The 42,988-nt window shown below is 67.7% G+C and carries 39 protein-coding genes and 3 pseudogenes; 17 read left to right on the top strand and 25 right to left on the bottom strand.

Features of this window, described 5'->3' with window-relative positions; translation table 11 throughout:
* Positions 1–5: 5 nt before the first annotated feature.
* A pseudogene (locus A5698_RS29925) lies at positions 6–74 on the top strand (hypothetical protein); the annotation flags it as partial.
* Here the strand turns inward: A5698_RS29925 and A5698_RS27255 are convergent.
* Together A5698_RS27255 and A5698_RS27250 are read right to left on the bottom strand one after the other, a co-directional pair.
* Positions 55–1,470 carry a chloride channel protein gene (locus A5698_RS27255; RefSeq protein WP_084792649.1) on the bottom strand — a complete coding sequence of 472 codons (1,416 nt, stop codon included), beginning with the start codon at positions 1,468–1,470 and terminating at the stop codon, positions 55–57. The pseudogene A5698_RS29925 and the gene A5698_RS27255 overlap by 20 nt on opposite strands.
* A gap of 12 nt (positions 1,471–1,482) precedes the next feature.
* Positions 1,483–2,295, bottom strand: coding sequence for a PaaI family thioesterase (locus A5698_RS27250; protein WP_068303524.1), 813 nt, complete (start codon positions 2,293–2,295; stop codon positions 1,483–1,485).
* A 53-nt stretch (positions 2,296–2,348) separates the two neighbouring features.
* On the opposite strand from A5698_RS27250, the gene A5698_RS27245 reads away from it, so the two are divergent.
* The 4 genes from A5698_RS27245 (at position 2,349) to A5698_RS27230 (ending at position 11,878) form a co-directional block, all read left to right on the top strand.
* Positions 2,349–4,433 carry a heavy metal translocating P-type ATPase gene (locus tag A5698_RS27245; RefSeq protein WP_068303517.1) on the top strand — a complete coding sequence of 695 codons (2,085 nt, stop codon included), beginning with the start codon at positions 2,349–2,351 and terminating at the stop codon, positions 4,431–4,433.
* A 411-nt stretch (positions 4,434–4,844) separates the two neighbouring features.
* Complete coding sequence (gene gltB, locus A5698_RS27240) at positions 4,845–9,428, top strand: glutamate synthase large subunit (RefSeq protein WP_068303515.1); 4,584 nt, start codon at positions 4,845–4,847, stop codon at positions 9,426–9,428.
* Positions 9,421–10,887 (top strand): glutamate synthase subunit beta, encoded by a 1,467-nt coding sequence (locus A5698_RS27235; protein WP_068303513.1) that lies wholly within the window; start codon positions 9,421–9,423, stop codon positions 10,885–10,887. Before gltB ends, A5698_RS27235 begins: the two co-directional genes overlap by 8 nt.
* A gap of 154 nt (positions 10,888–11,041) precedes the next feature.
* On the top strand, positions 11,042–11,878 hold the full coding sequence (locus A5698_RS27230; RefSeq protein ID WP_068303511.1) for a polysaccharide deacetylase family protein: 837 nt from the start codon (positions 11,042–11,044) through the stop codon (positions 11,876–11,878).
* 388 nt (positions 11,879–12,266) lie between these two features.
* On the opposite strand, the gene A5698_RS27225 is transcribed toward A5698_RS27230, so the two are convergent.
* Together A5698_RS27225 and A5698_RS27220 are read right to left on the bottom strand one after the other, a co-directional pair.
* Positions 12,267–13,115 (bottom strand): LLM class F420-dependent oxidoreductase, encoded by an 849-nt coding sequence (locus A5698_RS27225; RefSeq protein WP_068303505.1) that lies wholly within the window; start codon positions 13,113–13,115, stop codon positions 12,267–12,269.
* Positions 13,116–13,154: 39 nt separating this feature from the next.
* The gene (locus tag A5698_RS27220) at positions 13,155–14,651 is read right to left on the bottom strand and encodes a potassium/proton antiporter (RefSeq protein WP_068303502.1); all 1,497 of its coding nucleotides are present in this window, start codon (positions 14,649–14,651) and stop codon (positions 13,155–13,157) included.
* A gap of 184 nt (positions 14,652–14,835) precedes the next feature.
* On the opposite strand from A5698_RS27220, the gene A5698_RS27215 reads away from it, so the two are divergent.
* Entirely contained in the window at positions 14,836–15,528 is a 693-nt protein-coding gene (locus tag A5698_RS27215) for a potassium channel family protein (protein WP_068303535.1), read from the top strand.
* Here the strand turns inward: A5698_RS27215 and A5698_RS27210 are convergent.
* Positions 15,509–17,122, bottom strand: a complete 1,614-nt coding sequence (locus tag A5698_RS27210; RefSeq protein WP_231967570.1) for a SulP family inorganic anion transporter — start codon at positions 17,120–17,122, stop codon at positions 15,509–15,511. The genes A5698_RS27215 and A5698_RS27210 overlap by 20 nt on opposite strands.
* Positions 17,123–17,133: 11 nt before the next feature.
* Positions 17,134–17,511 carry an ArsR/SmtB family transcription factor gene (locus A5698_RS27205; protein ID WP_068303495.1) on the bottom strand — a complete coding sequence of 126 codons (378 nt, stop codon included), beginning with the start codon at positions 17,509–17,511 and terminating at the stop codon, positions 17,134–17,136.
* A gap of 87 nt (positions 17,512–17,598) precedes the next feature.
* Here A5698_RS27205 and A5698_RS27200 point away from each other — a divergent pair, with 87 nt between their 5' ends.
* Positions 17,599–18,603, top strand: a complete 1,005-nt coding sequence (locus tag A5698_RS27200; RefSeq protein ID WP_068303491.1) for a PHP domain-containing protein — start codon at positions 17,599–17,601, stop codon at positions 18,601–18,603.
* A 194-nt stretch (positions 18,604–18,797) separates the two neighbouring features.
* Positions 18,798–18,929, top strand: a pseudogene (locus A5698_RS30080) (hypothetical protein); the annotation flags it as partial.
* Positions 18,930–19,157: 228 nt separating this feature from the next.
* Here A5698_RS30080 and dinB read toward each other — a convergent pair.
* Together dinB and A5698_RS27185 are read right to left on the bottom strand one after the other, a co-directional pair.
* Complete coding sequence (gene dinB, locus A5698_RS27190; protein ID WP_068303485.1) at positions 19,158–20,399, bottom strand: DNA polymerase IV; 1,242 nt, start codon at positions 20,397–20,399, stop codon at positions 19,158–19,160.
* Positions 20,400–20,419: 20 nt separating this feature from the next.
* A complete protein-coding gene (locus A5698_RS27185) occupies positions 20,420–21,067 on the bottom strand; it encodes a TetR/AcrR family transcriptional regulator (RefSeq protein WP_067080153.1) in 648 nt (215 codons plus the stop codon).
* Between the two features lie 79 nt (positions 21,068–21,146).
* Between A5698_RS27185 and A5698_RS27180 the strand changes: the two genes are divergently transcribed.
* A complete protein-coding gene (locus tag A5698_RS27180; RefSeq protein ID WP_068303482.1) occupies positions 21,147–22,622 on the top strand; it encodes a flavin-containing monooxygenase in 1,476 nt (491 codons plus the stop codon).
* An 86-nt stretch (positions 22,623–22,708) separates the two neighbouring features.
* On the opposite strand, the gene rraA is transcribed toward A5698_RS27180, so the two are convergent.
* The 9 genes from rraA to A5698_RS27135 all read right to left on the bottom strand — a co-directional run bounded on the left by rraA (position 22,709) and on the right by A5698_RS27135 (position 30,734).
* Positions 22,709–23,188, bottom strand: a complete 480-nt coding sequence (gene rraA, locus A5698_RS27175; protein ID WP_068303479.1) for a ribonuclease E activity regulator RraA — start codon at positions 23,186–23,188, stop codon at positions 22,709–22,711.
* A gap of 9 nt (positions 23,189–23,197) precedes the next feature.
* The gene (locus tag A5698_RS27170) at positions 23,198–26,008 is read right to left on the bottom strand and encodes a winged helix-turn-helix domain-containing protein (RefSeq protein ID WP_068303477.1); all 2,811 of its coding nucleotides are present in this window, start codon (positions 26,006–26,008) and stop codon (positions 23,198–23,200) included.
* 68 nt (positions 26,009–26,076) lie between these two features.
* Positions 26,077–26,826: a MerR family transcriptional regulator gene (locus A5698_RS27165; protein WP_068303471.1), complete on the bottom strand. Its 750-nt coding sequence runs from the start codon at positions 26,824–26,826 to the stop codon at positions 26,077–26,079.
* 45 nt (positions 26,827–26,871) lie between these two features.
* Entirely contained in the window at positions 26,872–27,393 is a 522-nt protein-coding gene (locus A5698_RS27160; protein WP_068303467.1) for a hypothetical protein, read from the bottom strand.
* 91 nt (positions 27,394–27,484) lie between these two features.
* The gene (locus A5698_RS27155; protein ID WP_068303533.1) at positions 27,485–28,408 is read right to left on the bottom strand and encodes a CopD family protein; all 924 of its coding nucleotides are present in this window, start codon (positions 28,406–28,408) and stop codon (positions 27,485–27,487) included.
* On the bottom strand, positions 28,405–28,917 hold the full coding sequence (locus A5698_RS27150) for a copper resistance CopC family protein (RefSeq protein WP_068303466.1): 513 nt from the start codon (positions 28,915–28,917) through the stop codon (positions 28,405–28,407). Before A5698_RS27150 ends, A5698_RS27155 begins: the two co-directional genes overlap by 4 nt.
* A complete protein-coding gene (locus tag A5698_RS27145; protein WP_068303463.1) occupies positions 28,914–29,522 on the bottom strand; it encodes a YcnI family copper-binding membrane protein in 609 nt (202 codons plus the stop codon). Before A5698_RS27145 ends, A5698_RS27150 begins: the two co-directional genes overlap by 4 nt.
* A gap of 32 nt (positions 29,523–29,554) precedes the next feature.
* On the bottom strand, positions 29,555–30,070 hold the full coding sequence (locus A5698_RS27140; RefSeq protein ID WP_068303460.1) for a hypothetical protein: 516 nt from the start codon (positions 30,068–30,070) through the stop codon (positions 29,555–29,557).
* 7 nt (positions 30,071–30,077) lie between these two features.
* Entirely contained in the window at positions 30,078–30,734 is a 657-nt protein-coding gene (locus A5698_RS27135) for a DUF6474 family protein (RefSeq protein WP_068303457.1), read from the bottom strand.
* Positions 30,735–30,990: 256 nt separating this feature from the next.
* Here A5698_RS27135 and A5698_RS27130 point away from each other — a divergent pair, with 256 nt between their 5' ends.
* Positions 30,991–31,482: an ImmA/IrrE family metallo-endopeptidase gene (locus tag A5698_RS27130; RefSeq protein ID WP_068303452.1), complete on the top strand. Its 492-nt coding sequence runs from the start codon at positions 30,991–30,993 to the stop codon at positions 31,480–31,482.
* Complete coding sequence (locus tag A5698_RS27125; protein WP_068303449.1) at positions 31,479–32,639, top strand: hypothetical protein; 1,161 nt, start codon at positions 31,479–31,481, stop codon at positions 32,637–32,639. Before A5698_RS27130 ends, A5698_RS27125 begins: the two co-directional genes overlap by 4 nt.
* Before the next feature lie 50 nt (positions 32,640–32,689).
* On the opposite strand, the gene A5698_RS27120 is transcribed toward A5698_RS27125, so the two are convergent.
* The 4 genes from A5698_RS27120 to A5698_RS27105 form a co-directional block, all read right to left on the bottom strand.
* On the bottom strand, positions 32,690–33,088 hold the full coding sequence (locus tag A5698_RS27120) for a helix-turn-helix domain-containing protein (RefSeq protein WP_064348517.1): 399 nt from the start codon (positions 33,086–33,088) through the stop codon (positions 32,690–32,692).
* A gap of 378 nt (positions 33,089–33,466) precedes the next feature.
* Positions 33,467–34,153, bottom strand: a complete 687-nt coding sequence (locus tag A5698_RS27115) for a TMEM165/GDT1 family protein (RefSeq protein ID WP_068303445.1) — start codon at positions 34,151–34,153, stop codon at positions 33,467–33,469.
* Positions 34,154–34,411: 258 nt separating this feature from the next.
* Positions 34,412–34,945, bottom strand: coding sequence for a peptidase (locus A5698_RS27110; protein ID WP_068303442.1), 534 nt, complete (start codon positions 34,943–34,945; stop codon positions 34,412–34,414).
* Positions 34,946–35,066: 121 nt separating this feature from the next.
* Positions 35,067–35,345, bottom strand: coding sequence for a S24/S26 family peptidase (locus A5698_RS27105; RefSeq protein WP_231967573.1), 279 nt, complete (start codon positions 35,343–35,345; stop codon positions 35,067–35,069).
* Between the two features lie 86 nt (positions 35,346–35,431).
* Here A5698_RS27105 and sodN point away from each other — a divergent pair, with 86 nt between their 5' ends.
* Positions 35,432–35,854, top strand: a complete 423-nt coding sequence (sodN, locus tag A5698_RS27100) for a superoxide dismutase, Ni (RefSeq protein ID WP_064401171.1) — start codon at positions 35,432–35,434, stop codon at positions 35,852–35,854.
* A 79-nt stretch (positions 35,855–35,933) separates the two neighbouring features.
* On the opposite strand, the gene A5698_RS29200 is transcribed toward sodN, so the two are convergent.
* On the bottom strand, positions 35,934–36,092 hold the full coding sequence (locus tag A5698_RS29200; RefSeq protein WP_197506911.1) for a hypothetical protein: 159 nt from the start codon (positions 36,090–36,092) through the stop codon (positions 35,934–35,936).
* Positions 36,093–36,462: 370 nt separating this feature from the next.
* Here A5698_RS29200 and A5698_RS27095 point away from each other — a divergent pair, with 370 nt between their 5' ends.
* The 3 genes from A5698_RS27095 (at position 36,463) to A5698_RS27085 (ending at position 38,796) form a co-directional block, all read left to right on the top strand.
* On the top strand, positions 36,463–36,804 hold the full coding sequence (locus tag A5698_RS27095) for a rhodanese-like domain-containing protein (protein ID WP_068303438.1): 342 nt from the start codon (positions 36,463–36,465) through the stop codon (positions 36,802–36,804).
* Positions 36,805–36,898: 94 nt separating this feature from the next.
* Positions 36,899–37,939, top strand: coding sequence for a DUF4328 domain-containing protein (locus A5698_RS27090; protein WP_068303436.1), 1,041 nt, complete (start codon positions 36,899–36,901; stop codon positions 37,937–37,939).
* A 5-nt stretch (positions 37,940–37,944) separates the two neighbouring features.
* Entirely contained in the window at positions 37,945–38,796 is an 852-nt protein-coding gene (locus A5698_RS27085) for a glycerophosphodiester phosphodiesterase (protein WP_067090666.1), read from the top strand.
* On the opposite strand, the gene A5698_RS27080 is transcribed toward A5698_RS27085, so the two are convergent.
* From A5698_RS27080 to A5698_RS28295, 3 genes and pseudogenes are all read right to left on the bottom strand, one after another.
* On the bottom strand, positions 38,797–39,339 hold the full coding sequence (locus A5698_RS27080) for a ferritin (RefSeq protein WP_068303433.1): 543 nt from the start codon (positions 39,337–39,339) through the stop codon (positions 38,797–38,799). It abuts the gene before it with no gap.
* A 132-nt stretch (positions 39,340–39,471) separates the two neighbouring features.
* On the bottom strand, positions 39,472–40,401 hold the full coding sequence (locus tag A5698_RS27075; protein WP_068303527.1) for an LCP family protein: 930 nt from the start codon (positions 40,399–40,401) through the stop codon (positions 39,472–39,474).
* 28 nt (positions 40,402–40,429) lie between these two features.
* A pseudogene (locus A5698_RS28295) lies at positions 40,430–41,065 on the bottom strand (prephenate dehydratase domain-containing protein); the annotation flags it as partial.
* A 110-nt stretch (positions 41,066–41,175) separates the two neighbouring features.
* Between A5698_RS28295 and A5698_RS27065 the strand changes: the two are divergent.
* Positions 41,176–41,973 carry a DUF2470 domain-containing protein gene (locus A5698_RS27065; RefSeq protein ID WP_068303427.1) on the top strand — a complete coding sequence of 266 codons (798 nt, stop codon included), beginning with the start codon at positions 41,176–41,178 and terminating at the stop codon, positions 41,971–41,973.
* A gap of 19 nt (positions 41,974–41,992) precedes the next feature.
* A complete protein-coding gene (locus tag A5698_RS27060) occupies positions 41,993–42,760 on the top strand; it encodes a CPBP family intramembrane glutamic endopeptidase (protein WP_068303425.1) in 768 nt (255 codons plus the stop codon).
* Positions 42,761–42,988 lie beyond the last annotated feature (228 nt).

Genomic DNA, 42,988 nt, shown 5'->3' with positions numbered 1-42,988 from the left:
TCGGCATGATGGCGTGCTTCGGCAGCGTCGCGCACGCGCCGCTGGCCGTGATGATCATGGTGGCGGAGATGACCGGCTCGTTCTCGGTGATCCCGTGCGCGATGGTCGCGGTCGGGATCGCCTACATGTTGGTGTCGCGCACCGACGTGTCGATCTACCAAGCGCAGCGGCTCGACAGGGACGCCGCCCGCGCCGAGCGCGACGCCACAGCGCGCCGGTCATCTCCGCCACCATGATCATCACGGCCAGCGGCGCGTGCGCGACGCTGCCGAAGCACGCCATCATGCCGACGACGACGAAGGTGGCGGGGCTGTCGGGGATTCCCGGCGCGCCGACGAGATCGCCGAGCCGCCACAGCGCGGCACCGAGGAACGCGCCGACCACCACGCCGGGCCCGAAGATGCCGCCGGACCCGCCGGTGCCGATGGACAGCGACGTCGCCACGATCTTGGCCAGCGGCAGGATCAGCACGATCCAGAGCGGTATCTCCATCAACGTCTCGGTCGCCGTGGCCTTCTGTGCCCAGCCGTAACCGCTGGCCAACACCTGCGGAATGAGCAATCCCAGCAACCCGACGGCCAAGCTGCCCAGTGCGGGCTTGAGCACCTTGTGGCCGGGCAGTCGCGCGGTCAGTGCGACGGTGCCGTAGAAGATGCGGGCGTAGAGGTATCCGATGCCGGCCGCGATGATGCCGAGCACGATGAACCAGCTCAGATCGAGCGGGCTGTGGAACCGGTAGTCGGCCGCGACGAATCCGAACAGCGGGTCGAAGCCGAGGATCGAACCCAGCACCGAGTAGGCGGTGGCCGAGGTGATGAAACCCGGTATCAGCGCCTGATAGTCGAAGTCCCGGCGGTACACGATCGACGCCGCCAGTACGGCACCGCCCAGCGGAGCGCCGAAGATGGCCCCGATGCCCGAGCCGATGCCCAGCGACACCGCGATCCGCCCGTCGTCGTCGGACAGGTTCAGCCACTTGGTCAACAGGGATCCGAAGCCCGCCGAGATCTGCGCCGCGGGCCCCTCGCGGCCACCGGACCCGCCCGATCCGATGGTCAAGGCGCTGGCGATGGTCTTGACGACGATCGCGCGCCCGCGGATGGCGCGGGGGTCGGTGTGCACGGCCTCGATCGCACTGTCGGTGCCGTGTCCTTCGGCCTCCGGCGCGAACTTCGCGACCAGCAACGCCGATACGAGCGCACCGCCGCCTGCCACCAGTGGGATGGCCCACGGACGCTCGAAGCCGGCCGAACCGGGGTCACCGCCGTCGCCGTCGGGTTTGGGGATGCGGTAACCGGCCAGATCACCGAGAAGGAAGTTGCCGGCGTAGTCGAGCGCCAGATAGAACACCACCGCGCCGAGGCCGGCGATGACGCCGATCGCGATGCCGAGAATCAGCCACTTACGGATGTAACCGGATCGACGGATGAAACCGCCGAGGCCGCCGCCGGTTTCACGGGTCTCGGCCATGGTCTCCAGATGCTAGCGCGAATCTACGCGGTATGCGGTCAGTCTCGCGATGAGCGCCGCGCTGCCGCCGGTTCCGACGGCTTGCGCCTCCGCGACGCCCGTCCTGCGACCAATTCGTAAAGCTGTACCGACATAACGGGATTCGGCCCCGCTGTGGAAGGGCCGCATGAAATTGACCCTCAGGGAAGACGTGCGAAGCGGTCGATCGGAACCGTCGGTGTTCAGCGCCGCGGAACCCACCAGCTCCAGTGCCATCGCGCTCACCCCGCCGTGCACGATGCCGATCTGGTTGTTCAGTACGGTGTCCTCGTCCTGCAACAGAACCTGTCCCGCACCGCCGCTCTCGGCGACCCGCACCGACATCCGTTTCGCAAGCGTTCCCGTCGGAAGCGGCCCCACCACGCCCTCGGGGAACGGCGGGATGTCGGGCGACGGGATGTAGAAGGAGCGCACGGTGGCGGTGGCCAGCACGGTGTCGCGGTGCGACAGTTCACACGTCGCCAACGCCACGTCGCTCTTGGCGCCGAACGGCCGCGCGACCGCGATCACCGGCACATCCGGTGCGCGCGCGATGATTTCGGCGGACGCCGGATCGGCCTCCAGGGACAACTCGCTGGACACCGTCCACTCGTCGTCGGCCCGGCGTCGATGGTTGACCAGACCGCACGCGTGGTCGACCAGCATCGCCATGGGCGCGATGGTGGGCGTTCCGGTCAGCGGGTTCACCATTCCGCCCACCGGAATCGATGCCACGCACCGTCCCGGTTCGTCTACGGACGTCACGATGCCGAACCGGCCCAACGGGGAGTTCAGTGGATGCGACATCGGGATACAGCGTGACCGACAGGCGGTGGCCATATACCCCTAGGGGGTATAATATGACCGCCATGACGCACGTCGAGCATGGCGCACACCCTCCGGACGCGACGGCCGGTCATTCCGGGCACGACCATCGCCAGGCGGGCGGCCATTCAGGTGGGCACGACCATTCCGGCCACGTGGCCGAGTTCCGCCGCCTGTTCTGGGGCATGCTCGTGCTGGCCGTCCCGACGGTCGCGCTTTCGGGGATGTTCGCGATGATCCTCGGCTACTCACTGCCCGACATCCCCGGCGTCGGATGGGTGTCGCCGGTGCTGGGCACCGTGATGTACGTGTGGGGTGGCCGGCCGTTCCTGACCGGGGCGGTCAGTGAAATCCGTTCCCGCGCACCGGGAATGATGCTGCTGATCGGTCTGGCGATCACGGTGGCCTACCTCGCGTCGTTGGGCGCCAGCCTCGGCGTTCTGCCCCACGGGCTCGACTTCTGGTGGGAACTGGCGCTGCTGATCGTGATCATGCTGCTGGGTCACTGGATCGAGATGCGCTCGCTGGCGCAGACCACGTCGGCACTCGACTCCCTGGCGGCGCTGCTGCCCGACGAGGCCGAACGCGTCGTCGACGGCGGCACCGAGACCGTCGCACCGGCCGAATTGCGCGTCGGCGACGTGGTGCTGGTGCGTCCCGGCGGCAACATCCCCGCCGACGGGCAGATCGTCGACGGCGCCGCTGACGTCGACGAGTCGATGGTCACCGGGGAATCGCGCCCGGTGCGCCGCGAGGTCGGCGACCACGTCGTCGCGGGCACAGTTGCCACCGACTCGGCGCTCCGGGTGGAGGTCACCGCGGTCGGTGACGATACGACGCTGGCCGGTATCCAGCGATTGGTGTCCGAGGCGCAGAACTCGTCGTCGCGGGCGCAGCGCCTCGCCGACAAGGCGGCCGGGTGGTTGTTCTGGTTCGCGCTGTCGGCGGCGATCGTCACGGCGGTGGTGTGGTCGTTCGTCGGCCTGCCCGCCGAGGCCGTCGTGCGGACCATCACCGTTCTGGTGATCGCCTGCCCGCACGCGTTGGGCCTGGCGATACCGCTGGTGGTGTCGATCGCCACCGAACGTGCCGCGCGCGTGGGCGTGCTGGTCAAGGACCGGTTGGCGCTGGAGAGCATGCGGACCGTCGACGCCGTGCTGTTCGACAAGACGGGCACCCTGACCAAGGGAGAGCCGACGGTCACGGCCGTCGCGACCGCGGGCGGCCGGTCCACCGAGGACGTGCTGACGTGGGCGGCGGCGGCCGAAGCCGACTCTGAGCATCCGCTCGCCCGCGCGATCGTCGCGGCTGCGGGCGCTCAGTCGCTGCGCCTGCCACCGGCTACGGACTTCAGCTCGTCGCCTGCCGTCGGGGTCAAGGCCACGGTCGACGGTCGCGTCGTGCAGGTCGGCGGGCCGCGGATGCTGGCGGCGGCGGGCCTGACCGACCTGCCCGAGACCGGTCAGTGGCGCGACGAGGGGGCGATCATCCTGCACGTCGCCGTCGACGGCGAGGCGGTGGGCGCGCTCAAGCTGGCCGACGAGGTGCGACCGGAGTCCCGGGAGGCGGTCGCGGCGCTGCGGGGACAGGGCGTCGAAGTGGTGATGATCACCGGCGATGCGGAGGCCGTAGCGCGGTCGGTCGCCGCCGACCTGGGAATCGAGCGGGTTTTCGCCGGGGTCCGGCCGGAGGACAAGGCGGCGAAGGTGGCCGAACTTCAGCGGGAGGGCCGCAAGGTCGCAATGGTGGGGGACGGCGTCAACGACGCCCCGGCGCTCGCTGCGGCCGATGTCGGCATCGCGATCGGCGCGGGCACCGACGTCGCGATCGCTTCGGCCGGGGTGATCCTGGCCGGCTCGGACCCGCGCTCGGTGTTGTCCGTGCTGCTGCTGTCGCGGGCGGCGTACCGCAAGATGAAGCAAAACCTTTGGTGGGCAGCGGGATACAACCTGGTGTCGGTGCCGCTCGCCGCGGGTGTGCTCGCCCCGGTCGGGTTCGTGATGCCGATGTCCGTCGGCGCGATCTTGATGTCGGCGTCGACGGTGGTGGTGGCGCTGAACGCCCAGTTGCTGCGGCGACTCGACCTGCGCCCCGAGGCCAGCCTGAAGGCGATTTCCTAAGAATCTGGCTAGGCTTTTCGCAAACTTCAGAATGCGGGCCTAAGCTGGCAACAGCGCAGTTAGGCGCACTTCAGCAAACGCCGTTCGGCGTCGGGAGGGAAGTGTGATGTATACCGCACCCCGCTGGAGGACCCGTGAATGCCTTGAAAAACCCAGGGCGACAGTGATTTCCGGTATCCGAAGGGGCGGTGGCCGGCGCGCCGACCACACCGTCCCGGCAGCCTAGTTAGGCTCTACTAAGTTGGCATGTCACCCCGTGTTTGTCATATCGTTTTCTCCACTCGAGGCAAGTGGAAAAAGGCCGGCGTTCGATGCTGCACGAAGGCACTCCATAGCCGGACCGGCGAGTTGCCGTTGTCTTCGGCTGTCAGGCAGAAGCTTCGTAAGACGTGCGGAAAAGGATAGGTGGGAATGACGCCCAGGAAGCAAGGGCTGTACAACCCCGCGTTCGAGCACGACGCGTGCGGCGTCGCGATGGTGGCCGATATGCACGGCCGGCGCAGTCGCGACATCGTCGACAAAGCGATAACCGCTCTGGTGAACCTGGAGCATCGCGGCGCGCAGGGTGCGGAACCGAACACCGGCGACGGTGCGGGCATCATGCTGCAGGTCCCCGACGATTTCCTGCGTGCGGTGGTCGAGTTCGACCTCCCGGAAGCCGGTAGCTACGCCACCGGTATCGCGTTCCTGCCGCAGTCGTCCAAGGACGCGGCGACCGCGTGCGAGGCCGTCGAGAAGATCGCCGAGGCCGAGGGCCTCGAGGTGCTCGGTTGGCGCGAGGTCCCGATCGACGATTCGGCGCTGGGCGCGTTGGCGCGCGACGCGATGCCGACGTTCCGGCAGGTGTTCCTCGGCGGCGCATCAGGCATGGACCTGGAGCGCCGCGCGTACGTGGTGCGCAAGCGCGCCGAACACGAATTGGGCACCAAGGGGCCGGGCCAGGATGGTCCGGGACGTGAAACCGTCTACTTCCCAAGCCTTTCCGGGCAGACCTTCGTCTACAAGGGCATGCTGACCACCCCGCAGCTCAAGGCGTTCTACCTCGACCTGCAGGACGACCGGCTGACCAGCGCGCTGGGCATCGTGCACTCGCGCTTCTCGACCAACACGTTCCCGTCGTGGCCGCTGGCCCACCCGTTCCGCCGCATCGCCCACAACGGCGAGATCAACACCGTCACCGGCAACGAGAACTGGATGCGCGCACGCGAGGCGCTCATCAAGACCGATGTGTTCGGCACGGACCAGGACCTCGACAAGATCACCCCGGTCTGTACCCCCGGGGCGTCGGACACCGCGCGGTTCGACGAGGTGCTCGAACTCCTGCACCTGGGCGGGCGCAGCCTGCCGCACGCGGTGCTGATGATGATCCCCGAGGCGTGGGAGCGCAACGAGTCGATGGACCCGGCGCGCAGGGCGTTCTACGAGTACCACGCCTCGCTGATGGAGCCGTGGGACGGCCCCGCGTCGATGACATTCACCGATGGCACCGTGATCGGCGCGGTGCTCGACCGCAACGGCCTTCGGCCGTCACGCATCTGGGTGACCAGGGACGGTCTGGTGGTCATGGCGTCGGAGGCCGGCGTGCTCGACCTCGACCCGTCGACCGTCGTCAAGAGGATGCGCCTGCAGCCGGGCCGCATGTTCCTGGTCGACACCTCCAAGGGCCGCATCGTCGAGGACGAGGAGATCAAGGCTGAACTCGCCGCCGAACAGCCCTACCGGGAGTGGCTCGACGCGGGCCTGTTCCACCTCGACGAGCTCCCGCCCGGCGACTACGTGCGCATGCCCCACCACCGGGTGGTGTTGCGCCAGCAGATCTTCGGCTTCACCTACGAGGAGCTCAACCTGCTGGTGGCGCCGATGGCGCGCACCGGCGCCGAACCGCTCGGTTCGATGGGCACCGACACCCCGATCGCGGTGCTCTCCCAGCGTCCCCGGATGCTCTACGACTACTTCCAGCAGCTGTTCGCCCAGGTGACGAACCCGCCGCTGGATGCCATCCGCGAAGAGGTGGTGACCAGCCTGCAGGGCACGGTCGGCCCCGAGGGCGACCTGCTCAATCCGAACGCCGAGTCGTGCCGTCAGATCGTGTTGCCGCAGCCGATCCTGCGCAACGCCGAACTGTCGAAGCTGATGTGCGTCGATCCCGACCACGAGATCCGCGGGCACAAGCACGGTATGCGCGCCGCGGTGATCCGCTGCCTGTACCCGGTCAACCGCGGTGGGCAGGGCCTGAAGGAAGCGCTCGACAACGTGCGCGCGAAGGTGTCCGAGGCGATCCGCGAGGGCGCGCGAATCATCGTGCTCTCCGACCGCGAATCCAACGAGCAGATGGCACCGATCCCGTCGCTGCTGTCGGTTTCGGCGGTGCACCACCATCTGGTCCGGGAACGCACCCGCACCAAGGTCGGGCTTGTCGTCGAGGCCGGGGACGCCCGCGAGGTGCACCACATGGCGTGCCTGGTCGGCTTCGGCGCGGCCGCGATCAACCCGTACATGGCGTTCGAGTCGATCGAGGACATGGTCGACCGCGGCGTGATCACCGGTATCTCCAGCGACCAGGCCAAGGCCAACTACGTCAAGGCCGCCGGCAAGGGCGTGCTGAAGGTGATGTCCAAGATGGGCATCTCGACGCTGGCGTCCTACACAGGCGCGCAGCTCTTCCAGGCCATCGGCATCAGCCAGAAGGTGCTCGACGAGTACTTCACCGGGTTGCGCTGTCCCGTAGGCGGCATCGAGCTCGAGGACATCGCCGACGATGTCGCGACCCGGCACTCGCTGGCCTACCTCGACCGCCCCGACGAGTGGGCGCACCGCGAGCTCGAGGTCGGGGGTGAATACCAGTGGCGCCGTGAGGGTGAGTACCACCTGTTCAACCCGGACACGGTGTTCAAGCTGCAGCACTCCACCCGCACGGGTCAGTACGACATCTTCAAGGAGTACACCAAGCTCGTCGACGACCAGAGCGAGCGGATGGCCTCGCTGCGCGGGCTTCTCAAGTTTCGCGAGGGGCTGCGCCCGCCGGTCCCGATCGAGGAGGTGGAGCCGGCGAGCGAGATCGTGAAGCGGTTCTCGACCGGTGCGATGAGCTACGGCTCGATCTCTGCCGAGGCGCACGAGACACTGGCCATCGCGATGAATCGCCTTGGTGGCCGGTCGAACTCGGGTGAGGGCGGCGAGGCGGTCCAACGCTTCGAGCGCGACGAGAACGGCGACTGGCGCCGCAGCGCGATCAAGCAGGTGGCCTCGGGCCGCTTCGGCGTGACCAGCCACTACCTGAGCAACTGCACCGACATCCAGATCAAGATGGCCCAGGGCGCGAAACCCGGTGAGGGCGGTCAGCTTCCGGGCGGCAAGGTGTACCCGTGGGTCGCCGAGGTGCGGCACTCGACGCCCGGCGTCGGCTTGATCTCCCCGCCGCCGCACCACGACATCTACTCGATCGAGGATCTCGCGCAGCTGATTCACGACCTGAAGAACGCCAACCCGCAGGCGCGCGTGCACGTCAAGCTCGTGTCCGAGAACGGGGTCGGAACGGTCGCCGCCGGGGTGTCGAAGGCACACGCCGACGTCGTGCTCATCTCCGGCCACGACGGCGGCACGGGCGCGACGCCCATGACGTCGATGAAGCACGCCGGCGCGCCGTGGGAGCTCGGCCTGGCCGAGACCCAGCAGACGTTGCTGCTCAACGGTCTTCGCGACCGCATCGTCGTTCAGGTCGACGGTCAGCTCAAGACCGGCCGCGACGTCGTGGTCGCCGCGCTGCTGGGTGCCGAGGAGTTCGGCTTCGCCACCGCGCCGTTGGTGGTCTCGGGCTGCATCATGATGCGCGTCTGCCATCTGGACACCTGCCCGGTCGGTGTGGCGACCCAGAACCCGGTGCTGCGCGAGCGGTTCACCGGTAAGCCCGAATTCGTCGAGAACTTCTTCATGTTCATCGCCGAAGAGGTTCGGGAGATGATGGCCCAGTTGGGCTTCCGCACGGTAAACGAGATGGTCGGCCAGGTCGGCGCGCTCGACACCACGAAGGCCGCCGAGCACTGGAAGGCCTACAAGCTCGATCTCGCACCCGTGCTGCACGAGCCCGAGTCGGCGTTCATGAACCAGGACCTGTACTGCAGTTCGCGTCAGGACCACGGCCTCGACAAGGCGCTCGACCAGCAGCTGATCGTGATGTGCCGCGAGGCGCTGGACTCCCAGACGCCGGTGCGGTTCTCCACCACGATCGCCAACGTCAACCGGACCGTCGGCACGATGCTCGGCCACGAGGTCACCAAGGCCTATGGTGGGCAAGGCCTTCCGGACGGGACCATCGACATCACCTTCGACGGCTCGGCGGGTAACAGCTTCGGGGCGTTCGTCCCGAAGGGTGTGACGCTGCGGGTCTACGGCGACGCCAACGACTATGTCGGCAAGGGCCTTTCGGGTGGACGAATCGTCGTGCGCCCGTCGGACGACGCGCCCGAAGACTACGTCGCCGAGAACAACATCATCGCCGGCAACGTGATCCTGTTCGGCGCGACCAGCGGCGAGGTGTTCATCCGCGGTCAGGTCGGCGAACGGTTCGCGGTGCGCAACTCCGGTGCGCACGCCGTCGTCGAAGGCGTGGGCGACCACGGCTGCGAATACATGACCGGCGGCAAAATCGCGATCCTCGGACCGACGGGGCGTAACTTCGCCGCGGGTATGTCGGGCGGCATCGCCTACGTCTACGACCCCGACGGCGCGCTGCCGGGCAACCTCAACGCCGAGATGGTGGAACTGGAGGGCCTCGACGAGGAGGACCTCGACTGGCTCGCGGGCATGATCCGGGCCCATGTCGACGCCACCGATTCGGCTGTCGGAGCACGGATCCTCAACGACTGGGACAACAACGTGAAGCACTTCACCAAGGTGATGCCCCGCGACTTCAAGCGGGTGCTCGAGGCGATCGCGGAAGCCGAACGGACCGGCGCGAACGTCGATGAGGCGATCATGGCGGCCGCCAGTGGCTGATCCCCGCGGTTTCCTCAAGTACACCCAGCGCGAGACGCCACAACGGCGACCCGTGCCGATTCGGCTGCGCGACTGGAAAGAGGTCTACGAGGACTTCTCTCACGACACCCTGCGCGAGCAGGCGACCCGCTGCATGGATTGCGGGATTCCGTTCTGCCACAACGGCTGTCCGCTGGGGAACCTGATCCCCGAGTGGAACGACCTGGTGCGCGGCGACCGCTGGCGCGACGCGATCGAGCGGCTGCACGCGACCAACAACTTCCCCGAGTTCACCGGCCGGCTGTGCCCGGCGCCGTGTGAGGGGTCGTGCGTACTCGGCATCAACCAGGATCCGGTCACGATCAAGCAGATCGAGGTCGAGATCATCGACAAGGCCTTCGACGAGGGTTGGGTCACGCCGCTGCCGCCAGAGGTCAAGACCGGCAAGAAGGTCGCCGTCGTCGGCTCCGGTCCCGCCGGTTTGGCCGCCGCTCAGCAGCTCACCCGCGCCGGGCACACCGTCACGCTGTTCGAGCGCGACGACCGCATCGGCGGCCTGCTGCGCTACGGCATCCCCGAATTCAAGATGGAGAAGCGCCACATCGACCGTCGCCTGGAGCAGATGGCGGCCGAGGGCACCGAGTTCCGCACCGGTGTCAACGTCGGCGTCGACATCACCGCGCAGGAGCTGCGCAAGGAGTTCGACGCGGTAGTTCTCGCAGGCGGCGCGACGGCGCGACGCGACCTGCCGATCCCGGGCCGCGAACTCGACGGCATCCACCAGGCGATGGAGTACCTGCCGTGGGCCAACCGGGTGCAGCTCGGCGACCCCGTCACCGACGAAAACGGTCTGCCGCCGATCCACGCCAAGGACAAGAAGGTCGTCATCATCGGCGGCGGCGACACCGGCGCCGACTGTCTGGGCACCGCACACCGCCAGGGCGCGGCCAGCGTGCACCAGTTCGAGATCATGCCGCGACCGCCGGAGACGCGTGCCGACTCGACGCCGTGGCCGGTCTACCCGTTGATGTTCCGGGTGTCCTCAGCGCATGAAGAGGGAGGCGAGCGCGTCTACTCGGTCAACACCGAGGAGTTCGTGGGCCAGGACGGGCACGTCACCGGCCTGCGCGGCCACGAGGTCGAGATGAAGGCCGGCAAGTTCGAGAAGATCGAGGGCACCGAGTTCGAGCTGCAGACCGATCTCGTGTTGCTCGCGATGGGTTTCACCGGGCCGGAGCGGGAAGGCCTGCTCACCGACCTCGGCGTCGACATCAACGAACGGGGCAACGTCAGCCGCGACGCGGACTTCGCGTCATCGGTGCCCGGAGTGTTCGTCGCAGGCGACATGGGGCGCGGGCAGTCGCTGATCGTGTGGGCCATCGCCGAGGGCCGCGCTGCCGCGGCCGGGGTCGATCGTTACCTGATGGGGCACTCCGCGCTTCCGGCGCCGATCAAGCCGACCGCCGTTCCGCAGCGCTGAGCGCTCGCGCGAAGAGCAGACTGCAGCGATGAGCGCTCGCGCGAAGAGCAGACTGCAGCGATGAGCGCTCGCGCGAAGAGCAGAAGGCAGCGCTGACAGCCGGCCGCGACACGCGGCGCAATGGACGGAATTCGCGCTGCGACGCGCGACAGTAATGGCGGTGATCGGCCGCTACCGAACTGTCCGCGCCGGGCTCGAGCTCAACCGGCGCAACTTCATCGCGGCTCTGTCGATCGCCACCGTCGGCGCCGTAGGACTGAGCCGTTGCACCACGGACGGCCAGCCGCAGGTGACCGGCGTGGCGGCCGAGACACCCGATCCCGTCGGCTTGTTGCCGCCGCCGCCGAAGTCGGCGCGGGTCGCGTTGCCCGGCGACGGGGTGCTGAGCATTTTGCCCGGCGACGGTGACCTCCTCGCGCTGACCGTCGACGACGGTGTGAGCAGTGACGTGGTGCGCGCTTACACACAGTTCGCCAAGGACACCGGGATACGGCTGACGTACTTCGTCAACGGCGTCTACCGCTCCTGGACCGACCATGCCGACCTGCTGCGGCCGCTGGTCGACGACGGCCAGATCCAGCTGGCCAACCACACCTGGTCGCACCCGGACCTCACCAAGCTGCCCCTGGCCGACGTGGCCGAGCAGTTGCGACGCAACCACGAATTCCTCTGGAAGACATACGGAGTCGACGCACGACCGTACTTCCGCCCGCCCTACGGCGCGACCAGCCCGCACGTCGACAAGGTGTCGAACGACCTCGGCTACACCGTCGAGACGTTGTGGTCGGGCACGCTGGAGGACCACGAGTGGATTCCACCGGCCGAGGTCGTGCGTATGGCCGACGAACACTTCACCCCGCAGAAGATCGTCATCGGCCACCTCAACCACCCACCGGTGACCGAGGTCTTCGGACAGTTGATCGACATTCTCGAGGCGCGCAGGCTGCGGACCGTGACGCTCGACGACGTGTTTATTCGCCCCCAGTCGTAGTCACATCTGTCACTCCAGCAACTCTAAAAACATCCGACTATTCATCGGCGCGCCTACCACAGTTTGCCCGGGGGTGGGGTTCTAATGACTTCATGAGGGCACTGAGGTAAGGTTAGCCCCCGGTCAGCTATCGGTTTCGACACAGGAGTCAGTTCCGTGTATGTCAACCCGCTATCCCGGTCTCGGGTGAGCCGAATCGCCTGGTCACTCCTACGTCATCCCCTGAAGAGCCGCGAATTTCCGGCCAAGGCCGAGCGCCTCATCACCGCCGACGAACTCCGCCTGTACGGCGTCTAGCGAACTGGACGGGGTGGATTTCCTCCCCCCGAGTCGCTCCCGATCGGCGTTTGCCAAATCGTTATATCTTCGTGATCGTCAGAAACGGCGGCTAACTTCGTAGACCTGAGCCCACGATCGCATCGGCTAGCGGTTCGAGCACCGCGGGATCGTGTGGCGGCGGCAGGTAGATGATGGCCAGATCCAGTCCCTCCTCCCCGAGGGCCGCGGCCTCCTCGACGGCTTTGGCGTAGTTGTGGTCAGGGTCCAGCCGGACGTGCGCCGACAGCATGATTTCCTTCGGGTCCCGCCCGATGTCGGCACAGTGGCCGGCCAGCACATCGCGTTTGCGGGCGAATTCCTCCGGCGTTCCACCGACGAAGTTCCAGTGCTGGGCGTACCTGGCGGTGATCCTCAGCGTGCGCTTCTCGCCACTGCCGCCGATGCAGATCGGCGGGTGCGGGCGCTGCGGACCCTTCGGCTCGTTGCGGGCGTCCTTGAGCTGGAAGAACTTGCCGTCGAACGACGTCGTCTCCTGGCTCAGCAGGCTCGTGATGATCTCGCACGCCTCCTCGAACCGGTCGAACCGTTCCCTGATCGAACCCAGCTCGATGCCATACGCCCCGGACTCCTCCTCGTTCCAGCCCGCGCCGATGCCGAGCTCCAGCCGGCCGTTGGACACGATGTCCAGTGCGGCGGCCATATTCGCGAGGACCGCGGGGTGTCGGTAGTGAATGCCGGTCACCAGCACGCCGACGCGCAAACGCTCGGTCGCCTGCGCGAGCGCGGTCAGCGTCACCCAACCCTCCAGGCACGGGCCGGTCGGGTCGGAGAAGATCGGATAGAAGTGGTCGAACGTCCAGCCGGATTCGAACACGTCGATCTGGTCGGCGGCCTTCCACAGCGCCAGCATGTCGGCCCAGGTCGTGTTCTGCGGGGACGTCTTGAAAGCGAATCTCACTGAATCGAGATTAGTCCGGTCCGGCTGGGAGCCGCCTGTCTACTCGGCCTCACCGAATTCATCGAACCAGTAGGCGAGCTTGCCGCGGCGGCTCACCGCGCGCAGCCGGCGCTCGGCGATCGCGCGCGTCTTGGTGGTGGTGACGATCAGAAGTTCGTCGCCGATCGAGATCCGGGTGTCGGGCTGCGGAACGAAGGTTCTGCCGTTGCGGATGATCAGCGTGATCACGCTCGGATCGGGCAGGCGCAATTCCAGCACGGTAACACCGTGCAACCGCGACGGCGCCTCCACCGTCATGGTCAGCAGTTCGGCGTCCAGCACATCGAGGGGAGCCGACTCGACGTGAATCTCGCGCGTCGCCTCCTTCGGGATCAATCCCAACCGGTGCGCGACGAAGCGCAGGCTCGGGCCCTGCACCAGCGTGAACACCACCACGAGGATGAACACGATGTTGAGCAGCCGGACACTGTCGGGCACACCACCGACGATCGGGAATGTCGCCAACACGATCGGAACGGCGCCGCGCAGACCGGCCCACGACACGAAAACCTGCTCGCGCCAGGGTATTCGGAACCAAACGAGGGACAAGAACACCGACAGCGGACGCGCAACGAGCAACAGCACCAGGCCCGTGACGATGCCGGGAACCACCTCGACGCCCAGATCGCTGGGATCGACGAGCAGACCGAGCAGGACAAACAGCCCGATCTGCGCCAGCCAACCGAGACCTTCGGCGAACGAGCGCGTGGCCGACCGGTGCGGTAGGCCGGTGTTGGCGAGCACCACCGCGGACAGATACGCGGCGAGGAATCCGCTGGCGTGCGCGCTGCCGGCGGCGGCGAACGCAACCATGCCGAGCCCGAAGGTGGCCAGGGGGTATAGGCCCGACGCCGGAAGCGCTATGCGACGCAGCGCGATCGAGCCCAGAAAGCCGACGCCCAGACCGATCGCCGCACCGACCACCAGCTCGTAGACCAGTTCGGTGACGGCGTGTACGGGCGAGAGTTCCAGCGGCGCCACGCTGAACATCAGGACGAGGATGACGGCCGGGGCGTCGTTGAAGCCGGATTCGGCTTCCAGCAGGCCGGCCACCCGGCGGGGCAGGGGCACCACGCGGAGCACCGAGAACACCGCGGCCGCATCGGTGACGGAGACGACTGCGCCGAGCAGCAGCGACAGCTGCCAGTCGATCCCGAGCAGCAGGTGCGCACCCGCGGCGGTGACGATCATGCTGACCGCGACCCCGAGCGTGGCGAGGGCGCCCGCGGGCGCGAGCACGCGTCGGATGTCGGAGAACCGGGTCGTCAGACCGCCCTCGACGAGGATCACGGCCAGCGCCACCGTGCCGAGGTGATCGGCGAGCAGGTAGTTGTCGAAACTCAGGCCGAGCCCGTCCTCGCCGACGATGACGCCGACCCCGAGGAAGAGCAGCAGGCTGGGCAGGCCGACGCGGCTGGCGGCCCTGGTGGCGACGATGCTTGCCAGCAGCACCACCCCAGCGAGCAGCAGCACGAGATACAGCTGCTGCAGGGTCATTTCCTCGCCGTTCGGGACCGGATGGGTGGTGTGAGGTGCAGTAAAACACCTACCACGGGTCTGGGCCCGTCAGTCTCACCCGGTAGCTGCGCGGAATGCCGCCGCGATGGGTCAGTATGGGTGCGTGATACGGCTCCCATGGCGGCACCCCGACGCGTTGCAGCGTGTCGAGGAGCGCCAGATGATGCGGGTCGGCATCGCCGGAGCCGGGGCCGTCGGCCGGTCGGTGGCACAGGAACTGATCGATTACGGCCACAAGGTTCTGTTGATCGAACACAGCGTGCGGCACTACGAACCGCAGTCGGTTCCCGACGCGGAATGGCTGCTCGCCGACGCGTGCGAACTCTCGGCGCTGGAGGAGTCCGGGCTGCAGACGTGTGACGTGGTGATCGCGGCCACCGGCGACGACAAGGTGAACCTGACGGCGTCGTTGTTGGCGAAGACGGAGTTCGGCGTCGGTCGCGTGGTGGCTCGGGTGAACGACCTCCGCAACGAGTGGCTGTTCACCGAGGCATGGGGTGTCGATGTGGCGGTCTCCGCGCCGAGCGCGCTGGTCGCGGCGATCGAGGGCGCCATCGACATCGGCCACGTGGTGCGGTTGATGCAGTTGCGCCATGGCCAGGTGAGCTTGGCCAAACTGACGCTGCCCGAGGGCGATCCACTGGTCGGCCAGCGCATGCGCGACCTGCCCCTACTGGAGAACACCGCGCTGGCGATCGTCATCCGCGACAGCGGGATCGTGTTGCCCAAGCCCGACGATGCGCTCGAAGCCGGTGACGAAATGCTGTTTCTCACCGGCGGCTCGACGTACGGTGAAGTCGCTGCGCTGGTACACGGGGCGATTAATCCAACGGCCGTCAAGGCGTCCGAGAGGTGACGTGCGTTCGAGCATGATCGATCGCCTCGTCGAGCGAGTCCATCAAGTGGTTCTCGTGGCGGAGTGAGTCGAAAACGCCGACATTGGAGAGCAGGGTCATGTGTTCGGGGCGGACACCCTTGATGATCACCGTGATGCCTCGGGTCTCCAGCTCAGTTGCGATCTGCGCCAAGGTGTTCGCGCCGGTCGCGTCGAGCATCCCCAGCTGGCTGAGCCGAATGATCACCACCGAGGTGCGCGGCTGTCCGGTATCGGTGATCTCGTTCGAGATGCGCTCGGCCACTCCGAAGAACATCGCTCCGTCCAGGCGCAGAAGGGCGATCTGCTCGTCGCCGGGCCGGCGGGGGCCTGGGAGCTCCTCTCGGGTGACGCTGCTACGACGAGCGACGCCGCGCAGCGCGAAGAACGCCGCAACCACGACCCCGATCTGTACGGCCTCGATGAGGTCGAAGCACACCGTGATGGTGGCGGTGAGCGCGAACGTCGCCGCGTCTGAGCGGGTCGAGCGCAGGATCTTACGCACGGTCGACACGGAAATCATCCGGAAGGACGTCACCATCAGCACGCCGGCCAAGGCGGACAACGGTATTGCGGACACGGGTCCGGTGGCCAGGTAGACGACCCCGAGCAGGACCAGCGAATGCACGATGGCCGCGACCCGGGTACGCGCGCCGGAGCGAACGTTGACCGCTGTACGGGCGATTGCGCCGGTCGCGGGCATGCCACCGAAGGCGCCCGACGCGACCGACGCCAGGCCTTGCCCTACGAGTTCGCGGTCGGGATCGTAGGGACCCGTCGGTGCCATGGTCGCGGCTACTCGCGCCGACAGTAAGGACTCGATGGCGGCCAGCGCCGCGATCGCCAGTGCGGCACCCACGAGGGTCCGCATCGCGCCTGGGTCCACTTGCGGCAGGACCGGCGCGGGAAGATGCGAGGGTAGCCCGCCGATGCTGGCAACCGGAATATCAAGGGTCACAACGGCTACCGTCACGACGATCACGGCCGTCAGCGACTCCGGAATGCTGCGGTGCAGGCGCGGCAGCGTCACCATGAGCACCGCGACAGCGGCCACCACGGCTAACGTCCGCGCGGCCGACGGCCAATCCGCTTGTCTGACAACGCTCCACGCGACGGACAGCGTGCGACCGCCGGCCGGGCTGCCTTGGCCGAATGCGGCGGGCACCTGCTGAAGGAAGATGATGGCGGCGATACCCAGGGTGAACCCCTCGATCACGGGCCAGGGGATGAATGTGACCGCGCGGCCAAGACCGGTTACGCCGGCGGCCAGGACGAGCAGCCCGGCCAGCACGGTCACCAGGGCGACGCTGCCCAGACCGTACTGAGCCACGATCGGGGCGAGCACGACGGCCATCGCCCCGGTAGGGCCGGACACCTGCACGTGCGATCCGCCGAAGACGGCGGCTACCAACCCGGCGACGACGGCGGTGATCAAGCCGGCCGCCGCACCGACGCCCGAGCTGATGCCGAAGGCCAGGGCCAGCGGTAAGGCGACGACGCCGACCGTGATTCCGGCAACGACGTCGCGCCGCCATGATCGGGGCAGTTCGGCGTAGTCGCCGCGGCTCGGGAGCAAGCGGGCGAGGTTCACTTGTCGTGCCCCAGTGGGGGCAGGGTCTTGAAGGCCTCCAAGTGATCCCGGTGGGCACCGAGGACGTCGGCGAGGAAGGCTCTGGCGATGACCAGCAGTTCGGACACCTTCGGGTGCGCGAGTTCGTAGATCACCGAGTTGCCGACGCGTTGTGCCGAGACCACGTGATGGCGCTTGAGTACCGCCAGATGCTGGGACAGCAGCGTGGGCTCGAGGTCGGTTTCGGCGAGGATCTCGCTGACCGAAGTCGGCCCGTTGTTGGCCGACAAGATCTCGAGGACACGGATGCGCGCCGGGTGGGCCAACGCCTTGAACAGGTTGGCCTTGATCTCGTAGAGCGGCAGCTCGGGGCTACCAGGGAGGCGATGTGGCATGGATCTCAGCAGTTGATGGATTGAATGAATTCGCAATCCACTATATCCGGGTCCGGTGCGCAGGAGCAAAACGGGCACACTGGAGTGATGGACCCCGTCACCGCCCTTCGGCAGATTGCCTATTACAAGGACCGTGCGCGCGAAGATCCGCGCCGGGTGATGGCCTACCGTAACGCCGCCGACATCGTCGAAGCGCTCTCCGACGCAGAACGCGATCGCCACGGCACCGCGAACAGTTGGCAATCGCTGCCGGGGATCGGCCCCAAGACCGCGAAGGTCATCGCGCAGGCATGGGCCGGGCGTGAGCCCGATGTGCTGGTCGAACTGCGTTCCAACGCAGAGGATCTCGGCGGTGGGGACATCCGGTCAGCGCTGCGGGGCGATCTGCACGTGCACTCGAACTGGTCGGACGGGTCGGCCCCGATCGAGGAGATGATGTCGGCGGCAAGGGATCTCGGGCATGAGTACTGCGCGCTGACCGATCACTCACCCCGGCTGAGGATCGCCAACGGCCTGTCGCCCGACCGGCTGCGTCAGCAGCTCGACGTCATCGACGAGTTGCACGAGACGGTCGCGCCGCTGCGGATCCTCACCGGCATCGAGGTCGACATCCTCGAGGACGGCTCCCTCGACCAAGAGGAAGAGCTGCTCGAACGGCTCGACATCGTGGTGGCCAGTGTGCACTCGAAGTTGGCGATGGACGCGCCGTCGATGACGCGCCGCATGCTCAAGGCCGTCGCCAACCCGCACACCGATGTACTGGGCCACTGCACCGGCCGGCTGGTCACCGGCGGACGGGGGATGCGGCCGGAATCGAAGTTCGACGCCGAGAAGGTGTTCACGGCCTGCCGCGATCACGGCACGGCTGTCGAGATCAATGCACGGCCCGAACGGCGCGACCCGCCGACCCGGTTGCTCAAGCTCGCGCTGGACATCGGTTGCCTGTTCTCGATCGACACCGATTCACATGCGCCCGGGCAATTGGAGTTCCTCGGATACGGCGCGCAGCGTGCGCTCGACGCCGACGTGCCGGTCGACCGCATCGTCAACACGTGGTCCGCCGATCGCCTGTTGGCGTGGGCCGGATCATGAAAATCGTTCGCGGTTAACCGACCCGAACGGGGTACAGGGTGTCTGTGAGACGAAAAATCGGTGAGACGGCCGCGGCGCTGGGCGCACGTGCGGCGGAGCTCGCGAGTGCCGCGGGTGAGACGGCCGGACGCATCGTGCGTCGCGTCAGTGGAGAGTCCGAGGACGGGGCCGCACGGGCCCCGGCGCCGCAGGAGGTGCCGGCCAAGAAGGTGCCGGCCAAGAAGGCATGCGCCAAGAAGGCTCCCGCCAAAAAGGCGCCGGCAAAGAAGGCGCCGACAAAGAAGGTGCCGGCCAAGAAGGCGCCGGCCAAGAAGGCGCCGGCCAAGAGGACGGTTCCGAAGATGCCCGCCAGCAAGGTGGTGGCCAAGGCTCCGGTCAAGAAGGCGACGCCCAAGAAATCCCCGGCCAAGAAGGTGCCTGCGAAAACGACTGTGCCGCCGATGAAGTCGGTGAAAACCGGAGCCGCCAATCCGCCGCCGGATCCGCGGCGAGCTTCCAAGAAGGCGCAGCCCGCCAAGGCGAAGAAGGCCCAGCCGCGTAAGGGCCGGCCCGGTTCAGTCGGGTAGCTGGGGCATCTCGAGACCGGGGTCGCGGCCCAGCTGGGCCCACACGTCAGTAGGGGAGACGCCGCGCGTCACCGCAGCATTGCCATAGCGCCGACGCACCTGGTCGACCGCTTCGTCGACCGCGGTCGTGTCGTGGCTATCTTCGAAGGGCAGCTCGAGTTGCTGCGCGCCGTCGCGATCGATGTTGGACACCGCGAACCCGATGAGGGTCAGACCGCGCCCGGCGATCAAGGGCGCCGCGGCGGCGACGAGCCCACGGGCGGCGTGCAGGATCACCTCCGTCGACGCCGTGGCGCGCGGCATCGTGTGCGAGCGGGTAGCGCGGCCGAAGTCGTCGAACCGCAGGCGCAGGACGACGGTGCGCCCGGTCCGGCCGGCCTTGCGCATCCGGCGGGTGATGCGGTCGATCAGGTTGACGACGACGGCGTCGACCTCCTGCGTCGACATCGTGTTGCCGCGGCGACCCAGCGCGCGCTGCGCACCGACCGAGCGGCGGCGCACGCCGGTGACCACCCGTCGCCGATCGATGTTGTGTGACAACGCGAACAGCCGGCTGCCCATCGCTCCGCCGACGAGGGAGCCCAGAGTGGACTCGCTCAGCTCGGCGACGTCGGCCACGGTTTCGATGCCGTAGAAGTGCAGCTTCTCCGCGGTCTTCGCCCCGACGCCCCAGAGCCTGCGCACGGGCAGCGGATGCAAGAACGCCAGCTCGCGATCGGGTGGGACCAGCAGCAGCCCGTCGGGTTTGGCTTCCTGGCTGGCGACCTTGGCCAGGAACTTGGTGCGGGCGATGCCGACGGTGATGGGCAGGCCGACCTCGTCGCGGACGCGCTCGCGCAACCGCGCGGCGATCTCGACCGGGGTTCCCGACACCCGCCACAGACCCGACACGTCGAGGAACGCCTCGTCGACCGAGAGTGGTTCGACCATGGGGGTGGTGTCACGGAAGACCTCGAAGACCGAGGCGCTGGCCTGTGAATATGCCGACATCCGCGGAGGGACGACGATCGCGTGGGTGCAGAGGCGGCGTGCCTCGCGCCCGCCCATGGCGGTTCGCACCCCGTAGGCCTTGGCTTCGTAGCTGGCGGCCAACACCACCCCGGCGCCGACGATCACCGGCTTACCGCGCAGCGCCGGGTCGTCACGCTGTTCGACCGAGGCGTAGAACGAGTCGAGGTCGGCGTGCAGGATGCTCGCCGAGCCGGCCCCGGGACCAGTGGACACGAACATATGTTCGCATCGAGGACCGACTAGTGGCGAGCCTTGCCGTAGATGCTCGTGACCCAGATGTGCGCGAGGGTGTCGACGAGCTGCGCCGGGTCGACGGCCGGCTGCTCGGACGCGAAGGCCGCGAGCATCGTGCGCTCGTTCATCAGGTTCAGCGACGTCGCAAGATCCCGTGCCGGGATGGTCTCGGGCGCCTCGCCGCGCGCGCGTTCGGTCTCGATCGACGCGGTGGTGTAGTCGATCCACTTCTGCATGAAGCTCGACCATCGCGTGCGCACGTCGGGGTTGGTGGGCCGGGCGGCCGCACCCGCGAGCGTGACGGCCCGGTGTGACCCGAAGGTGCGGAACAGCGCGTTGATAGCCCGCCAGACGCCGGCGGGATCCACCGCGGTGTCCAAGCCGCCCATCGCGTCGTCGGCGTTGCGGTCGGCCTCGTCTATCACCTGCTCGACGAGCGCGCGGAGCACCGCATCCTTCGACGGAAAGTAGAAGTAGAACGTCGGACGGGAGATACCAGCGCCCTTGGCCAGGTCGTCCACCGAGATGTCGGCCAGCGAGCGCTCCTCGAGAAGGGCCTCGAGAGTGGAGAGTATTGCCTGCTCACGGTCGTCGCCGGAGGGTCTGCCGGAACGGCGCCCCCGCGGTCCGCGGGACTGACTGACGGTGGTCACAACCCATGACTTTACACGGTGTCGACTTTCTCGACACACCGTTGACTAACTCGACAGAGCGTTGATACGCTCCGGTACCATGAGCGAACACCTCGACGTCGTCATCGTTGGAGCGGGGATCTCCGGCATCAGCGCCGCCTGGCACCTGCAGGACCGCTGCCCCGGTAAGAGCTACGCGATCCTGGAGCGCCGGGAGAATCTCGGTGGCACCTGGGACCTGTTCAAGTACCCCGGCATCCGGTCCGACTCGGACATGTTCACGCTGGGCTTCCGGTTCAAGCCGTGGACATCCGAGAAGGCGATCGCCGACGGGCCGTCGATCATGGCGTACCTGAAGGAAACGGTCGCCGAGTACGGCATCGACAAGAACATCCGGTACCGCCACCGAGTGCTGTCGGCGAACTGGTCGGACCAGGACAACCGCTGGACAGTGCGCGTCGACCGCGATGGCGAGGAGGCGGAGATCACCGCGTCCTACCTGTTCGCCGCGAGCGGTTACTACAACTACGACGAGGGTTACACCCCCGAGTTCGTCGGCCGCGACGACTTCGAGGGCACGATCATCCACCCGCAGCACTGGCCCGAGGACCTCGACTACACGGGCAAGAAGATCGTCGTGATCGGCAGCGGCGCCACCGCGGTCACGCTGATTCCGGCACTGGCCAATTCGGGAGCGGGCCACGTGACGATGCTGCAGCGCTCGCCGACCTACATCGGCGCGCTGCCCGACGTCGACCCGTTCGCCGTCCAGACCAAGAAGGCGTTGCCGGAGAAGATGGCATACGTGCTCAACCGCTGGAAGAGCATTCTGTTCCAGTCGGCGCAGTATCAGATCAGCAGGCGCTTTCCGAATTTCATGCGTAAGCAGCTGATGACGATGGCGCAGCGTCGGCTGCCGGAGGGCTACGACGTGCAAAAGCACTTCGGTCCGCGGTACAACCCGTGGGACGAGCGACTCTGCTTGGCGCCCAACGGGGATCTGTTCAAGACCATCCGCCACGGCAAGGCCGATGTCGTCACCGACACCATCGAGCGTTTCACCAAGACGGGTATCAAGCTCGCTTCCGGTGAGGAGCTCACCGCCGACATCATCATCACCGCAACGGGTTTGAACCTGCAGCTGTTCGGTGGCGCGGCGATCATGCGCAACGGCGAGCCGATCGAGCTGAACGAGACCATGGCCTACAAGGGCATGATGCTGACCCACATGCCGAACATGGCGTTCACGATCGGATACACCAACGCCTCCTGGACGCTGAAGGCCGACCTGGTCTCGGAGTACTTCTGCCGGGTGCTGAACTACATGGACGCCAAGGGATTCGACCGCTTCGAGCCGAAGCATCCCGGTAACACCGTCGACGAGCGTCCGCTGATGGATTTCACGCCCGGATACGTCCTGCGCGCACTGGACTACCTGCCGAAGGCCGGACACGTCACCCCGTGGCGGCTCAAGCAGAACTACCTGCTCGATCTGCGGTTGATCCGTCGTGGCAGGGTCGACGACGAGGCGCTGGAGTTCAGCAAACACGAAGCGTCGGTGAAGGCTTCGGCCTAGTTCTCCGCCGAGCAGACGCGAACCTGCCCATTTCTCGCCGAAATGAGGCAGGTTCGCGTCTGTTCGCGGTTGTGGGAGTGGCCGGTTCAGGGCTCGACGACCACGATGCCGTCGTCGTCGCTGTAGGCGATGTGACCGGGCTCGAACACGACACCGCCGAACTCGACTGCGATATCGCGTTTGCCCGCACCGGTTTTCGTGCTCTTCCGCGGATTGGTGCCCAGCGCCTTGATGCCGATGTCGAGGGTGCGCAGTGTCGCGGAGTCGCGGACGGCGGCGTTGATGATCAAACCGGCCCAGCCGTTGTCGACGCCGAGGCCCGCGATGACGTCACCGACCAACGCCGAATGCAGCGACCCCTCGCCGTCGATGACGAGCACCGCGCCGTCACCGGGTTCGGACAACACGGACTTCAGCAAGGCGTTGTCCTGGAAGCACTTCACCGTGACGATGGGCCCGGCGAACTCGGCGCGCCCGCCGAACTGGCGTAATTGCAGATCGCAGCTGCGCACGTCGGGTCCGATGTCGTCGACCAGGTCGGCGGTGGGGCGGGGTTCGATGCTCACCGGTCGATGCTAAGGGAGTGTGCCCTGTCCGGTGCTGGCGAGGGCCAGAGAGATCACTTCATCGACGCTCATCGCTGCACCTGCCTTGCGGAGTTCGTGACGCTTCTCGTCGCCAAGCGACTTGGCCACAAGATCACCCGCTTCGCGCAGCGCGGCGAGCACGTAGTTGACGTCGGACTCGCTCGCCCCGCGATCAGACGGGTCAACGCCGTCGAACGAACTCGCGCGATGGAAGAGCGCGTACGCCGCGCCACGAAGCAGGCCTGCCGTCTCGGGTCGTTCTTCGGCGAGGGCTCGGGCGCACAGGGCAAGCGTAGGAGCGGATTGCATCGGTGAGTCGACCCAGCGCCACAGGTGCAACGACCGACCGGCGAGGGAGAGGGTGAGCTCCCAGTCCCGGAGTCGACCGGCCACCATGGCCGCCGTCATGACCGCCGTCGACATCTCTTCGCCCGGCGTGACGCTGAACTCGAGGCTTTCCCCTAATACGGCTCGGGCTCGTGCCGGGTCGATATCGACCAAGGCCAGCGCCAGGGCGTTGAGGCTCACGGCGATCGCCGAGGGCATATTGGAGCGGCGTGCCAGCGTCACGGCTTCCTCGGCGTCGGCTATCGCGTCTTCGACAGAACCGCCCCCGAGCAGCCTGCTGCTGACGCTGTAGGCGAGAAACATCGCGGCAAGCCCGGACGAGCCGTCGTCGGTTGCAAGCTTCGCGGCGCGGGCGTAGGACGCGGCTGCGTCGGCGTAGTCGCCGACCCACAGCGCGGCTGCCGCTTTGAGCGCCGAGACTCCCACTTCAGGGCGCGGACCGGGCAGCGGTGACAGCAGACGTCGCTCGGCCTCCAGCGCTTGCCGGGACAGATCGCCGGAGCGAGTGTGCTCTCCCCTGTGAAAGCACTGGTGTGCGGCCACCATCAAGACTCGGCAGTAGCCGGGCTCCTCTGCGGCACCTGGTAACTCGAGTACGCGTGATGCTTCGAGTGTGAACAGTTCACCGACGTGACTCACGTCCTGACTCTGGCCGTCGGGGTGGTCCGCCACCAGTTGCACGGCCAGGGTCGCGTCACCGCGGTCGATGGCTGTTGCAAGTGCAGCCTTGATGTTGTCTCGTTCAAGGTTGAGCCTTCTGGCCCATTCGAGTTGTTCAGGCCCGTAGAAATTCGCCGCTGCCTCGGCGCACAGCGCGGCGTAGAACTGCGCATGTCGAACGGAAAGCGACTCGAACTCGCCCCATTCGGTAAGGCGCTGCTCCGCGTACTGGCGAATCGTCTCGAGCAGTCGGTATCTGTTTCCGGGCCGGCCGTCTTCGACGAACACGAGGGAACGGGCGACGAGGCCAGTGATGAGATCCACTACCTCCTCACGCCGTACAGCGTCTCCGCTGCACACCCCCTCGGCGGCGTCGAGCGTGCACCCGCCGGAGAAGACCGCCATGCGTACTAGGAGTCTCTGTTCGGGCGCGCGGAGCAAGTCGTATGACCACTCGATGGCGGCGCGCAGGGTTGCATGACGTTCAACGGCACCGCGCCGGCCGCCGGCCAACTCGAGGAAACGCCGATCGAGCCGACGGGCGATTTCGGCAGGAGTCAGCGCGATCACGCGGCTTGCGGCCAGCTCGATGGCCAGCGGGACACCGTCGAGACGTCGGCAAATCTCCACTACCGCTGGGGCATTCGATGCAGTGAGTGAGAAGTCGGCTCTCACGTGGGCAGCTCGTTCCACGAATAGTGCCACGGCATCGGTTTGGATGAGGCGCTCGATGTCGTCACCGCGTTCGCCTACCGGAAGCGGGGGCAATGCGATCAGCTGTTCACCGTCGATCGCGATTCCCTCACGGCTCGTGGCGAGTACGACGACGCCGGGGCACTCTCGGGCGATGCGGGTCACCAGGCCGGCGACCGCAGACAACAGGTGCTCACAGTTGTCGAGCAAAAGCAACAACTGCTTTTGGGCGAGCATTTCGATCAACGAGTCTTCGAGACGCGATCCGCTGCGGTTGGTCATGCGGAAGGCCGCGGCGACGGCCTCTGCCACGGCAGAGGGATCGCGCACCGGGGCGAGGTCGACGAACCAGGCTCCTTCCCGGTAGCGGGGCAGTACGTCGGCGGCAACCTGAAGTGCGAGCCGTGTCTTACCGACACCTCCGACTCCAGTGATTGTCACGATTCCCGAAGTTTCCAGTGCTGCTGCCACTTTCGCTGCTTCGGCGGTGCGCCCGATGAACGAGCTGACCTGTACGGGGAGGTATCCGGGGAAGGCGTCCAAGCTGCGTAACGGTGGGAATTGCTCGCGTTGTCCGCCCCAGACCAGCTCGAAAATCCGCATGGGACTGCCGAGGTCGCGTAGCCGGTGCTCACCGTGGTCGACAAGCTCCATCTCCACGTTAAGGACGTCGCGGACGAGATATTCGGTGGCAGCCGACATCAGCACCTGCCCGCCATGGGCGGCGGCCATGAGGCGTGCGCAGCGGTTGATCGGGCGACTGGCGTAGCTCTCGTTGACCACGACGGTGTCGTCGGTGTGCAGTCCTGCCCGCGCCCGCAAAGGCCGGGCGGTAGGCCAGGATTGGTCCGCAAGCGCGCTTTCAAAGGCCGCTGCCGCGCGCACGGCATCCACGGCCGTCGCGAACGCGGCCGCCATCCCGTCGCCCATCCGGGAGAACACGAAGCCGTTGTGCTCGGCGACCGTCTTCTCCAACAGCTCGTCGTGACGAACCATGGCGGCCTTCATCGCCTCGGGGTCCTGCTCCCACATTCGGGTTGACCCTTCGAGGTCGGTCATCAGGAACGTCACCGTGCCCGACGGCGGTTGCCCAGTCATGCTCCCAACCCCGTTGATGGCGGATAGGCGAAGCGTAACTTTCGGGAAGGCCGTGCGGGCGGAGTTGATCAGCGATCGGAGTTGGCCACGATGATGTCGTGCACGAACTGCGCGAGCCCGGGCGCGGCGTCGTCGTAGTAGCGCCGGAACCGCTCGTCGGCCAGGTACATCTCGGCCAGGCACACGTGCATCTCGTGGTCGCAGTCGTAGAACCGCTCGATGTTCGCGCGATGCCACGCGGCCAGCTCGTTCGCGCGCCGCGTTCCGGGTGCGACGCCATTCCTGTGGGCCTGCGCCAGCGCCTCCAACAGCGCGTCGTTGTCGGCCTTGAACTCGATCCAGTCCTGCTTGGTCATCCGCGCCGTTCGCTGCTGCGATTGATTCCACGCATCGGTGCCGCCCCACCGCTCTTCGGATTCCGCGGCGTGCTCGTGGAACACCGCGCTGCCGAAGATCTCCACCTGTTCCTCGGCGGTCAGTTGAATTCCGTTGCGGTGTCCGCTCATCAGTTCCTCCACTGCTTTGATCATTTGCTGCAGCCGGTCCGATCGGTTCAGCAGGAGTTGGTGCTGACGCCGTAGGTGCTCGAGCGCGTCGGCCTCGCCGTCCAGCAGGACGCGGATCTCCTCGAGGGGCATGTCGACCGCCCGGTAGACGAGCACCAGATGCAGCCGTTCGATATCGGCATCGGTGTAGCCGCGATAGCCCGCCGGTGTGCGCACACTCGGCACGACCAGACCGATGTGGTCGTAGTGGTGCAGGGTGCGAACCGAGACACCCGTGAGCGCGGCTACCGCGCCGACGGTCATGGCGTCCATATCGCCACTATCGACCCTGACGCCGCGTCAGGGTCAAGCGATCGATCAGTCCTCGTCGCCGCCGCGGCGGATCAGCAGCACGACGATGATCGCCAGCACACCCGCCGCGACCGCCACCGCCACCGGCAGCCGCGATGGCTCCGGACCGATCAACGGCGCCGGTTCCGGCCCTGACACCGCGTTGGGCGCGCTGGCGACCGTCGACTTGGCTTGTGCAGCGGCTTCTTTCGCCGCCGACTCGAGGCTGTTGTCCTTGGCGGCCGATTCCGTCGGGGGCGCCGTCTTCGGCGGAGCCTTCTTAGCCGGCTCCTTCCTGGCGGCGGGCGCCTTCTTGGCGGGCGTCTTCTTGGCCGGTGCGGCCTTCTTCGCCGCCTTCTTGGCCGGGGTCTTCTTGGCCGCCTTCTTCGCGGGAGTCTTCTTGGCGGGAGTCTTCTTCGCGGGCGCCGGGGGGATCAACGGATCCGGCGAGGTGCTCGCCGACTCCGCGGCAGCGGGCTGCGGGGTCGACTCATCCGCCGGTGGTGAGCCCTGCGGATGTTCGTCGGGTCGGCCCTGCTGGTCTGCCATCGGGCTGCTCCTTTGCAGTGTCTCGGCGCCAGGCCGGCCGAGCGGGCGACCGGCAGTCGAACGGTCCCATCATGCCAGGTCGGATATGGCGCTAACCCGCGACGGCCAGACCGGCCGCCAGCACCAGCGCGACGATCATCAGCGCGGTCTCGACCCGCGCCCTGGTGCGCGACGCCACCGCCGTCACACGGTGCGACCGTGCGGCGGGCACCCACATCGTGCGGTTTCGCCAGCCGAGGACGACGAGAGCGACCGTCGCCGCGATCTTGGCCGACAGCAGCCGTCCGTAGCCGGTGGTGTACAGCTCGGCCGGTGCGCCCAACCGGATCGCGGCACCCGCCGCCCCGCCGGCAAGCAGAACCAGCACGCAGACCAGCGACAACTGCGAGAAACGCGGCAGCATCCTGGCCCACTGACCCCGATGGTCGACGGTGAGCACCAGCGCGGCCAGCGCTCCACACCAGAGCGCCGCGGCCAGGGTGTGCACGGTGACCGCGGCACCGCCCAGCGCACTGTCCGCGAAGTGCCCCGTCAGTTGGCGTGCGGCCACCCCGACCGCCACGGCGCCGATCATCACGACGTTCCTCGACCAGGTCCGCGGCGCGGCGAGCGCGGCGACGCCGACGGCGGCCGCAACCACAAGCGAGAGCATGCCCGACCGCCCGGCAGCGGTCGCGGTCGCAAAATTCAGCGTGGTCTGCACGCCGAGCCGTAGCACCGGCAGCCCCGCGGCCTGTGCGGCCTCGACGAGCAACCGGGCCAGCTCGGCCAGCAGCCACACCGCCGAGGTGACCGCGAGCGGTCGCGACGAGCGGACCAGCAGCTCACCGCGACGACGCTCACCGTCGAGCATCGGCACCACGGCCAGGCCCAGCGCCACGACGCCTGCGCCGTCGGCCAGTGCTCGCACGGCGATCACGGCCAACGACCCCTGCGGATGGGCCAAGGCCCACGCCAGGACCGCTGCGGCGGCCGCCAGCAGGACCCCGGCGGCCACCGTGCGTGCGCGCGTCACTGGCGCCGCCGCACCGCCCACACCGCGCCGGCACCGATGATGACGACGGCGCCCACGAAGAACGGCCACACGGGGACCCCGTCGTCGGCCGAGGTGTCAGCCGGGGCGGCCGCGGGAGGTCCCGGCGTCCCGGTCCCCTGCACACTCAGCTCGAACGACCACGACCCGTTGACCACGTGCCCGTCGGCCGAGGTGGCCCGGTAGTTCACGGTGTATCGCCCGGACGGCCCGAGCGGTCGCACGCCGACACGCAGGACGGCGCCCTGGACCTCCGGTTCACCGGTCGACCACAGGTTGCCGTCGGGGCCGACGACGGTCATCGCGGCGAACTGCGTCTGCATCGCTTCGCTGAACGTCGCCGACACCGACGTCGGCGTCTCCGTCAGTCGGGCGTTTTCGGCCGGGTCCGCGGCGATGCGGGTCGCGTGCGCGGACGCGGTGCCCGCACCGGCCAGCGCCCCTGCGGCCACCCAGGCGATCACGAGCACACCGACGGCAAACCTCCTCATGCCCGCCGCCTCGAAAGAAGCGCCACAGCGAGCGCGATGGCGGCCACGCCCAGCGCCCCGCCGGCGAGCCACCGCGTTCCGGTGTCGGTTGTCGGCGGCGTACCCGTGCTGGTCAACTCCAGCGCCGGCGCTGGGTGCTCGGGTTCGGTGCCGTCGGCTGTCGCGGGCTGGCTCCAGTGCACGACGGTGCCGTCGTCGTAGGTCTGGGTGGCGGGGAAGCTCACCGAGTCGTCGTCGGGAAGCTTGACCGAGGCGCGGAACAACGCGAACTGGTCGGGCGAGATGCCGGTTCCCGGCGCCGCCGTCCAGGTGATTGAGCGGACGGTGCCCGCTGCGGTGTCACGGTCCAGCCGGGCGGTCCACCCCGACATGACCTCTGTCCGCACCGACGTCAGGTTCGGCAGCTCCACGGTCAATTCCGTTGTGAGGGCACCGGTATCGGATTCACCGGGGACCCGAAACGTGAGCATCGCGTAATCGCCGCGGTCCGCGTGGTCCGCATCCACGCGGACGTGGGCCGAGGCGGTGCCGGCGAGCGCGATCGTCGACGCTGCTGCGGCGACGGTGATGAGGGCGCGCAGGGGCGCCCTGGTGATGGTTCTCATCGAATGGGCTTTCTGTGTCGTGGGGAAGTCGATCAGCGGGCGAGGCTGACCGGCGGGCCACGATGAGACACCGACGCGGCGAGAAGCAGCGCGGAGCGAAGCGGTTGTTCGGCACGATGAGCGCTGCAGCGCGCCTCCGGCGGAACCGGTGCGCGCACGATCCGCACCGCCACCCGCACCGCGCGCGACACCGCCCGGCACAGGCGGTCGCCGGCCGCGATCAGCACTGCGCCCACTCCGACGGCCAGCACGTGCGCGACCACCATCGTCGTGCTCGGCGGTGCGTGGGTATGCCCGGTGACGCCGAGCAAGATGTGGCCGACGACCTGTCCCGACGCCAAGATCCCCAGCAGCACAGGAATTTCCGAGGCCCGCGAGAGACCCGCGATCAGCGCACCGATGGTCGCGGCGAGGATGGCCATCGCAACCGTCGCCGCCCCGGTCGGTAACTCGGCACCGCCGTATCCGTGTGCGGCCGCGGCGAGCGTCGCCGTCAGCAGCCCCGAAGCCACGCCACGAAGGCGTGCCGCGAGACCGGTGGGCGACATGGACCGCTCAGCTCACGCCGAGCCGAGCCATCAGGTCGGCGTCGATTCCGTCGAGTTGCTGTTCGATCGAGGCGTGCGCCGCCTTACGTCGTGCCGGCGGCATGTGCTCGGCGGCGGCCACGGCGGCGGACAGGTCGCCGAGCCGCTCGGTGATCGCACCGACGAATTGTTTGGTCTCGGCGTCCTTGGGCTTCTTCTCGGCGACGAGGCGCAACGACTGCTCGGCGCCGGCGATGCGGGCCGACAGCTGGGCGCCGTACCCGTTGAACTGACCGACCTGGCTGAGCGGAACCCCGAGCCGGTCCGCGCGGCGCTGGTCGAGGTAACCGCGCGCGGTGATCGACGCGCGGTAAGCGACCGGCACCACGATCGGGGCGAGCAGCCGTGTCACGGTCAGCACCCGCCGAATCCGGCCGGGGGAGAAGAGCTTGCCTTCGCGCGCGGCCTTCAGTTGCGTCTCGGCGACTTTGAGCGCCGCCCGGTCACTATCGCGCTGCGCCTTGAGCTGGGCCTTGAGTGCCCTGGTCTCCGCACGGTTGGCGGCCTTGATGCGACGGGCCTCGTTCTTGGCGGCCAGCTTGGCCTCCAGTTTCGCCTTGGCCTTGATCGCGCGGGCCTCGGCCCTGCGGGTGGCGCGGGTTTTGCGTCGCTTGAACAGGCTCATCCCGGCTTGCCTCCCAATGGTGTTTCCGGCCGCTGACGTCGTCGCTGTGCGGGTTGTCGGTGCAGCACAACCCTATCGTTGCGAGCTCGTGGGCTGCGGGCGGCTCGATGCCCGCGGGGCCGCTGCGGATACGCCTTGGCTGGACCGCGCATTACGGGCATGCTTATACAGAACCGCAAGTTCGCGAACTTGAAGCCAAGAAGCCGCCCGTCAAGACGGCGGACAGCGGATAGTGGACTGGTCGGAAGGGGGATCCATGCCAGCTAACCGCCGTGTCACCCGAGCGGTCGGGGCCGTGCTCGAACTGGCGCCGCGGCACGGGGAGGTGTCGCTGACCCGGCTCGTCGAGGCGGTGAGCGAAGACCGCAATCGACGCATCGAGCTCAAGATGGCCGAGCTGCCGCCCGGTGTCTGTGGGCAATGGCGCCAGTACAACGACCACGATGTCTTCCTGATCCAGAAGGGTCTGCCCGCGTGGGACCGCACGCTGGCCCACGAGCTGGGGCATCTGGTGCTGGGCCACGACGGCATCCCCGTCGCGCAGGCCGCCGAGCAGAGCACGGAGTTCGCCAGCTCCGATCTCATCAGCTACATGCTCAACCAGCGGACCGGTTGTATGGGACCCGCCGGTGAAGCGGCCGAGCAGGAGGCGGAGGATTTCGCGGCCCTGCTGCTCTACCGCCTCGGCAGGCTGCCGTCGGACCGTTCGTCGATCGTCCAGGTGCGGCTCGGAGAGGCGTTTGGTTGATCGTCTGGGTGATCGCCGGTCTGCTCGGACTGGCCACCGGCCTACGCATCGGGTGGGCGCTGGTCAATAAGCAGAGCCTGGTGAGCACCGCGATGATCCTCGCGTTGGCCAGCCTGGCGTTGATCGCCGCCCTGAACTGGCAGCCGTTGACGCTGCTGATCGACCGGCTCCTGCCCTGGCCCAACATCTCGCTGGGCTTGTCCCAGATCGCGCTCGTCGCCTGTGCCGCGGGCAGCTGCGTGATGATCACCTCCGCGTCGTCGGTGCGTAAACCGGCGACGATCCGCAGGATCGCCATGGCGCAGTACGCCGTCGCGGCGGTGATCGCCGTGGTGACGGCGCTGGCGTTCTTCGCCGCGGGACGGCAGCCCGAGATGTCGGCCCAGGAGTTCCTGCAGCGCAATCTGAGCGAGGGCGGGAACTCGTTGCCCTGGCTGCTGCCGCTGCTGTACGTGCTGCTGGCCTTGTCACTGGTCTCCTGGGCGGGACTGCGCTACTCGAATCGCAGCCGCCGTGGCCGGGCGCTGTTCGTGTTCACGCTCGGCATCGTGCTGATCGCGGTCGCGGCCGCCTTCTTCTTCCTGCGCGCCGTGAACCGCAGCGGGCCTGTTGGTGTCGGCGCCGCGGCGACGCTCCTGGGCTGCGCGATGGTGGTCGTCGCCGCGGGATCACTGCTGCCCAGCATCGAGGACTGGTTCGGCGCTCGTCGCGAACTGCGGGCGATCCAACCGATACTCACCGAGCTGGGCCGCAGGCACCCCGACATCGGTATCGGGGTCCGGCCACGCGGTCCGCTGGTCTTCCGGGTCGCCGAGCGGATGTCGTTGATCTCCGATGCCCTCTACCTGGAAGCCACGGCCGCCGAGTACCGCCGCAAGCTGCGGGTGGACCCCGCCGGCGCGGTGACCGGTGACGAGGCCGAGGACGACGCTGAACTCGAATCGCCACCCGTTCCGCCGCAGGAACAAGCGAAGGCGATAGCCGAATGGATCCATTCCGGAATCGACGGCGCCGCGGAGGATCAGCGCGTCGACTTTCCCGGCCTGGGTTGGCTCAACCAACCCAGCGAGTACTCAGACCGCGAGTGGATTCTGGAGATCGCCGAGCAGTACCGCGCGTTGACCCGCCGCGGTGCCGCGGCGGGTCAAGCAGCGTAGCTGGTCTGGTGGCCGCGCTTCGCCAGCTGGGGCGGGCGGGCCGGGTCGGGCTAATCGTCGAGATGCTCGCGGCGACGCAGCTCATCAACCTTCTGGACGATGTCCTGCTGGGCCTCCGGCGACAGGCCGACGGTACGCGCGGCAATACGCCGGACACCCTCGTCGCGCATGCTGGCGAGCCAGGTCAGCTCCTTGTCGAGCTTCTCGTAGTACTCGTCGTCGGTGAAGTAGGCCGGCTTGATCCGGAAGAAGTTGGCAAGAGCCGCCATGGTCGTTGCCGAGGGGTTCGTGCGGTTGCCGGAGCGCAGCTGCGAGAGGTACGGAGCGGACATGGTGACGCCCTCGGCCTTCAGCGCCGCGATCACCTCGGCGGAGGTGTGCGGGCCGCGTCCCGGCGGGTAGACCGTGTCAAACAGCCGGTTCAAGCGAGCGGCGAACGTCGTGCTCATCGATAGGACCTCCACATGCATTGGACGAGCGGTGTACAAGCGGCGTATTTGCTGATCATCGTAGCGAGTGTTGTGGCCACAACCAAGTGCAAACCCGGGAAAAGTTGTTCAGCTCCCTCGTCAGCGCTCGCTACGTTGCCGGCTTAGCCATTCGAGGACGATCGGAACGTGTGCCGACGGCTCTACCATACGGTGCGACGAAGCAAACTACTGCGACTCTGACAAACCAATTTTGCCGGGCTGCCAGGTAGGGCGGCCGGTGTCAACCCCCTGAGCGCCGCCGGCAACATCGTTTGCATACATTCGGGCGGTTCACGGCGTTTGCCAAATAATTTACGCGTGGTCGCGGGACGCTCGGGGCCGAATACGCAGGTGGTGTCAGGTCGGCCGGGTCGACGGCTCTTCTGCGGCGGCCTCCGCGGGCACCCTGCGCCGCCGGACGAGCCAGGTCACCAGCACGGCGACCGTTACGGAGGCGGTGACGCCGACGGCGACCCAACGCAGTCCTAACGCACCGTCGAGCAGCATCCACAGTCCGAACAGCAGGAACAGGACGCTGGCCAGACCGTGCAGGAACGCCTCGGGCAGTCGCTTGTGCATCAACCTGCCGGCCGCGATGGCGGCGCCGTCGGCCAGCACCATGCCCGCCGTAGCGCCGATCCACACACCGGCCCAGTTCCGGTCGCTGGCCAGCGCCACGGTGGCCAGCATCGTCTTGTCCCCGAGTTCGGCGAGGACGAACGACGAGACGATCGCGGGCACCACGTAACGCGGCTCGGCGATGCGAATCTCTTCGTCGTCGCCCTTCTCGCGCCACGTCCACACCGCGAACAACAGGAACGCGATGGCGGCGACGAACGCGATGGGGCGTTCGGGCAGCGTCATGCCGAGGAAGTGCCCGATGGCCACCGACAGGCCGTGCACGAGCATCGCGGCGATAGCGACACCCGAGAGCACCACCCACCATCGGTGCCGCAGCGAGTAGGTCATGGTGATCAGCTGGGATTTGTCGCCGAGTTCGGCGACGAACACGACGGCGAGACTGACCAGGATGGCGGCGAGCATTCGGACGACCCTTTCGACGCGTCGCCGACGATCCGGAGCTTCCCGCCCCGCCGGCTTCGGTCGAAGGTCTCGCCCACCACACGCGGTGTGGTTCGTCGGCCGGGCTTGCGCCAGTATGTCGACACGACGATTGGGGGCTACTCCCCTTCGCTTACTGAACCGACCCTAGCCGCGGTTACGCGGATGCGCCAGCGCCACAGTGTTTTCGGGCGGCCGAATTCGCCGTTCAGGGACCCGAATCGAATGCTTCGAAAGCCCTTATGCCGCAAGCAGCATCGCGAGGATCGCGGTGTCCGGATGGCTGATCGGGTCGACACCGACGCGGCTCACCATCGAGGTCACCGTTCCGTCCACTTCGGCTTCCACCCACGCGGCGCGGTGCTCGAGGCCGAGATGTGGGAGGCCGGGCAGCAGTACGCAGCCGGACGCCGCGCCGTTGCACTCGGGAAGTGACGGCGTGGTTTCCGAAGGGGGATGCAGCATCAGCAGGGCCGGCGGCTGGTGCTCGGCGAAATAACCTGGCGGCACCGCTGATTCGCCCACCACGGTGCCCTCGGCGACGACGAGGCCGACAGTGTTGGGTTCGGGCTCGTCGGGCAGCTCTTCGTGGGCGCCGAATATCGTTGTCGTGGAGAGTAATCCGGGGAGCGACGCGACGCGGACGGCGACCATGAGCAGCTGCGCCCATTCTTTGGTTGAGTCCGGCCATCGGCCCGAGATCACGAAACCCTTGAGTGAACCGCGTGAATGAAAGGGGGCGACTTCGATCGCCTTACCCGACTCCCTCTCCATATCGCCTCCGCGCCATCGGTGTTCGGACGCCGGCCCCAGCCGACTGATGGCCCGACACGCCAGTGGGTCGATTTGCTCAGCATGCGGCAGAACTTGGCTGGCACGCAAGAGGACACGACTGCTAACTGCCGGAATCGTTTCGGGCAGTCCACAGCACGCGATACGACCCGGCCGCCGAGATCCAGCCGAAATCATGCGAGTCGGCGGCGCCGGGTGCGCCCGGATTGTCCGAGCGGGCTTCAAAGATCACGCCGCGGCCCGCGCCATATACATCACCGACCCGCTTGACGAGCCACCGCCTGGATTGACGCGGATCCCGGAACACTCTTAGCTGGCCCCGCCGAATGCGGCCGCCCCGCATGGCCAGAAGCCCGTCGCCGGGTGCAACCGTCGGACGCATCGAGTCGTCCACCACTCGGAACAGCCACAGCGGCCAGCGTCGCGGTGTCTGGTTGCGGCGCACACCCAAAGGGTAAGTTAGGACTCATGCTGCATCGATTGTTCAACAACGCAACCCCCGCCCATGCCCATTGCGATCTGTACTGCGGCGTCTACGACCCCGCGCAGGCCAAAATCGAGGCGCTCTCGTGCTTGAAGACGATCCAGAAGTATCACGACTCAGACGATGAGCACTTCCGCGCGCGCGCCATCATCATCAAGGAGCGCCAGGCCGAAGAGGTCAAGCATCACCTGATGGTGTTGTGGGCCGACTTCTTCACCAAGGATCACTTCGAGCAGTTCCCCAACCTGCACCAGCTGTTCTGGGACGGCGTGCACGGCGCGGGCGACGTCAAGAAGTCGCTCGACGTCGCGGTCGCCGAGAAGCTGCTCAAGACGATCGACGAGATCGCCGACATCTTCTGGCAGACCGACAAGGGCAAGCAGATGGGTGTCTATCCGCCCGCCTGACACACCTGCCCGACACCGAAGAGCCGCCGAGTCATTGACCGGCGGCTCTTTCGTATCCGAGATTCGAGGCGGGCGTTCGTCAGTACAGGACGATGAGCGCGAGCACGACCAGGAGCACCAGCGCGATCACGCCGGCGCGCAGGAACGCCATCAATTGGGTGCGGGTGTAGGCGGTCGGCGTCGACGACTGCCATTCCGTGGGTGGCATTGCCGAACCCGGACCCATCGAAGACGTCATGAACCCCTCCTGACCTGCGTCTTTAAAGTCTTCCCCCGGTGAGATCGATCACAGCTTTGCCAGCTGTGACGCCGATCATAACCCCTGATGTGTCGCCGGGAAAATCGGCTCACATGTGCCGCCGTCGGCGCCGTGCGGCCACGCTTTGCGGTTAGTTCGGCTAGGGATTTCGCTCGCCAGTCGAGAATCTGTTGATGGGACCGCCGGATAACCGACGGCTTATCCACAGTTTTCCTCAGGGAAAACACAGATTCAGCGGCTCACGGCGGGTTCTTCGACGTGGCGGGCCTGTGGATGAACCTGTGGAAATTGTGGATAGGTCGGCATTGCTGTCGGCGCGCGACGCCCGAGGGCATGTCAGCATTGAGGCATGGACGAGGCTGAGTACGCGCAGGCCGACATCGCCGAGGTGCCGACGACGTTCGGACCGGGAGCGGTCCTTATCGATGTCCGGGAGGACGACGAGTGGGCTCGCGGTCACGCACCGGACGCGCGGCACATCCCCATGGGTCAGGTCCCCGCACGCCTCGCGGAGATCGACACCGAGGCCCAGGTGTACGTGATCTGCGCCGCCGGAGGGCGCTCGCAGCGGGTTGCGCAGTACCTGGCCAGGAACGGCTACTCGCCGATCAACGTCAACGGTGGCATGTTCGCCTGGGCCGGAGCGGGCCGTCCGGTCGTCACCGACGGCGGTGGCCCGGGCGTCGTCTGACGGATCGTCGCTACCCTGGTCGAATGGTCGGGCGAGGAATGCCGATCCCGCGCAGGCGAGGAGCGAAAATGATCCCGCGCACGCAAGGAGCGAAATGATCCAGGTGTGTTCCCAGTGTGGAACCCGGTGGAACGTGCGCGACCGCCGCAGGACGTGGTGTCCGCGCTGCAACGGTTCGTTGATGCCGCCGTCGGCGCCCGCACCGGCCGCGGACGCCCAATGGAGTGCCCGTCCGCCCGGTCCGGCCGGACCCGGTCCGGGCACCGGGTCGCGGCCGCAGCTGCCGCCCGGCTATCGCTGGGTCGCGGTGCGGCCCGGCGCACCGCCGCATCCGCGGCGTCCCCGGCGGGTCCTCGGCCCGACACCGCGCTACGCGACCATTCCGCGGTGGGGGCTCGTCGACCAGATCGCACCGGTCGATCAACAGCAGGAGGTGGCGCGCGGCGGGCCGTCGTCGGGCATGCTGCGCGGCACCCTGTGGCTGACGATGGCGGTCCTGGGCGCCGCGGCCCTGATCCACCTGGCGCGCTACGCGCTGCTGATCATCAACCGCACGGTGTTGCTGCCTCCGTGGATCGCCGCGATCGCGACGTGGTTCGGCGTCGTGCTCAGCGTCGTCGCCGCGTTCATGGTGGTGGCGAGCCTGATCATGCTGACCAACTGGCTGATCGCGCGACGCGCTGCCGCGTACGCGTTTCGGGGGGCCACCGATCCTCGACCGTCCTGGCGGCTGCAGGCCGGCTGTCTGCTGCCGTTCGTCAACCTCTTCTGGGCGCCGGTGTTCGTCATCGAGCTGGCGGGCGTCGAGGAACGGCTCGGCCACCTGCGCCGGCCGATCGTGGTGTGGTGGCTGGCGTGGATCGCCAGCTACGCGGTGTCGATCTGGTCGATCGCGACCAGCTTCACGCGCGATGCGCAGGGCATCGCCGACAACACCATGACCACGATGATCGCGTACCTGCTCGCGCTGGCGACCCTCCTGCTGGCCGAGAAGGTCGTTGCGGGGTTCGAGCGCCGCCCGGTCGAGCGGCCGAGCAAGCGCTGGGTGATCGTCCCCGACGACGGCTCGCGTGCCGAGGATCAGCCCGAGCAAGAGGTTCCGGTTGAGTCCCGAGGGCAGGACCCGGCAGCATAGGTCGTATGACTGGCGACTCCGAAGCCGCCGACACCGCGGCTTCCGGACCGACGCTCGGGGGCCATCCATTCGTCGTGGCGCACCGTGGCGCATCGGCCGACCGTCCCGAGCACACGCTCGCGGCGTACGAGCTTGCGCTCAAGGAGGGCGCGGACGGCGTCGAATGCGATGTGCGGCTCACTCGTGACGGCCATCTGGTCTGCGTACACGACCGCAGGGTCGACCGGACGTCGAACGGAACCGGCCTCGTCAGTGACATGACGCTCGCCCAGCTGCGCGAGCTGGACTTCGGCGGCTGGCATCCCAGCCGGAATGCTGTTGAGGCGCAAGGCGATACCGGATTGCTCACGCTCGAGGACCTGATCTCTTTAGTGCTCGACTGGAACCGGCCGGTCAAGCTGTTCATCGAGACCAAACATCCCGTCCGGTTCGGCGCTCTGGTGGAGAGCAAGGTGCTGGCGCTGCTGCACAAGTTCGGTATCGCCGCGCCGGCATCGGCCGACCTGGCGCGGGCGGTGGTGATGTCGTTCTCGGCCGCCGCGGTGTGGCGGATCCGTCGTGCGGCGCCGATGTTGCCCACGGTGTTGCTGGGCGAGACGTCGCGGTATCTCGGCGGTAGCGCGGCGACGACCGTGGGCGCCACCGCGGTGGGGCCCTCGATCGCGACGCTGCGTGAGCATCCGGAACTGGTCGACCGCGCGGCCGCACAGGGCCGGGCGATGTACTGCTGGACCGTCGACCATTTCGAGGACGTCCGTTACTGCCGCGACCTCGGGGTGGCCTGGGTCGCGACCAACCATCCCGGCCGCACCAAGGATTGGCTGCAGAACGGTCTGGCGGGCGCGGGGCGCGACTAGTTAGAGACTCCCGCCCGCGGCCTTCGGCGCAGCGCTGTCCGCCGCCGAACCCAGTTCGCGCGCGACGAAATCCTCCAGATGGAACAGGTTGGCGCCGGCCCGGTCGGCGATGCGCACCAGCGTCGTCATCTGCGCGACCTCCTCGACCTGCTCGCCGAGGAACCACTGCATGAACTGCTCGCCGAGATAGTCGCCCTCGTCGCGGGCCACACCGGCCAACCGGCTGATCTGCTCGGTGACCGTACGTTCCTGGTCGAGGGCCAGGGCGAGCGCGTCGCGCGGTGTGGCGAAGTTGTTGCGCACCGGGTCGACCCCGGGAATCTCGACCTCGACGTCACGGTCGAGCAGGTACTGGACCAGCATCATCGCGTGATTGCGCTCTTCGACGGACTGGCGGTAGAAGTGCTTGGCCAGCTGCGGAAGGTCCGCGCCGTCGAAGTGAACGGCGATCGCAAGATATTGCTGCGCGGCACCGAATTCGTTGCGGATCTGCTCTTGCAGAAGGGCGTGGAATTTCGTGTCGGACGCTTCGGCAGTGGTCATGGCAGCGACGATATCGCAGGTCAGACGGCATTGTCAGTGAAGGGCGACCTAACACAGGCGAGCTTAGCCTAATTGAGCACAGCCTTCGTGATGGCGCTTACAGGATCGAGAATGAGTTTGCTACAGCCACGCTCACGGCTGCGCGTCGAGGACCTCGGCGGGGATGGCGGCGTCGGTGCGCAACGCCTCGAACAGCTCGCTCGAGAGCTCCTCGTCCCACACCACGACCGAACCCACGTCACCGCTGGTGTATTCGCCGATGGGCACGGTCGTGGTCAGCACGTCGCCGTGCATGGCCCAGGCGAGGCGGGCCAGGTTCCAGACGTGGTCACTCTCGTTGACGGTGACGGTGCGCGTTGCCGCGCGCGCCATGGGATACCACCGCAGCGGGTTGAGCAGAACGGACGGGCTGGTGGCGCGGTGCAGCAGGGCCTGCATGAACTCCTGCTGGTGGCGCATGCGGTCCAGGTCGGCGCGCGGCGTGGCCCTGGAGCGGACGAATCCGAGTGCGCTGCGACCGTCGAGTTCCTGGCATCCGGCGGGTAGGTCGATCCCGGCGAGCGGGTCGCTGATGGGTTCGGTGGGGCACACTTGCACCCCGCCGACGGCGTCGACCATGGTGGCGAACCCGCCGAAGCCGATCTCGGCGTAATGGTCCATCCGCAGCCCGGTCGCCTCCTCGACCGTCTGGGCGAGCAGCTGGGCGCCGCCCAGGGTGAACGCGGCGTTGATCTTGTCGCTGCCGTAGCCCGGAATCGACACGTACGAGTCGCGGGGGATCGAGACCATCGTCGCCTTGGTGCTCGAGGTGATGCCGGGGATGTGCACCACCAGGATGGTGTCGGTGCGACCGTCACCGAGGTCACCTCCGGTGGTCCACTCCGCCTGCTGTTCGGGGGTCAGATCCTGGCGGCTGTCCGAGCCGACCAGAAGCCACGTGGTTCCCGCGCCCGACGCGGGACGGTCGGGGTAGTCGACCAGCGCGCTGGTGCGCTGCAGCGACGAGTCGATCCAGAGCCCACCCGCCACCACGCCCACGACGGCCAACAGCAGGACGACCAACAACAGGCGTCCCCAATGCCGTTTGCGCCGTGTTCGTTTCGGCTTCGGCGGGGCAGGTGCGGTCGGCGCCGGTGCGTCGCGGCGGCGGGGCCGGCGGTCCGACGAGCACGAACCTGGTGCGCGCGTTCGGTTCGTCGACGACGTCGGACGCCAACGCCGCGAGTCCGTAGCGCTTGGTGGCCAGCGCCGTGCTCACCCCCGCGTCGGCGCGGCACTCGGCGACGTCGTTGGCCGCCGCGGCGTTCGAGTTGGCGGGCACCACCCGCGCCGACGGCAGATGCTCGGCAAGCCAGTTGCGCACCTGTGCGGCCGCGACGGGGAAGGCGGCGATGGTCGCGACCTCTTCGACCGCTGTCCCATCACGGACGGCGATCGTGAACGACACGTCGAGCGTGAGCTCGGCGAAGATCTGCAGCGGCGTGCCGGTCGCCAGCCCGTCCAGCGTCGGAAGCACCGAGCCCTCGATCGAGTTCTCGATCGGCACGCAGGCGTAGTCGGCACGCTCGTCGCGCACCGCTGCGAGCGCGCCGATGGTGCTCTCGCACGGGACCGGGGTCACCTCGTCGGCGCCTGCCCCGCCGGGCAGCATTCCGCCCCCCGCCATCTTGAGCAGCGCCGCCTCGGTGAACGTCCCTTCGGGTCCGAGATAAGCGATGCGCGGCACAGGTCAACACTATCGGGTCACCCCGGTAATGCCGTTCCGCTGCACGAAAGCCTTGCGGGATCCGTCGATCGGTAGTTAAGTTAGGCTCACCTTATCTTGAAGGAGGCGCGATGGCGACAACGGTCACGGCACCGACAACGGCCGAGCGGATCCGCAGCGCGTGCGCCAAGGCGGGCGGCGCGATGCTCGCGATCGAGGGCTGCGAGAACGGCGGCCCCACCGAGACACCCGTCCACCACCTACTCGACGACGGCTCGTTCGCGATCACCGTCCCCGCGGACAGCGCGGTGGCCGCCGCGGCCGTCGGGGCCGGAGTCGGCGGGGTGCAGGCGGTGCTGGAGATGACGGACTACGCGCCGCTGCCATTGCGCGAGCCGGTGCGCTCGCTGGTGTGGATCCAGGGACGCCTGCACGACATCCCCGCGGGTGAGGTGTCGGCCCTTCTCGACCTGATCGCCTCGGAAGACCCCAATCCGGCCCTGCTGCAGGTGAACTCCGGGCCCGCCGACGGCGACCAGGGATACACGCTTCTGCGGCTGGAGATCGACTCCGTCGTCGTCGCCGATTCCACGGGCGCCGAGTCGGTCGGCGTGAGCACGCTGCTGGACGCGCGGCCGGACCCGTTCTGCGCAATGGAGTCGTGCTGGCTGCAGCACATGGAGTCGGCACACCGCGATGTGGTCGAGCGGCTCGCCAGCCGACTCCCGATGTCGTTGCGCCGCGGCCGTGTTCGGCCGCTGGGGCTGGACCGCTACGGCGTGCAGCTGCGGGTGGAGACGGACGACGGCGACCACGACGTGCGGCTGCCGTTCACCCGGCCGGTCGACGACGTCACCGGCTTGAGCCAGGCCATCCGCGTCCTGATGGGCTGCCCGTTCCTCAACGGGCTGCGCGCACGGAAACTCTGACCGCACTACCGTAGCTCCGGTGACCGGCGCCCCCGACGAGCTCACCGACCCCGCCCGCCGGGCCCTGCGCATCGAGATCATCGTCGTGCTGGCGGTGACGTTCGGCCTGTCGGCCTACAGCGCGCTGCTCAACCTGATCGAGTCCGTCCTGCTCGGTCTGTCCGGACAGGTCATCGCGCTCAATCCGCGCCGGTCCCCGTTCGACCTCATCGACCTCGGGCTCAACCTCGTCTGGGTGTTTCAGCTGTCAGCATGGGGCGCGCTGGCGATATATCTGTTGTGGCGCAGCGGAATTACGCTGCGCTCGATCGGGTTGGGTCGGCCCCGATGGCGTCCCGACCTGCTCGGCGGGATCGGCCTCGCGGCGCTCATCGGGGTGCCCGGCCTCGCGCTGTATCAGATCGCGCGGCTGCTCGGCATGAACGCGAACGTCGAGCCGGCCGAACTGTACGACACCTGGTGGCGGATACCGGTCCTGCTGTTGACCGCGTTCGCGAACGGGTGGGCCGAAGAGGTGATCGTCGTCGGCTACCTGATCACCCGACTCCGGCAGTTGCGGGTGAGCCCGGTGACCGCCGTCGTCGCCACCAGCGCACTGCGCGGTCTGTACCACCTCTATCAGGGCTTCGGCGCCGGCCTGGGCAACCTGGCGATGGGAGTGGTGTTCGGCTACGTCTATCTGCGCACGGGCCGGCTGTGGCCGCTGATCGTCGCGCACGCGCTGATCGACGCTGTGGCGTTCGTCGGGTATGCGCTCGCCGCAGGTCATCTGGGCTGGTTGCGGTGAACAACCGCGCTTGCGACGTAGATTCTGATAGGTGACCGACAACCGGCAACCGCCCCGCGGGTTCGAGCCGCCGCCGCGGCCGCGCCGGGAGCCGTCACAGGTGATCCGCCGAGACCCCAACTACCGGCCGCCCCCGCCGCACCAACCCGCACCGCCGATGCCGATCTCGGCGTAATGGTCCATCCGCAGCCCGGTCGCCTCCTCGACCGTCTGGGCGAGCAGCTGGGC

The sequence above is a fragment of the Mycobacterium sp. E136 genome (genome assembly GCF_001666865.1).
Lineage (GTDB): Bacteria > Actinomycetota > Actinomycetes > Mycobacteriales > Mycobacteriaceae > Mycobacterium.
The sequence above is the reverse complement of the archived record's forward strand: the minus strand, read 5'-3'. Positions and strand labels throughout refer to the sequence as shown.

What these genes read in the sequence shown, in the direction of transcription:
- A5698_RS27255 (WP_084792649.1), bottom strand. Translation starts at nt 1,470, where the DNA reads ATGGCCGAGACCCGTGAAACCGGCGGCGGCCTCGGCGGTTTCATCCGT.
- A5698_RS27250 (WP_068303524.1), bottom strand. Translation starts at nt 2,295, where the DNA reads ATGTCGCATCCACTGAACTCCCCGTTGGGCCGGTTCGGCATCGTGACG.
- A5698_RS27245 (WP_068303517.1), top strand. Translation starts at nt 2,349, where the DNA reads ATGACCGCCATGACGCACGTCGAGCATGGCGCACACCCTCCGGACGCG.
- gltB (WP_068303515.1), top strand. Translation starts at nt 4,845, where the DNA reads ATGACGCCCAGGAAGCAAGGGCTGTACAACCCCGCGTTCGAGCACGAC.
- A5698_RS27230 (WP_068303511.1), top strand. Translation starts at nt 11,042, where the DNA reads ATGGCGGTGATCGGCCGCTACCGAACTGTCCGCGCCGGGCTCGAGCTC.
- A5698_RS27220 (WP_068303502.1), bottom strand. Translation starts at nt 14,651, where the DNA reads ATGACCCTGCAGCAGCTGTATCTCGTGCTGCTGCTCGCTGGGGTGGTG.
- A5698_RS27215 (WP_068303535.1), top strand. Translation starts at nt 14,836, where the DNA reads ATGCGGGTCGGCATCGCCGGAGCCGGGGCCGTCGGCCGGTCGGTGGCA.
- A5698_RS27205 (WP_068303495.1), bottom strand. Translation starts at nt 17,511, where the DNA reads ATGCCACATCGCCTCCCTGGTAGCCCCGAGCTGCCGCTCTACGAGATC.
- A5698_RS27200 (WP_068303491.1), top strand. Translation starts at nt 17,599, where the DNA reads ATGGACCCCGTCACCGCCCTTCGGCAGATTGCCTATTACAAGGACCGT.
- dinB (WP_068303485.1), bottom strand. Translation starts at nt 20,399, where the DNA reads ATGTTCGTGTCCACTGGTCCCGGGGCCGGCTCGGCGAGCATCCTGCAC.
- A5698_RS27180 (WP_068303482.1), top strand. Translation starts at nt 21,147, where the DNA reads ATGAGCGAACACCTCGACGTCGTCATCGTTGGAGCGGGGATCTCCGGC.
- A5698_RS27170 (WP_068303477.1), bottom strand. Translation starts at nt 26,008, where the DNA reads ATGACTGGGCAACCGCCGTCGGGCACGGTGACGTTCCTGATGACCGAC.
- A5698_RS27165 (WP_068303471.1), bottom strand. Translation starts at nt 26,826, where the DNA reads ATGGACGCCATGACCGTCGGCGCGGTAGCCGCGCTCACGGGTGTCTCG.
- A5698_RS27160 (WP_068303467.1), bottom strand. Translation starts at nt 27,393, where the DNA reads ATGGCAGACCAGCAGGGCCGACCCGACGAACATCCGCAGGGCTCACCA.
- A5698_RS27150 (WP_068303466.1), bottom strand. Translation starts at nt 28,917, where the DNA reads ATGAGGAGGTTTGCCGTCGGTGTGCTCGTGATCGCCTGGGTGGCCGCA.
- A5698_RS27145 (WP_068303463.1), bottom strand. Translation starts at nt 29,522, where the DNA reads ATGAGAACCATCACCAGGGCGCCCCTGCGCGCCCTCATCACCGTCGCC.
- A5698_RS27140 (WP_068303460.1), bottom strand. Translation starts at nt 30,070, where the DNA reads ATGTCGCCCACCGGTCTCGCGGCACGCCTTCGTGGCGTGGCTTCGGGG.
- A5698_RS27135 (WP_068303457.1), bottom strand. Translation starts at nt 30,734, where the DNA reads ATGAGCCTGTTCAAGCGACGCAAAACCCGCGCCACCCGCAGGGCCGAG.
- A5698_RS27130 (WP_068303452.1), top strand. Translation starts at nt 30,991, where the DNA reads ATGCCAGCTAACCGCCGTGTCACCCGAGCGGTCGGGGCCGTGCTCGAA.
- A5698_RS27120 (WP_064348517.1), bottom strand. Translation starts at nt 33,088, where the DNA reads ATGAGCACGACGTTCGCCGCTCGCTTGAACCGGCTGTTTGACACGGTC.
- A5698_RS27115 (WP_068303445.1), bottom strand. Translation starts at nt 34,153, where the DNA reads ATGCTCGCCGCCATCCTGGTCAGTCTCGCCGTCGTGTTCGTCGCCGAA.
- A5698_RS27110 (WP_068303442.1), bottom strand. Translation starts at nt 34,945, where the DNA reads ATGGAGAGGGAGTCGGGTAAGGCGATCGAAGTCGCCCCCTTTCATTCA.
- A5698_RS27105 (WP_231967573.1), bottom strand. Translation starts at nt 35,345, where the DNA reads ATGCGTCCGACGGTTGCACCCGGCGACGGGCTTCTGGCCATGCGGGGC.
- sodN (WP_064401171.1), top strand. Translation starts at nt 35,432, where the DNA reads ATGCTGCATCGATTGTTCAACAACGCAACCCCCGCCCATGCCCATTGC.
- A5698_RS29200 (WP_197506911.1), bottom strand. Translation starts at nt 36,092, where the DNA reads ATGACGTCTTCGATGGGTCCGGGTTCGGCAATGCCACCCACGGAATGG.
- A5698_RS27095 (WP_068303438.1), top strand. Translation starts at nt 36,463, where the DNA reads ATGGACGAGGCTGAGTACGCGCAGGCCGACATCGCCGAGGTGCCGACG.
- A5698_RS27090 (WP_068303436.1), top strand. Translation starts at nt 36,899, where the DNA reads ATGATCCAGGTGTGTTCCCAGTGTGGAACCCGGTGGAACGTGCGCGAC.
- A5698_RS27085 (WP_067090666.1), top strand. Translation starts at nt 37,945, where the DNA reads ATGACTGGCGACTCCGAAGCCGCCGACACCGCGGCTTCCGGACCGACG.
- A5698_RS27080 (WP_068303433.1), bottom strand. Translation starts at nt 39,339, where the DNA reads ATGACCACTGCCGAAGCGTCCGACACGAAATTCCACGCCCTTCTGCAA.
- A5698_RS27065 (WP_068303427.1), top strand. Translation starts at nt 41,176, where the DNA reads ATGGCGACAACGGTCACGGCACCGACAACGGCCGAGCGGATCCGCAGC.